This window comes from Thermus tenuipuniceus, from assembly GCF_002964845.1.
GTDB classification, from domain to species: Bacteria; Deinococcota; Deinococci; order Deinococcales; family Thermaceae; genus Thermus; species Thermus tenuipuniceus.
Genome location: NZ_KZ672963.1, coordinates 1 through 50,582, shown reverse-complemented (window position 1 = coordinate 50,582; position 50,582 = coordinate 1). Strand labels below are relative to the sequence as shown.

The following is a 50,582-nucleotide window of genomic DNA, read 5'->3' as shown; positions in this document are numbered from 1 at the left end:
GGGTAAGATGTGCGTGTCCTCTGCACCCTTCAAGGATACAAGACTTTTACGACAGCCTCTTAGACGGGTCCTCCTGGCGGTAGCCCAGGCCTGGCGGGAGGAACGGGAGGCCATCACCAAAGAGGCGGAACGCCTTTCCCAAGCCCTTTGGCGAAGCCTTACTCCTCCTCCCGGACCCGTGCCCCAGGATGGGGAGCAAAAAGCCTTGTCGTTTCTTGCCCGCTCCTTTGACCCGGAGTGGGGTGGGTTTCTCCCCGCACCCAAGTTCCCCCAGGGTAACCTGCTCCTTTATCTCCTTTCCTTAGCCTGGCGGGGCGAGAAGGAGGCTCGCAGGATGCTCCACAAGACCCTAAGGGCCATGGCCCTGGGTGGGGTCTACGACCAGGTGGGTGGGGGGTTTCACCGTTACGCCGTGGACCGCTTCTGGTACCTCCCCCACTTTGAGAAGATGCTTTACGACAACGCCCTCCTGGCCAGGGTTTACCTAGGGGCTTACCGGGTTTTCGCCGACCCCCTTTTTCTCAGGGTGGCCCGGGAAACCCTGGACTGGCTTCTTTCCATGCAGAGCGCTGGCCAAGGAGGGTTCTACACGGCTTTGGATGCGGAAAGCGAGGGGGAGGAGGGACGCTACTACACCTGGACCCAGGACGAGCTCCAGGCAGCCTTAGGGGAGGATTATCCCCTGGCCCACCGTTATTTTGCCCTGGGGAAGGCCCCGCCCCTGGAGGTAGGAAACCCTCCCGGGTACGTGCTTACCGCCTGGGGTGAGGAAGAGGTAAAGAGGAAGCTGGGGGAGGGCTTTGCGGTCTGGCGGGAGGGCCTCCGGGCTAGGCTTCTTGCCTCGAGGCGATGTCGCATGCCTCCCAACTTGGACGACAAGGTCTTAGCCGACTGGTCTGCCTTGGCGGTGCGGGCCCTGGCCGAGGCAGGCAGGCTTTTAAGGGACGACCGCTACTTGATGGCGGCCCGGCGAGGGGCCCACTTCCTGGTGGAAACCATGCGCAAGAACGGCCTTATACGCCACGTATGGCGGGCTGGGGCCCTGGGGGAAGAGGCTTTCCTCCAAGACCAAAGCTTTACCGCCTTGGCCTTACTGGAGCTTTACACCGCCACCGGCGAGTGGCCCTATCTGGAAAAGGCACGGTCCTTGGCGGAGGTGGCCTGGGAGGTCTTTCGGGGGGAGGGGCTTGAAGGACCAAGCGCCCATCCGGCCCTGAACCCCCTTCCCCTTCCCGCCAAGGAGGTGGAGGAAACCACCCTTCCCTCTGGCAAAAGCGCCCTGGCCGAGGCCTTCTGGCGCCTGCAGGCCGCCTTTGGCGGGGATTACCGAAGACGGGCGCAGTTGCTTTTGGAGGAAGGGGCCCTGTGGCTTGAGCGCCACCCCCACGCCCTCCCTGGCTTGCTCCTGGTTCACCGCCTCCTTAAGGAGGGAACGGAGCTTGCCCTCCCCACGCCCTCCCTGATTCTGGAGTCGGTACGGGAACTCTACCTACCCCTTACCCAGCTGGTGGCGGGGCCAGCGGACGCCCTTCCGGGCCTTCTCGGGAGGGAGCCTGGAAAGGCTTACCTGTGCCGGGAGGGAGCCTGCCGGCTCCCGGTTGAGGAGGTGGGTAGCCTGGTGGAGGAAGTGCAGGCGGTCTATGGTGGGTAATCCTCCTTGCTTGTGTAATTATTCACGATTACAAAAGCTTGTGCTTTTCCTCTCTCTAGCGGGATTGACTTCCCCTCCCAACTCCCCTACACTGTTACCGAACGGTCGGTAAGGGGGTCCCATGCCCGAAGCCTGGATCGTGGAAGCCCTCAGAACCCCCATCGGCAAGCACGGGGGAGCCCTGGCCAGTGTGCGCCCCGACGATCTCCTGGCCCATGTCCTTTCCGCCCTTATGGAGCGAAGCGGGTTGCCCAAGGAGGAAGTGGAAGACGTCTACGCCGGCTGCGCCAACCAAGCCGGAGAAGACAACCGCAACGTGGCCCGCATGGCCCTCCTCCTGGCCGGTTTCCCCGTGGAAGTGGCGGGGTGCACGGTCAACCGCCTCTGCGGATCGGGTCTGGAGGCCGTGGCCCAGGCGGTGCGGGCCATCTGGGCAGGGGAAGGCCAGGTCTACATCGGGAGCGGGGTGGAGTCCATGTCCCGGGCTCCCTTTGTGGTGCCCAAGGCGGAAAGGCCCTTCCCCACCGGCAACCAGGTGATGTACGACACCACCCTGGGCTGGCGCCTGGTAAACCCCAGGATGCAGGCCCTCTACGGCACGGAAAGCATGGGGGAAACCGCGGAGAACCTGGCGGAGATGTACAAGATCCCCCGGGAGGAACAGGACCGCTTCGCCCTCCTCTCCCACCAGAAGGCCATCCGGGCCTGGGACGAGGGACGCTTCCAAGAGGAGGTGGTCCCCGTCCCCGTGAAGCGGGGGAAAGAGGAAGTCCGGGTAGAGGTGGACGAGGGCCCAAGGAGGGACACCTCCCTGGAGAAGCTGGCCCAGCTCAGGCCCGTGTTCCGGGAAGGGGGCACGGTGACCGCGGGAAACGCCAGCCCCCTAAACGATGGGGCCGCCGCGGTCCTCCTGGTCTCCGATGCCTACGCCAAGGCCCACGGCCTCACCCCCCTGGCCCAGGTGCGGAGCATCGCCGTGGCCGGGGTTCCCCCCAGGATCATGGGCATCGGGCCGGTGCCCGCCACCAAGAAGGCCTTGGAACGGGCAGGGCTTACCCTGAAGGACATCGGGCTGATTGAGCTCAACGAGGCCTTCGCCGCCCAGAGCCTGGCCGTGCTCAGGGAGTGGGGTCTGGACATGGAGGACCCCCGCCTGAATCCCAACGGCGGGGCCATTGCCATCGGCCACCCCCTGGGAGCCTCCGGAGCCCGCATCCTGACCACCTTGCTCCACGAAATGCGGCGAAGAAAAGTCCAGTTCGGTCTGGCTACCATGTGCATCGGTGTGGGTCAGGGAATCGCCATGGTGGTGGAGGCGGTGTGAGGCCTCCCCTAACCTTCCCAGGCCAAGGCTGGGAGTATGCGCTTCTTTTCACGATTAAGCTCGCTCGTGAACTTTAGCTCCGCCCCCGGCCACACCTGGCCGAAAAGCCAGAGGTCTCCGGGATGAACCCTAGCCGGCTTGGCATAGCCCCCAAGGCTTCCCTTGTCCACCAAAAGCACCAGGGGGCGCCCGGAAGGCGGCACCTGGATACCTCCTAAGGGTGTGGCCTCGGAAAGCCCTTCCCCCCCGGGTACCTCTGGCCCCAGGAGCTCCACACCCATCCGGTCCGCCCGCACCACCCGGAAGGAGGCGGAAACCAAGGCCCCAAAGGCCTCCCAGGAAAACTGGGGCCCGGGAAGGAAGCGGAGGCGAAAGGTTTCCGGCAAGGGCCTTTGCCGGAAGGCGAGTCCCGGCCGCACCGCCCTTTCCTCCCCCAGGCCCAAGATATCCCCCGCCGCCAACGGGCGACCGATCCTGCCCCGGAGGTCTGGGGATACCGAACCCATAAAGGAACGGCCCTCGAGGGCTCCCGCCACCGCCAAGTAAACCCTGACCCCCCGGCCCTTGGGCCGGAAGGAGAGGGTTTTGCCCCTAGGCCAGAAAAAGCTCCGGCCCGGCGGGATCTCTTCCCCCTCCAGGAGGGCGGTAAGCCCATACCCCGCCACCGCCGCCACCAAATCCCTAAGAGCGCTGAGGACCGGGCCCCGGTAGGCCACCTCCACAAGGGGTGCGCCCGAGGGATTCCCTACCAGGCGGTTGGCCAGGGAGGCGGAGTAGGGATCCAAGGGCCCGGAACGGGCCAGGCCCAGGTGGCCCGCCAGGAACCTGCCCCCATCCACCAACAGGTCCAGAAGACCCGGCTCCTCCACCCGAAGGGCCGGGATCCTGGGCTCCTGGGGAAGTAGGGCCAAGGGGCTGGGCTCCGGGGGAGTGGAACCCTCGGCCTCCCGGAAACGCACCCGGTCCCCGGGCCTGAGGAGAAAGGGTTCCTCCCGATGGGGATCGTAGACCGCCACCAAGGCGGTGCCCAAAAGATGCCATCCCCCAGGGGAGGGCAGGGGGTAGATGCCCGTCTGGGGCCCGGCCATGGCCACCGCATGGGCCGGCACCCGGGGCCTGGGGTGGGGGCGGCGAGGTAGGCGCAAGGCCGGCTCCACGGGAGCCAGGAAGGGAAACCCCGGGGTAAACCCCAGGGCATAGACCCGGTAAAGGGGTGCCTGGTGCAGGCGTTTCACCTCCTCCAGGGGAAGCCCCGTGCGCCTAGCCACCTCAAAGAGATCTTCCCCATCGTAGCGCACGGGGATCTCCACCAGCCTGCTTTCCTCCCCACTTTCGGCCAAGGTGGTGGCGAGGCGGGAAACAAGCCCAAGGAGCCGTTTCCGGGAAAGCCGCTTGGCATCGTACTCCAGGTACAGGGTGCCGTAGGCGGGAACGGCCTCCCAAAGCCCTTCGGGGGGAGCCTTTAGAAGAAGGCCAGCCAGGGCCTGGGCCATGCGGTTGGCCTCCTCGGAAAGCCCCTCGCCAAAGGCCAGGTAGAACCCGTCCACCCCTTCACTCTAGCGAAGGCTGGGGCCCAAGGCCTCCCGAAAGCTCCAGGTCCGGCAGAAACACCAGGGTCGCGAGGGAAAGGGCAATAAAGAGGGCGCTAAGGAGAAAGATGCTCCGGAGAGCCTCTACGATGCCCTCCTGCAAGGCTTCCTTGAGCTTGAGCCGAACCGCCTCGAGGCGGGACACCACCTGGGCAGGCACCTGGGATAGGGCCTGAGCCTCCGCCCTTTTCAAGGAAGCCTGCGCCTGGACCACCACCCCGTCCTCCAGGGTTTTAAGCTGGGACATCACCCGGGCCCTAAGGGCTGGGGAGGGAGGTGCGGCAAGGAATCCCTCGAGGCTTTTCCCCCAGGGCAGCTGGAAAAGGGCTTCCCTGGCCCTCACATCCCCGGACCAAACCCGCTCCAGCAAGGCCAGAGTCCCCTGGGCAACCCCGCCGGGGAGGAGAAAAACCTTTATCTCGGGCGACAAGGTGGGATCCGCCAAAAGCGCCTTCCGCGCCCCTTCGTCCCCCCGTAAGGCCTTGGCCACCTGTTCCCTCACCTCGGCGAACTGGGTGGGAATGCCCCCGGGCCTCAGGGACCGCTTGAAATCCCCGGGCAGGAAGGGATCCGCCATTAAGGCCTGGTAGGCTTCTTCCTCCCCCTTGAGGGCCTTTACCAGCAAGTCCTCGAGGCGGGTAAACTCCCGGTCCAGGTCCAGGGCCATCCCCTCCCCCGCACGGCTCAGGGCAGGGGTGGAAGTTCCCGAGGGAAAAGCACCCTGGAGGTGGTCCGTGAGGCTTTGAGCCAGGATGGTCCCCAGCAAAGCGATCCCCATGGTGGACCCGATCTGGCGCATGAACTGGACCATGCTGGTCCCACTCCCCATGCGTTCCCTGGGCAGGCCGCTTTGCGCCACGATGTTGAGGACGCTCTGGGCTGGACCCAAGCCAAGGCCCAGCAGGAAGAATAGACCCACCACCTCCGCCAGAGGGGTCCCCACCGTGAGGGTGAAGTGGAGAACCAGGAAAAGGGCCAACAGAAACCCGGCGCTGGTGAGGAGGAGGGCCTTGTACCGCCCGAAACGGGCCAGGAGCTGCCCGCCGCCAAAACTTCCCACCACCACGCCCAGGGTCAAGGGCAGGACGGTGATCCCGCTTTGGCTGGCGGAAACCCCCTTCACCACCTGCAGGTATAGGGGCAGGAAGGCTACCGCCCCCAGAAAGGCCGGGCCATAGAAGAAGGTCGCCACCGCCGAGAGGCTGAACACCCTTCCCCGGAAAACCGAGAGGTCAAACAGCGGGTAGGGAAGCCGGATCTCCGCCCAAATCCAAAGGAGAAGCCCTAGGAAAGCCAAGGTGAAAAGCCCCAGGATCGCTGAACTCCCCCAAGGGTACGTGCTTCCTCCCCAGGAAAAGGCCAGCATAAGGGGGACTGTCCAGAGGACGAGGAGCATGGCCCCCAGGAAGTCGAAGGGTTCCCGGCCTTCAGGCCGAAGCCTGGGCATGTAGCGCAGGATGAACCCCAGCGCCACCGCCCCCACGGGCATGTTGATGTAAAACACCCACCTCCAGGAAAGGTGGTCGGTGAGGAGACCTCCCAGCCAGGGCCCCACCGCGGAGGAAAGGCCGAAAATAGCTCCGAAAGCCCCCGCCAGCTTGCCCCGCTGACGAGGGGGAAAGAGCACAGCGATGGTGGTTAGGGCCAGGGCGAAAAGAGCCCCACCCCCCACTCCCTGTAGCCCCCGGAAGAGGATAAGCTGGGTCATGTTCTGGGACAGCCCGGAAAGGGCCGATCCCAGAAGGAAAAGGCTTACCGCCCAAAGCAAAACCGCCTTGCGAGAGAAGAGCTCCGTGAGCCTACCGAAGATGGGAGCAGAAACCGTGGAGGTGAGGAGGTAGCTGGTGGTGACCCAGGCGTAGTACTCGGCTCCCCTAAGCTCTCCCACAATGCGGGGCATGGCGGTGGACACGATGGTCTGGTCCAGGGCTGCCAGCAAAACCCCCAGCAGGACCCCGATCATGGTGAAGCGAACCTCTTGTGGTGTGGGATTCATGCTTCCTCCAACCTGCCCAGTAACTCCAACAAGTGCGCTATTTCCTCCGGCTTAAGCCGGGCGAGGCGCCGCCTGAGCGCCGCTTCCATAAGCCCTTCCGCTTGCCGCAAGGCGCTCCTTCCCTTCTCCGTAAGGCGAAAGCTGAAGCGGCGAAGGTCCTTGTTGTCCAAGAAGCGCTCCAAGAAGTTCTTTTCCTCAAGCCTCCTCAGCATATGGCTTACGGTGGGCGGGGGCAGGCCCATGTGCCGGGCGGCATCCGAGGGATATGGGTGAGTATCCACCACCCGGAGCAACCAGGCCTCCAGGCCGGAAAGGTCCAGGGCCTCGAGGCCCTCCTCCATCTCCTCGCGCAAGGCTCGCTGCAAACGCCAGATCCGGCCCATCACCTCCCAAATCATGCGGTCATATTATTTCAACAAAAACTATTTGAGTGTGAATTGCCTCACCTTGACGCGCCTTCCTCCCGGGATTAGCCTGGGACCCGGAGGAAACCATGAGGGCGCTCTTTTACAGCCAGGGCGAGGATCATTATCAGCTTGACCCGGACCTAAAAGCGATATTAGGCACTTTTGCTCCCGGCCTCCCCCAAGAGGAGCTCTCCACCTTCGGGAAGCTGGTAGGGGAAGAGGTGTTGGAGGTGGCCCACCACGTGGACCAGGATGCCCCGCCCCGCCTCCAGATGCACGACCTGGATGGGAACCGTATAGACCGGGCCCTCCTCTCCCCTGCGCAAAAGGCTCTTTTGGAGAAGCTTCGCCCCATGATCCGCCCCGCCTATGAGGGCCGGGGCTGGTCCCTCCACTACGCTTTTGGGTACCTCCTGGCGGATGGAGGGCTTTACTGCATCCTCACCATCACCCACCAGGTGGCCTACGCCCTCCACAAGTACGCCCCTGAGCACGAAGGGGTGAAGCGGGAGCTCCTTTACGGCCCGGCCTTCGGCGCCACCTGGATGACAGAGATCCAGGGAGGAAGCGACCTGGGGGCCAACCGCACCGCGGCCCGGCGGGAGGGAAACGCCTACCGCCTTTACCGGGGGGATAAGTACTTTGCCTCGGGGGCGGGCCTGGCCGACTACGCCATCGTCACCGCCAGGCCGGAGGGAGCCCCGGCCGGCCCCAAGGGCCTTGGCCTCTTCCTCCTGCCCCGGGAGGTGGAGGGGAGGCTGAACTTCACCGTGCGCCGGTTTAAGGAAAAGCTGGCCACCCGGGCTGTGCCCTCGGGGGAGGTGGAGCTGGAGGGAAGCCTGGCCTACCCCATCGGCAGGCTGGAGGAAGGCATTTACTACACCCTGGAAAACCTCACGGTGAGCCGGCTGGCCAACGCGGCCGCCGCCATGGGCATCGCCAAGAAGGCCCACCTCGAGGCCCTCTTCCGGGTAAGGAGGCGGACAGCCTTCGGGAAGACCCTCCTCCAGCACGACCTCATTCAGCACGACCTCCTGGAGATGCGCCTGAGGCAGGTGGGAGGCACCGCCCTGGCCTTTCTGGCCATCCAGGCCTTTGACCAAGCCTGGGAGGAAAGGCCCCCCTACAGCGAGGGCTACCACCTGGCCCGCCTCCTCTCCCACCTGGCCAAGGGGCGCACCGCCGAGCACGCCAGCGCCATCACCGCCCTCGCCATGGAACTCTTCGGGGGCCTGGGCTTCTTAGAGGAGTACGGGGTGGCCCGCTGGCACCGGGAAGCCCTTATCACCCCCATCTGGGAGGGCCCCGCCAACATCCAGGCCCTGGACATGCTGGAGGCCATCCTCAAGAAGCGCGCCCACGAGCCCCTCTTGGCCATGCTAGGGGGAAGCCCCAGGGCCCAGGCCGAGGCGCACAAGATCCTCAAGAAGCTGCAAGAGGAAGGACCCTGGTACGCCAAGGAGGCCCTTAGGGCTTTGGCAGACGCGGTGACGGTCTACGCCTTGGAGAAGGTGGCCGCCGAACCCTTCCCCGAGCTTGCGGAGCTCTACGCCCGCCGCTTCCTTAAAGGGGAAACCCTTCCCCCCTCCGCCCAGAGGCCTGAGCTTTACGACCCTTGGTCCAGCCTCTCGTAAAGGGGCGCCAGGTCCTCGGGGCGGAAGCGGGCGGTGTAGCCCTTGGGCGGAAGGGGTTCCTCATAGAAGAAGCCCGGGAGGCGGTCATCCTGGTGGGTGAAGCCCGCCAGGTGGTTAAAGCGATGTTCCAGGCGCAAAACCCCTTCCCCCAGCTCACGCCAGAAGGCAGGGGTCAGGTTCGTGCCCAGGGCGGCGTTTAGGCTTTCCACCGCGAACTCCACCTGCTTGTTGGTGACGCTTCCCCCGAAGACGCAAAGGCCCAGGGCGTCGTTGGCGGCGGCGTTTACCTGGGCCTGGTAACTGGCCTCGAGGACCTCCTCCACGGGCATGGCCCGGGTTTCCAGGCGCGGGGCATTCCCCGCGGTGTGGTCCGCCCCCTGGGCGGTGATCATCATGGTGATCCCCGTGGCCTCCACCACCCTGGGATCGTAGGCGCTGATGGCCTGGCGCTTGATGACGGGAACCCGCTTAAGCCCAAGCGCCTCCCCCACCCGGGCGGTGCCTTGGGCCAGGAAGCGGGCCTCCTCGCTTGGGGTGTAGAGGGCTTTGAGCCTGGCCTCCATGAAGGCAAAGTCCCCAAAGTCCGCCTCTCCCTTTTCCATGAAAAGGGCCAAGGTGGCCCCGGTTTCGATGGTGTCGATGCCCAGGTCGTTGGCCAGGCGGTTCAGGCGGGCGAGGGCATCCGGGTCGGTGAGGCCGCAGTTGGTGCCCAAAAGGCCGATGGTCTCGTACTCCAGGGGGGAAACCACCTCCTCCCCTTTTTCGTCCACGATGACGTTGGAGCACTGGATCACGCATCCGGGCATGCAGGCGTGGGTGTGTTTCCCTCCCCGGGCCTTGTTGAGGGGAGCGATGTACTGGCCGCCCATGCGGAACTCCTCCGGGGAGGCCAGCTGGCCCTGGCGAAAGTTCCTCACCGGCAGTCCCCCGAAGGCATTCTGGAAGTCCGCCATTCCCATGGTGCCGATGGCGTTGTAGAACTTCATCACCAAGGGGTCCTGGCGCAAAAGCTCCGCATAGCGGCGGATGGCCCCGGTAACCTTGGGCTTGTCCCAGACCTCCACCTTCCCCGGCACCTCCACCACGATGGCCTTGACCCGCTTGCTTCCCATCACCGCTCCCACGCCCCCCCGGGCCGCCAAGCGGGAAGGCCTGCCGTCGATGTCGGAAAAGGCGATGCCCGAAAGGAGGCCCAGGTACTCCCCCACCGGCCCCAAAAGGGCGAAGGCAATCTTTCTGCCGTAGGCGGCAAAGAGCTTGGCCGCCGCCTCAAAGTTCCCGAGGCCCAGGAGGTCCTCCGCCGGGTCGAAGAAGACCTGGCCCCCCCGGGTGATGCGGAGGACCACCCAGTCGGGGCTTGCCCCCTCGAGGACCAGGTGGGAAAGCTTCATCTGGCCTAGGGCGTAACCAAAGGTGCCGCCCCCATTGGCCTCCTTGATGCCCAAGGTCAGGGGACTTCGCGTGCCCACGCTGGTGCGGTTGGCGTTGGAAAACCCCGTACCCGCCAGGGGGCCGATGGCGAAGACCAAGGGGTTTTCCGGGGAAAAGGGGTCCAGCCGGTAAGCCTCCCGCTCCATGAGGATCCTTCCCGTGCGGTACCGGCCCCCATAGGCCACCTCCTCCGGGGAAGCAGCCTGCCAGTAAACCCGTTTATCCCTAAGGTCAACCTTTAAAGACCGCCACATATGGAGAGCTTACTCCTCCACCCGCCTTACCTCCAGGCCCCGAAGCCGGTTCACCGCCGCCCCCAGCTCCAAAGGGCGTACCTCCGCCACCTCGGGGGCCTCTTCCAGGGAAAAAAGATCCTCTGCCCCTTCCAGCACCGCCTCCACCAGCTTACGCAAGGGCGTCTTGCCGTCCGCCTGCCGCCAAAGCCGCTGGAACCACGCCCCCAAGGCCCGCACCTGGGCGTTTTCAAAAAGGTCCAAGGCGGATAGGTCCACCACCTCCTCCCCGTATACCAGCTCCCTGAAGCCCCGACCCTTCACCCGGGCCTTCCTGCCCCGCCCGGGATCAAAGCTTTCGGGCAAGGGGGCCCGGGAAGCCACGGCAAGGGGATACCCAGGCTCGCCAAAAGCCCGCCCCGTGAGATGGGCTTGGGCGATGGCCTTAGCCTCCAGGGTGGCCTCCCTCGGCCGGTACTCCTCCAGAAGCAAGACCGTGTCCGCCAGGTCCAGGTAGTCCCCCACCCCGCCCACCACCAGGACCAGGCTCACCCCCCTGGCCTTAAAGTCCTGAACCCGGTCCAAAAGGGGGGTGAGGGTTTCCCGCCGCACCAGGGCCTGCATGCGGGCATCCCGCACCAGGAGGTTGGTGGCGGAGGTATCCTCGTCCAGGAGAAGCACCCGGGCGCCTAGCTCCAGGGTCTCCAAGATGGCGGCCGCCAAACTGGTGGACCCCGAGGCATCCTCCGTGGAGAAGAAGGAGGTGTCCTGGCCCAGGGGAAGGTCGTGCACGAAGGGCCTTAAGTCCACGCCCTTCACGCTTCGGCCGTCTTCGGACTGGACCCTATGCGCCAGGGCATGGGTCACCACCCACTCCCGCCCGTCCCCAGGCACGTGGGGATAAACCCCGTGAATCAGGGCCTCGAGGAGGGTGGTCTTCCCATGGAACCCCCCGCCGGTGATGAGGGTGAGGCCCTCGGGAAGGCCCATCCCAACGACCTCGCCCTTGTGAGGTACCCGAAAGGAGACCCGCAAGGAAGGAGGGCTTTGGAAGGGGACCGCACCCCTTAAGGGCCTCTGGCTTACCCCGCTTTCCCGGGGGAGGATGGCCCCATCCCCCACAAAGGCCACCAGGCCCCTTTGGGAAAGGTTTTCCTGGATGTGGGCGAAGTCCTCGGCCTGGTGGATGTGGGCAAGAAGCCCCCTCCCGTCCAGCTCCACCAAGAAGGCCGAGAGGTGTTCTACGAGCGCCCGGAAAAGCCTCGCCGCCTCCTTGCCCAGAATCCTCCGGCCCGAGGCGGGAAGCCCCACCCGGAAGCGCAAGTAAAGCGCTTCCTGGCCAAGATGGGCCCCGGCCCGCCGCAACACCTTGGGGCTTTCCACCTCCACCAAGACCCTCCCCGAGTGGCCGCTACCCCCCACATGGGGCAGGTGACGGAAACGGGCCTTGAGGGCCCTGAGGAGGAAGTCCTCCACCGCCACGCGGCCCATAGGGTGGCGGTAAACCCGAAGTTTCCCCACCGCCTTGGCCGGGTAGCGCACCTCCAAAACGCTTGGGGCGGCGAAGGGATCTCCCTGCACGTGGACAAAGCGCAGATTAAACCCCTCACCCCTCCAGGTTCCCTTCAGATCCTTGTAAAAAGGGTAAGGCCTCCCCTCGAGGGAGGCCAGGAAAGGGAAGAGCTCCTCCAGCCGCCGCACCCTTCCAGGTTAGCCCAAAGCCTCCACCTCCACCTGCCTGAGGGCGCGGGAAAGGCGCTCCACACCTTCCAAGAACTCCTCCTCCTTTATCGTGAGGGGTGGGGCCACCACCAGGATGTTGTGCTTGGCCAGGAGGTAAACCCCCTCCTGCCGCAAGGCCTTTTGCAGGGCCTGCATGGCCGGGCTAAAGGGCGCGTGCCAGGGGGAAAGGGGTTCCTTGGTGCCCCGGTCCCGAACCAGCTCCAAGGCGTAAAAGGCCCCAAGCCCCCGGACATCCCCCACCACGGGATGCCGGTCCTTTAGGGCCTTCAGGCTTTCCTGGAAGAAACCCTCCATGGCCAAAACCCGCTCAAAGAGGCCTTCCTCCCGGTAGGCCTCGAGGGCGGCCAACCCCGCCGCCACCGCCAAGGGATGACCAGAGTAGGTGTGCCCTGTGGGCAAGGGATTCTCGTCAAAGTAGCGGGCCAGGGTCTCCCGCACGAGCACCCCTCCTAAGGGCACATAGGCGGAGGTGACCCCCTTGGCGAAGGTGATGAGGTCGGGGACCACGCCAAACCGCAGGGCGGCAAAGGCTGCCCCCAGGCGCCCAAAGCCGGTCATCACCTCGTCAAAGACCAGAAGAATGCCATGCCGATCGCAAAGGGTCCGCACCCCCTCGAGGTACCCTTCCGGGTAGACGATGACGCCATTGGAGCCCACCACGGGCTCTAAGAAGATGGCCGCCACCCGCTTGGGATCCTCGTGGAGGAGAACCCTCTCCAGGTGGTCCAGGGCCCGGGCGGTTTCCTCCTTGGGGTCTTCCGTGTAAAAGGGGCTCCGGTAGGGATAGGGGGCGAAGAAGTGGACCACCCCGGGGGCGTTGCCTGGCTCAGAGGGCCAGCGGCGGTTTTCCCCGGTAAGGCTGGCGGAGGCGTGGGTGGCCCCGTGGAAGGACCGGTAGGCGGCAAGGACCTTGAAGCGGCCCGTGAGGTGGCGCACGAACTTCAGGGCGTCCTCATTGGCCTCGGTGCCCGAGGGGGCGAAGAAAACCCTGGCCCCTTCGGGCCAGGGGGAGAGGTCGGACAAGGCCTTGGCAAGAAGGGCCCGCTTATCGTGGAAAAAGCTAGGGGCCGCATAGGCCAGGGTGGCCGCCTGCTCGGCAATGGCCCGCACCAGCCTAGGGTGGCCATGGCCCAGGTTCAAGGCCACCAGGCCGCTGGAAAGGTCCAGGTAGCGCCGCCCCTCCTCGTCGTACAGCCAGACTCCCTCACCCCGCACCACCAAGGGGGGGTCAAGGGGAGCCTGGGCCACCCAGGGGGTAAGGACGTGCTTCTTGTGGAGGGCTTTTAGGCTCATTTCCCCCTGAGTATACCGTGCCCCTTCATAAGCCAGTGGGCGGCCCAAGGGGGCTTGCGGCTATAACGATAATAGTTTATCATTACCTTATGTCACGGTTAGCCCTGCTGTTCCTCCTCTTTTCCCCTGCCTGGGCCCAGGTGCAGGTGGTGGCCACCACCCCCCTTCTGGCCGACCTGGTGTCCCAGGTGGGGGGGAACCGGGTCAAGGTGGAAAGCGTGGTCCCCCCAGGGGCCGACCCCCACACCTTTGAACCTACTCCCAGTACCGCCAAAAACCTAGCCCGAAGCCGCCTTCTCTTCGCCAATGGCCTGGGCCTCGAGGCCTTCTTGCCCAAGCTGCAAAGCCTTCTCCCCCAAGGCGCCCGGGTGGTGAAGCTGGCGGAAGGGCAACCCGGCCTCATCTGCCAGGAGGAACACCAAGAGGAAAGCCCGGAGGAACAGGGGCACGCCCACGGCCCCTGCAACCCCCACCTGTGGCTCGACCCCACCTATGCCCTGCGCTATGCCGAGCGCATCGCCCAGGAACTCTCCCAGCTGGACCCCAAAGGAAAGGCCCTCTACCAGACCAACCTAAAGCGCCTTAAGGCGGAGGTGGAAAGGCGGGATAAGGCCTTCCAAGCCTGCAACCTAAAGGGCCTCAAGGTGGTCACCCAGCACGATGCCTTCGCCTACTTTGCCCATCGCTATGGCATCCAGGTGGTGGGAAGCCTCACCGCCTCGGGGGTGCAGGAGGCGGGAAGCCGCACCTTCCTCACGCTCCTGGAGCGAGCGCGCCGGGAGGGGGTAAAGCTGGTCCTGGCTGAACCCCAGTTCCAGGGAACCGCCCTCAAGGCCCTGGCTGAGGCCCTGGGAGCCCGCATCGTCGTCCTCTATACCGACACCCTGGACCGAAGGGTGCCCACCTATCTGGATCTACTGGACCATAACCTCAAAGCCCTATGCCCATAATGGAGGCATGGGGTTTAAAGAAGTCTTCGGTACCCTGCCCGAGGCCAGCGCCCAGGCCCCGGGGCGGGTGAATCTCTTGGGGGAACACACCGACTATCAGGAGGGCTACGTCCTTCCCACCCCCCTCCCCTACTTCACCCAAGTGGAGGCCGCCAAAGGGGAGGGCCGGGTAGAGGCCTACAGCGAGGAGCTCAAGGAGCTCAGGGCCCGGCCTTTGGAAAGCCCGGCCCAGGGGGACTTTCTGGACTACCTCCTGGGGGTGGTCTGGGCCCTGAGGGAGGCGGGGTACGAGGTTCCCGGGGCTCGCTTTTACGTGCGGAGCAGGGTACCCATAGGGGCGGGGCTTTCCAGCTCCGCGGCCCTCGAGGTGGCGGCGCTAAAGGCCCTGCGCCTCCTCTACCGCCTACCCCTTTCCGACAAGGAAATCGCCCTTCTGGGCCAGAAGGCGGAGGTGGAGTACGTGGGGGTGCGCTGCGGCATCATGGACCAGATGGCCGCCAGCCTGGGCGAGGTGGGCAAGGCCCTCTTCCTGGACACCCGGACCTTGGAACACGAGAACCTACCCCTTCCTCCAAGAAGCCGGGTGGCGGTCCTAGACCTGGGCTTAAAGCGGCGCCTGGCCAGCGCCGGGTACAACGAAAGGCGCAAGGAAGCGGAGGAGGCAGCCAGGCGGCTTGGGGTGCGAAGCCTTAGGGACATCGGGGACCTTTGCCTGGTGGAGAGCCTTCCCTCCCCCTTGGACAAAAGGGCGCGGCACATCGTGGGAGAGAACCTCCGGGTGCTAAGGGGGGTAGAGGCCCTACGAAGAGGGGACGCCCGGGCCTTCGGCGAACTGATGGTGCAAAGCCATCGCTCCCTCTCCCAAGACTACGAGGTGAGCCTCCCGGAACTGGACACCCTGGTGGAGGAAGCCCTGAGGGCCGGGGCCTATGGGGCCAAGCTCACGGGGGCAGGGTTCGGCGGGGCGGTGGTGGCCCTGGTGCCCGAAGACCGCATGGAAGGTTTTCAAAACCACCTCCTCTCCCGTTTTCCCCATCTCCGCATCCTTTGACCGGCCCAGCCCCCTCGGCCAGGTAAGCTAAGGGCATGGAAAAGCCAAGCCTCCTCCCCCTCCTGGATGCCCGCCTTCCCCTAAGCGAGGAGAAGGTGGCCGAGGCGACCCGGCTGGCCGGGGTACCCCTGGCCCAGGCCTGGGGGGTGGTGCGCTACTACCCCAGGTACCGGGGCCTGCCCCAGGGGAGGCTCCTGGTGGACGATCCCGTGGCCCGGGCCCGGGGATTCGCCCGCCTCCTAGAGGAAGCCGACGGAACCCATCCTCCCTTGGGCCTCGAGGCCCTCTCCCCCATCCACGTGCGGGTGGAAGGGGAGAAACGCTATGTGGAATGGGAAGGCCGGCTCATCCCCTTTAAGGAGTTTCGCCTTCCCTTCGCCCTAGGGCATGGGAACCGGCTCCTTCCTCCCGAACCCATCCTGGAACTTGCCCAGTATGAGGCGTTGGGGGGGTTGGTGTTCTTGCGGAGGGCCCTGAAAAACCTCCTGGCCCCGGAGGCCATCCTCCGGGCTGTGGAGGAGGCTGGGCTCCTGGGCCGGGGAGGAGCCGCCTTTCCCGCCCACATCAAGATGCGGGCCGTGGCCCGGGGGGAACCCCCCAGGTATCTGGTGGTGAACGCCGACGAATCGGAACCGGGCAACTTCAAGGACCGCTTTCTCCTGGAGCACCATCCCTTCCTGGTTCTGGAGGGGACCCTTCTGGCCGCCTTGGCCATAGGGGCCAGCCGGGTCTTCCTCTACGTGCGGGATGAGTTAGAGGCTGCCATGCTGGGCCTGGAAAAGGCCATCGCCGAACTGCAGGAAGCCGGTCTCCTCCCCGTCCCCACCGAGGTCTTCCGCAGTGGAGGCCTTTATATCTGCGGCGAGGAAACCGCCCTTCTGGAGTCCATGGAGGGCAAAAGGGCCGAGCCCCGCCTAAAGCCCCCTTTTCCCGTGGAAAAAGGCCTGTGGGGAAGGCCCACCCTGGTGCAAAACGTGGAAACCCTGGCCAACCTGCCCCTGATCCTGAGGGAGGGCCCGGGAACCTGGCGCGAAAAGGAGCCCAAGCTTTTCTCCATCACTGGGGACGTGGCCAGACCGGGGCTTTACGAGCTTCCCCTGGGAACATCCTTGGAAGACGCCTTACGGAAAGCTGAAGGCGAGCCAGAGGCGCTGAAGGCCGTGCTCCTGGGCGGAGCCGCAGGGGTGTTTACCCGCGATTTCGCCTTCCCTTTGCGCTACAAGGGTAGGCTCCCCTTGGGAGCCGGCGCCATCGTGGCCTTCGGAAAGGAGGTGGACCTATGGGAAGTCCTTTTGGGCCTGGCCGAGTTTTTCCGGGAGGAGTCCTGTGGGAAGTGCTTCCCCTGTCCTTTGGGCACGGCGGTACAGGTGGAGATGGTGAGGCGGCGGGAAAGGAACCGGGACCTGGTTCACCACCTGGGACAGGCCCTCAAGGGAAGCCTGTGCGGCTTGGGCCAGTCCGCCTACTGGGCCTACCAAAGCCTGTTGGAGGTGGAAGGTGCGGCTTAAGGTGAACGGGCATGAGGCGGAGGTCCAGGAGGGAACCCTCCTCCTGGAGATCACGGATCCTCCCCACCTGTGCTACCATCCCCACGCGGAAACCCGGGGGCTTTGCCGCCTCTGCCTGGTGGAGGTGGATGGCCGCCTCCTTCCCGCCTGCACCACCCAGGCTCAGGAGGGCATGGAGGTGAGAACGGACACGGAGGACCTCCGAATCCTCCGCCGAACCCTCCTGGAATGGCTAGCCCTGACCACGGACCTGAGCCAGGCCCCCTCCCTTTTAGAGCTCCTGAAGGCCCATCAGGGCCGACCCCAACGTTGGGGCAGCGTATCCCTGAGCCGAAGGGAGCGGGAGCCCATCCGGGACAATCCCTTCTTCCTCAGGGACTACGCCAAGTGCGTGAACTGCCGCCGTTGCGTGGATGCCTGCGGGGACGGGATCATGGGGGTGTACGCCCTCACCCTGGAGGGAAAGGGCCTCATGGCCCACCCCACCACCCCCCTGGACCGGCCCCTTCCCGAAACCCCCTGCGTCTTCTGCGGCAACTGCGTCCAGGTTTGCCCCACAGGGGCCCTCAGGCCCTTGAGCATGGAGGTGTAGGATGCGCACCACGTGCCCTTACTGCGGCGTGGGTTGCCAGGTGGAGCCCGAGATCCAAGGGGGCCGCATCCTCCGGGTGCTCGCCCCCGACATCCCCCCTAACCACGGGGCTCTTTGCGTGAAAGGCCGCTTTGGCCTGGACTTTCCCTTCTCGGGAAAGCGCCTCCTCTACCCCATGGTGCGGGAAGACCGCCGCCAGGCCTTCCGCCGGGTTAGCTGGGACGAGGCCCTGGACTATACGGCAAGCAAGCTTCTCGCCGTGCTGAAAAGGCGAGGCCCCGAGGCCCTCGCCGTCTTCCCCTCCGCCAAGACCACCAACGAGGAGGTCTATCTTACGCAGAAACTGGCCCGCGCCCTCCTCTTTACCAACCACGTGGACCACTGCTCCAGGCTTTGCCACTCCTCCTCCACCGTGGCCCTTTCCCGTTCCCTGGGCGGGGCCAGCATGACCAATCCCATAGAGGACATCTGGAAAACCGATCTCTTCCTGGTGGTGGGCTCCAACACCACGGAAACCCACCCGGTCATCGCCGCCATGATCAAAAAAAGGGTCCGCCAAGGGGCCCAAATGATCGTGGTAGACCCCCGTTACACCGGCATGGCCGAGGCCGCCACCCTGTGGCTACGGATACGCCCGGGCACCGATCTTTTCCTCCTGAACGCCATGGCCCGCTATATCCTCGAGGAGGGGCTCTGGGACCAAGGGTACGTGGAGGAGCGCACCGAGGGCTTCGCCGAGTGGCAAGCCTCCTTGCTACCCTACACCCTGGAGGAAGCCGAGCGCATCACCTCTGTGGAAAAGGAGAAAATCGCCCTAGCCGCCCGGCTCTACGCCACCACGGAACGGGCCGGGGCCTACTGGGCCATGGGAGTCACCCAGCACACCAAAGGGACTGCCACCGCCCAGGCCCTGGTGAACCTGGCCCTTCTCACGGGCAATGTGGGGAAGGAGGGGGCGGGCCTGAACCCCTTAAGGGGACAGAACAACGTGCAGGGGGCAGGGGACATGGGAGCGCTGCCCGATGTCCTCCCCGGGTACCTGAAGGTGTCGGACCAAGCAGCAAGGAAACGCTTTGAGGCCCTCTGGGGGGTGGAGTTGAACCCCGAGCCGGGCCTACGCATGACCGAGGTCTTCGAGAGAATCCCCGAGGTGGAGGCCATCTACCTCATCGGGGAGGACCCTGTGACCAGCGAGCCCCATCAAGACCACCTGAAGGCCAAGCTGGAGGCCCTCCCCTTCCTTGTGGTGCAGGACATCCTGGAAAACGAGACCACTCCCTTTGCCCACGTGGTCCTGCCGGCGGCCAGCTTCCTGGAAAAAGACGGCACCTTCACCAACACCGACCGCAGGGTCCAGAGGATCCGGAAGTTGCTGGACCCCCCAGGGGAGGCCCGGCCCGATTGGTGGATCGTCCAGGAGCTGGGCAAGCGCCTGGCCCAGGCCTTGGGCCGTCCATGGACCCTCTACCCCGGCCCCGAGGCCATCTGGGAGGAGGTCCGCAGGGCCATTCCGGAGATAATGGGCGGGGTCACTTACCGCCGGCTGGAAAGCGAGGGCGTTCGCTGGCCCTGCCCCCAGGAGGACCATCCCGGCGAGGCGGTGCTTTTCCGAGAGCGCTTCAACACCCCCTCGGGGAAGGCCCGCTTCTTCCCCGTGCACTTCACCCCTCCGGCGGAAACCCCTTCGGAGGAGTACCCCTTTACCCTTTCCACCGGCCGGGTCCTCTTCCACTGGCACGGGGGCACCCTAAGCAGGAACAGCCAGCTCAAGGAAGCCTACCCCGAACTCAAGGTGGAGGTGAACCCCAAGGACGCCCAGAAACTGGGTATAGGGGATGGGGAGGTCATCCAGGTGGTAAGCCGCCGAGGCCGGATCCGGGCCCGGGCCTGGGTCACGGACCGCACCCCCGAAGGAGTGGTCTACGCTCCCTTCCACTTCGCCGAAGCCCCCGCCAACCGCCTCACCCTGGACGCTCTGGATCCCTTCAGCCGCATCCCCGAGTACAAGGTGGCGGCGGTGCGCCTGGAAAAGCTGGATTGAGAACCTTCCCCACGTTTCCTCAAGCGGTGGGGAAGGCGAAGCTTTCATAGCCCAGCTCGGCCACGGAGAACCAGCGGTACTGTTCGTTGCGGAAGGCCCAGTAAGCGGAATACACCTTGCGGTAGGTGGCGTCCTTGGCCGCCTGTTCCTCGTACAGGGCCCGGGCTTCCTCGAGGGCCTTCTTCATGATCTCCCCCGGCCAGCGGCGCAGGCGCACCCCCGCCTTGAGAAGGCGGTTCAGGGCCGGAGGGTTCTGGGCATCGTACTTGGCCATCATGGTGAGGTTGACCTCCGCCGCCGCCACCTGGAAGGCCTCCTGGAATTCCTTGGGAAGCCTCTGCCACTCCCTTTGCGAAACCAGGAAGGAAAGCTGGGCGCTGGGTTCCCAGAAGGAGGGGTAGTAGTAGTAGCGGGCCACCTTGTAAAAGCCCAGCTTCTCGTCGTCGTAGGGGCCGGAGAACTCAGTGGCGTCGATGGTACCCCGCTCCAGGGCCGGGTAGATATCCCCAGCGGCCAGGGTCTGGGGCACCACCCCAAGCCGCCCCATCACCAGTCCCCCAAGGCCAGGGATGCGCATCCGCAGGCCCTTAAGGTCCGCCACACTCTTGATCTCCTTGCGGAACCATCCTCCCATCTGGGCCCCGGTGTTTCCCCCAGGGAACTGGATCACCCCGAAGTCGGCATAGACCGCGCGCAGGAGGTCCAAACCGCCGCCATACCGCATCCAGGCGTTGTGCTGCCGGTAGGTCATGCCAAAGGGCACGCCCCCGTCAAAGGCCAGGGTGGGGTTCTTGCCCACGTAGAAGGGGCCATAGGTGTGGCCTGCCTCCACGGTTCCCTGCTGGACCGCATCCAGCACCTGGCCCCCGGGAACGATCTCCCCCGCCTGGTAAACCCGGATCTGGAAGCGGTCGCCGGTGAGTTCCGCTACCCGCTTGGCCAAATCCTCGGCACCGCCATAGAGGGTATCCAGGCTCCTGGGATAGCTGGACACCAGCCGCCAGCGCACCTGCGGGGCGGCCTGGGCAAAGGCCCTGTAGGAAAGGCTTGCCGCTAGACCCACCCCCACCCCTTTGAGAAACTGCCTCCGCCTCATGCCTTCCTCCTTTTCGCGTATATAAGTATACACCAGCCCGCCCCAGGCTATTCAGGCCGTCCGAAGGCCCATTACCCTTCTTCCCGGACCAACAGCCGGTCCACCTGGGCCAACAGGGTCTGGGTTTCAAAGGGTTTGCCCAGGAAGGCTTGCGCCCCTGCCTCGAGGGCCTCCCGCCGGCTTTTCTCGGAAACGCTGGCGGAAAGGGCCAGAATAGGAGTGGAAAGACCCAAGGCCCGCATCCTCTGGATCACCTCAAGGCCAGATACCCCGGGCATCACCAGATCGCACACCACGAGATCGTAGGGTTCGGAAAGCTTGTCCAAGGCCGCCTGGCCGGAAGAGGCCCAGTCCACCTGGTGCCCGGCCCGCTCGAGAATGCGGCGCACCATGTGGGCCACCAAGGGTTCGTCCTCAACCAGAAGGATGCGGGCCATACAAGGGTAGGATAACCCGAAAGAGGCTTCCTTTGCCCTCCTCGCTTTCCACCTCAATCCGGCCCCCGTGGGCCTCCACGATGTGCTTGGAAATGAAAAGGCCAAGCCCCGTGCCCGAAACCCCCCGGGTCTGGGCATTCTTGGCCCGGGCGTAGCGCTGGAAAAGCCTGGGAAGCTCCTCCTTGGGGATGCCAGGGCCCGTATCCTCCACCTCCAGGACCACCCTGTCCCCTTCCTGCCGGGCCCGAAGGTAGACCCGCCCGCCCGGCGGGGTGAACTTGAAGGCGTTGGAAAGCAGGTTGCCCACCACCTGAACCACCCGGTCGGGGTCCGCCTCCAAAAGGGGAAGCTCCTCCAAAGCCACCTGGAACTCCACCCCGGAAAGCCGCGCCACGCCTTGGAAGCTCCTGGCCAAGTCCTGAAGAAGGGGCCTCAGGTTCACGGGTCTTCGGCTCACCTCAAAGCGGCCGGCCTCGAGGCGGCTCGTGTCCAGGAGGTTATCCACCATGGTCTTGAGCCGGAAGGCGCTTTCCAGGATGAGGTCCACCGACTCCTGGGCCGAGGGGGAAAGCCCCTCCTCCCGAAGAAGCTCGGCCAGGCCCATGATCACCGCCAAAGGAGTGCGGAGCTCGTGGCTTACGGCGGCGATAAACTCCCCCTTAAGGCGCTCTGCCTCCAGCCTGGGACGCAGGTCGTGCAGGTCCACCACTACCCCCTGCACCCGGGGGTCAGCCAGGAGGTTCCGCCCCCAGGCCTCCACGGAAATCGGGGTGCCGTCCGCGCGAAGGACCCGGAACTCCCCGGTACGCACTTCCCCCGGGTGGCTCAAAAGCTCGCGGAACAAGGCCTCCGCCAACCCCCGGTCCTCGGGGTGAACGAAGTCCAGAGCCCTCAAGGGAGCCTTTTTGTACCCCTCGGGGTCATAGCCCAGCACCGGGCGCACGCTGGCGCTCACATAACGGATAAGCCCTTCCCCATCCAGCACGTAGACCACGTCCTGGGAGTGCTCCAAAAGCGCCTTGAGGCGCTCCTCCTCGGCCTCCACCAGTTCCAAAAAGCGAGCCTTTTCCAGCACCAAAGCCAGCAGGGTCCCCACCTGAACCAGCCGGGAGAGGAGCTTCTCGGAAAAACGCCTCTCCCGCCGAAAGCCCAAAAGGAGTCCCCCCCGGAACCCCCCCGCCCGGAAGGGAACCACCAGGGCGCTCTTAAGGCCCAGCCTCTGCGCCACCCCGCAGTCCTGGGCCTCCAGGACCTCCGCCCCCAGGGGCTCTCCCCCCATCAGGGCTTTTTCCAGGAGGTTGGGCCGGGGAAGGGGCCCGGGAAGGGCGCAAGTGCTGTAAAGCACCCTTTGGCTACCCCCCTCCTCCGCCAAGAGCAACCCCTCATCCGCGTTGAAAAGAGCCTGTAGGCGCTTGACGATGGCCTCGGTCAAGGGAGCGAGGCCCGGTTGGCGCAAGGCTTCCTTGGCCAGGTCCACCAAGGTCTGGGTGAAGGCCACCTGCTCCCTCAGGGCCCGCTCCATGCGGGTGCGCTCGGTGATGTCGTGGAGGACCAAGACCCGCATCTCCCCCACCTGCTTTCCCCGGACGCTATACGTGGCCCCTCCCAGGCTAAACTCCAACCTTCCTCCTTCCAAGGCGGGCTCCAGGGCCGCGGGAAGGTCCTCGAGGGACACCGTGGACCCCACGGAAAGCGCCTGGCGGGCCTTCCCGTTGGCAAAACCCTCGGAACCGAAAAGCACCACCACCCCGTCGGGAAGCTCCTCCAGCACCTGGGAAAGCCGCCTGCGCTCCGCCGCCAGGGCCAAGGAAAGCTCCTTTTTTTCCCGGTAAAGCTGGGCATTCCTGAGGACTACCCCCGCCACGCCGGTGAGGAGCTCCACGTAGCGCACCTCCGCCTCATTCACCCCTGGTCCCCCAGGCCCGTGGTCCACGGCCACCGCCCCCAAGGCCTCCTCCTCGGCCAGGATGGGAACAAAGGCCACGCTGGGACCCATCTCCTGGGCCACATGCGGGGGCAGGCTCTCCCTTGCCAGAACCAGGGTCCTCCGCTCCCGCACCGCCTTGGCCAGGGGATCCGGGGAAGAAGCCAGGGACAGGCGGATGCGGCTGATGCCCTTCGTCCAGTAAAGGTCTTTTCCCCGCACCGTGAGGTAGCCCTCCAGGTAGTCCTTACCCTCCTCCCCCTTCACCAGGGCCACGGTCACCCGATAGAAACCGAACCGCTCGGAAAGGACGCGGGCCAGGGTCTCCAGCACCGCGCTGGGCTCGAGGACCTTGGCCACCTCCCGGGCCAAGGCGCTCACGTGGGATAGGGCCTCCGCGTGGCGGGAAAGCTCGGCCAAAGCCCGGTTTCGCTCCGAGAGGAGTTCGCCGTTTTTCAAGGCCAAGGCCGTAAGCTGGGCCAGAAGGGGCATCAAGGAAAGAAGGGACTGGGGCACCCCTTCCAGGCTCAACACCCCCTTGGGGGTAAACCGGCTGCAGGAGGGACAGACCAGGGCCCGGGTCTCCCGGGAGGCCTTGGGGCGCGCGCTGCACCGGCTCTCCGGATCCGACCAGCAAAACACCGTCTCCTCCCCCACCACCGGCAGAAGCCACTCCTGTCCTCGCTTCACGGGCCCCTCGGCGAAAAAAGCCTCCTGCACGGGCCCTTTTGCGTATAGGGGCAGGGCGATGGCGGAAACCGTGTAGTGGCGGCCCCGGCCCGAGGCCACCTCTCCCACCAGCTCCCGGGTTTCCCGGTGGTAGAGGAAGAGGGCTGCCCGCTCCACTCCTTCCTCCGTGGCCACCTCGAGGAGGTTGCGCAGAATTTGCGTGGGTTCCAAATCCTTCAACAACGCCCGCTGAAAGCGGCCTAGAACCTCTATTTGCCCTGCGAGTCGCATCTGCCTCCAATGGTAGCATGGGGGCGGGGTTGCAAGGGGAAGGGCAAAATCTTAGACTGGGTCAAAGAGCGGGCCTTAGGCCCCACCCCTGGCAGGCCGCCAAGGAGGAGGTTATGCCCATAGACTTCAGCCTCACCGAGGAACAACGGCAGCTCCAGGCCCTGGCCCGGCGCTTCGCCAAGGAGGTCATCCTCCCCGTGGCCCAGGAGTACGACGAGAAGGAAGAGGTGCCCTGGCCGGTCATAGAAAAGCTCCACGAGGTGGGTCTCCTGAACGCCATCATCCCCGAGGAGTATGGGGGGATGGGCCTCAAGATGCTGGACGAGGTCATCGTGGGGGAAGAGCTGGCCTACGCCTGCATGGGCATCTACACCATCCCCATGGCCAGCGATTTGGGGATCACTCCCGTGCTTCTAGCCGGCAATGAGGAGCAAAAGCGCCGCTTCCTCAAGCCCCTTACCGAGAAACCCGCCCTGGCCGCCTTCGCCCTCAGCGAGCCGGGAAATGGCTCGGATGCCGCCGCCCTTAAAACCAGGGCGGTACGCCAGGGGGATTACTACATCCTTAACGGCACCAAGATGTGGATCTCCAACGGGGGCGAGGCCGAGTGGGTGGTGGTCTTCGCCACCTTGAACCCCGAGCTGCGCCACAAGGGGGTGGTGGCCCTGGTGGTGGAAAAAGGCACCCCGGGCTTCAGCGCCGTGAAGATCCACGGGAAGATGGGGCAAAGGGCCTCGGGAACCTACGAGCTGGTGTTTGAGGAGGTCAAGGTGCCCGTGCAAAACCGCCTGGGGGAGGAGGGCGAGGGGTTCAAGATCGCCATGAACACCCTCAACAAAACCCGCATCCCCGTGGCGGCGGGAAGCGTGGGGGTGGCGCGAAGAGCCCTGGACGAGGCCAAAAAGTACGCCAAGGAACGAGAAGCCTTCGGCCAGCCCATCGCGGGCTTCCAGGCCATCCAGTTCAAGCTGGCGGACATGATGATCGGCATCGAAACTGCCCGCATGTACACCTACTATGCCGCCTGGCTCGCCGATCAGGGCCTGCCCCACGCCCACGCCAGCGCCATCGCCAAGGCCTACGCCTCGGAGATCGCCTTTGAAGCCGCCAACCAGGCCATCCAGATCCACGGCGGCTACGGGTACGTGCGGGAGTTCCCCGTGGAGAAACTCCTAAGGGACGTGAAGCTCAACCAGATCTACGAGGGCACCAACGAGATCCAAAGACTCATCATCGCCAGGCATCTCCTGGCGGAATAGGAGGTAAGGGATGAAGTTCGTGGCGGTCATCAGACAGGTACCGGACGGGGAAAGCAGGCTGAGGATCCAGGGGGACCGGGTGGACCTTTCCGGAGCCACCCTGATCCTGGACCAGATGGACGAGTATGGGGTGGAGGAAGCCCTTCGCCTAAAGGAGAAGCACGGGGGCGAGGCCATCGTGGTGGGCTTCGGCCCCGAGCGCGCCGAGGAGGCCATCCGCACCGCCTTGGCCATGGGGATGGACCGGGGCATCCACGTGGTTTACGAGGGCTACGCCGATCCCGTGACCGTGGCCGAGGCCCTGGCCCCCATCCTGCGGGAGGAATCCCCTACCCTCATCCTTACGGGCGGGCAGCAGGCCGACTGGGATAGCCAGGCCCTGGGCGGGGCTTTGGCGGAAGCCCTGGGCATGCCGGTGGTGGCCTGGACCACGGCCCTCGAGCTGGAAGGGGAAACCGCCAGGGCCAAGCATGACCTGGACGAGGGAGCGGAGTGGGTACGGGTGCGGCTTCCTGCGGTCTTCACCACGCAACAAGGCCTGAACGAGCCCCGCTACCCCACCCTGCCCGGCATCATGAAGGCCAAGAAGAAGGAGATCAAAAAGGTGGCCTTTCAGGGCGCAAGCCGGGTGGAAATCCTCCAGGAGAGCATCCAGGAGAAGACCCGGCTTCAGAAGATTCTGGACGGCAAGGATCCCGTGGCGGCGGCCGAGGAGCTGGTGCGGCTTCTCCACGAGGAAGCCAAGGTGATCTGAGGAGGCATCCATGATCCTGGTGGTTCTGGACCACGATGGAAACAAGTTGAGGAAGGCGAGCCTCGAGGCCCTGACCCGGGCCCGGAAGCTCTCTGAGGCCTTTGGAGAAGGGGTGGCCGGGGTGCTTTTGGCGGAGGGCCAAGCCCCCGTGGAAGAGGCCCGAGCCTACGTGGAAACCCTTTACGTGGCGGAGCTCGGTCCCTACACCGCTGAGAAGTGGGCGGCGGGGATCCTGGAAGCCGCCAAGGCCGGGGTAAAGGCCATCGTCGCCCCTTCTTCCCGGCAAAGCCGCACCTACATGGGCCGGGTGGCCTATGCCCTGAAGGCAGGGCTTCTGGAGGACACCCTGGAGTCCTGGGCGGAAGGAGGCGAGGTCTACGCCACCCGTTACGCCTACCTGAACCGGGTGACCCAGAAGGTGAAAACCGCTCCCCCAGTGGTCCTCACGGTGAAACCCAACACCACTCCCCTGGCGGAACCCCTGGGCCAGGCAGGCCAGGTGGTGGCGCTTCCCATCCCTCCGGTCCCCACCGTGGAGGTGCTGGAGAGGGTGCAGGAGGAGAAAAAGGGTGTCTCCCTCACCGAGGCAAACGTGGTGGTCACGGGAGGCCGGGGCATGGGTGGCCCCGAGGCCTTCAAGGAAGCGGAGGAGCTTGCTGCCCTCCTGGGCGGGGCTGTGGGAGCCACCCGGGCGGTGGTGGATGCCGGCTGGCGTCCCTATAGCGAACAGGTGGGCCAGACGGGGAAGACCGTGCAACCTTCCCTGTACATTGCCCTGGGAGTTTCCGGAGCGGTCCAGCACCTAGCGGGGATGAACAAGAGCAAGTACATCGTGGCGGTGAACAAGGACCCCGAGGCCCCCATCTTCAAGCACGCCGACTACGGCATCGTGGGGGATGTGCACCAGGTGCTCCCCGCCTTGATCCAGGCGGTCAAGAAACTTAAGGACTAGCTACGGCCAGGGGCAAAGGGCGGGCAGGGAAATCCCTGCCCGCCCGGAGCTTCAGTCCATCCCTACTCCTTCCTGGGCGGAGCTCCTTCGCTTTCCATACGCGAGACCTCGTGGTTCTCCTGTCCTGGTGATCCCTGCCCCTCGGCCCCTTCCTTTCCCCGGTTGCCGCGAAGAAGCTGCAACAGGAAGAAAAGGAGCACCGCCGCCACCACCACGCCCACCGCATAGGGCCAGGCGGGGGCGCTTGGGGCCTTTGGCACCTCGGGGAGGGAAAGAGGTGGGGACGGAGCCTTGAAGACCTCCTGTTCCAGCTTGCCCACCCGATCGCCCAAGGCCTTCAGGACTTGCTCCTGGGCCTGCACCCGACTCTCCAAGGCGGCCACCTGGCCCTCGAGGGCCCGGAGGCGGGCATAGCCCTGGTAGCTAGCCCAAACCACAAGAAGCGCCACCACCAGCAAAAGGACCAGGCTTAACCAGCGCTTCACTCCTCTCACCTCCTCTGCCGGGCCCCCTTACCGTGGAAGCAAACCCGGCTTCTTAGTATATCATGCGGCCAGTATGGCCGACAACGCCAAGCTTATCCTGGATGAGCTACTGGCTGAGCTGGAGGAAAGGCGGAAAAGGATCCTCCTGGGAGGGGGAGAGGAACGCATCCGCAAGCAGCACCAGCAGGGGAAGCTTACCGCCCGGGAGCGAATAGAATACCTTTTGGACCCGGGAAGCTTTGTGGAACTCATGCCCTTTGCCGAGCACCTGGAAACCGGTCTCATGGAGGGGGTTGAGGCTCCGGCGGATGGGGTGGTGACCGGCTACGGCACCATCGGGGGCCGTTTGGTCTTCGTCTTCAGCCAGGACTTCACCGTCTTGGGCGGCTCCTTAGGCAAGATGCATGGGCGCAAGATCGCCAGCCTCATGGACCTGGCGGCCAAGGTGGGGGCTCCCATTGTGGGCCTCAACGACTCCGCTGGGGCCCGCATCCAGGAGGGAGTGGATAGCCTCTCCGGGTACGGGGAGGTCTTCTACCGCAACGCCATCTACTCCGGGGTGGTGCCCCAGATCTCCGCCATCCTGGGGCCCTGCGCCGGGGGAGCCGTCTACAGCCCCGCCATGACCGACTTCATCCTCATGAGCCGGGGGACCAGCTACATGTTCATCACCGGCCCCGAGGTGATCAAGAGCGTGACCCGGGAGGAAGTGAGCTTTGAGGAGCTGGGCGGGGCGGACGTGCACATGGAGAAAAGCGGGGTGGCCCACCTCGAGGGCCGAAACGACCAGGAGGTCCTGGACCTCATCAAAAAGCTTCTCTCTTACCTGCCCCAAAACAGCCGGGAAAAGCCCCCGGTGGTGGAACCCAAGGACGATCCCCTCCGCCCCACCCCGGAGATCCTGGACATCGTCCATCCCGACGCCAAAAGGCCCTACAACATGCACCAAGTGATCCGCACGTTGCTGGACGATGGGGAGTTTTTGGAAATCCAGCCCGGCTTCGCCAGGAACATTATCGTGGGCCTGGGCCGGCTGGGCGGTTACCCCGTGGGGGTGGTGGCCAACAACCCCCGCTTCATGGCCGGGGCTTTGGACATCAACGCCTCCGACAAGGCCGCCCGCTTCATTCGCACCATGGATGCCTTCAACATCCCCATCCTCACCCTGGTGGATGTCACCGGGTTCCTGCCCGGGGTGGCCCAGGAGCACGGGGGGATCATCCGCCACGGGGCCAAGATGCTCTTTGCCTACGCCGAGGCCACGGTGCCCAAGATCACCCTCATCGCCCGCAAGGCCTACGGCGGAGCCTACCTGGCCATGAACTCCAAGGACATGGGGGCGGACGTGGTCCTGGCCTGGCCCACGGCGGCGGTGGCGGTGATGGGGGCCGAGGGAGCCGCCAACATCATCTACCGGCGGGAGATCCAGTCCTCCCCCAACCCCGAGGAAACCCGCCGCCGCAAGATCGAGGAGTACCGCCGCGCTTTTGACAACCCCTGGGTGGCCGCAGGGAGGGGGTACATCGACGACGTGATAGACCCCGCCCACACCCGCCGCATCCTCTACCAGCACCTGAGGATGCTCTGGGACAAGAAAGAGGAGCGCCCCTTCAAAAAGCACGACAATATCCCTCTTTAAGGCGTAGCGGCTACAATGGGGCTAAGCCATGACCCCAGTCTGGCTCAACCTTGCCTTGACCAGCGAGAAGGAAGCCCTGGCCGAGGCGCTTCAGGCCCGGGGATTCCAGGTGGGAACTCCTCCCCCACCGGTCCCGGCGGTGGTGCTCTTGCGAAACCGCGAGCAGGCCACGCGGGCCATCGGCCCCGGGCACTGTGGCGAGTAAGCCTCAAACCCTCCCCATAACCCCCGCCCCAGGGCGGAGGTTATGCTTATAAGCCGATGGATCTCTCCTCGTGGGGTGCCTTTAAACAGGAACTCACCAGCTGCACCCGCTGCCCCAGGCTGGTGGCCCACCGGGAGGAGGTGGGGCGGAAAAAGCGCCGGGCCTTCCGGGATTGGACCTACTGGGCCAGGCCCGTCCCCGGTTTCGGGGACCCCCAGGCACGCCTGGTTCTCTTCGGCCTGGCCCCTGGGGCCCATGGCTCCAACCGCACGGGCCGACCCTTCACCGGGGATGCTTCCGGGGCCTTCCTCTACCCCCTCCTCTACCAAGCGGGCCTCTCCAGCAAGCCAGAAAGCGAGCCCCACGACGACCTAAGGCTCTACGGAACCTACCTCACCGCCGCTGTGCGGTGTGCCCCCCCGGAGAACAAGCCCACCCGGGAAGAACTCCTGGCCTGTAGCGCCTGGACCCGGGTGGAGCTCGGGCTCCTTCGGGAGGCCAGGGTCTACCTGGCCTTGGGCCGGATCGCCCTCGAGGCCCTCCTGGGCCACTTCGGCATGAAGAAGTCCGCCCATCCCTTTTTCCACGGGGCCCACTACCTCCTGCCGGATGGCCGCCACCTCCTGGCCAGCTACCACGTTTCCCGACAGAACACCCAGACGGGCAGGCTCACCGGGGAGATGTTCCTGGAAATCCTGCTAAAGGCTAAAGGCCTCGCCGGCCTTTAAGCCAGGCGGTAAGCTGCGGGTAGGGGAGCACGTTGAGCACGCGCTCGGGCCCTATCCAGGCCCTCTGCGCCGTACCCACCGCTAGCTCCATGAAGCGCAGGTGCTCCGCCTGGTGGGCATCGGTGGAGAGGCTGATCCATAGGCCCATCCCATAGGCCATCCGGGCCAAGTCGTCGGGAAGGTCCATGCGGTCGTAATACCCATCGATCTCCACCGCCACGCCCCGTTCCTTGGCCTTTTTAAACACCGCCTCCCAATCCGCCTCAACGGACGCCCGCCTCCCGATGAGCCGGGCCGTGGGGTGGGCCAGCACGTGCACGAAGGGGTTTTCCAGGGCGCGCAGGATCCTTTTGGTCTGCTCGGCCTTGGAAAGTTTAAAGTTTGAGTGGATGGAAACGAGCACCAGATCCAGCTCCCGCAGAACCCAGTCCGGATAGTCCAAGGAGCCATCGGGCCGGATGTCCACCTCGGCCCCCGCCAGCAGGTGGGGAGGACCATGGGTTTCGTTGAAGCGGCGGATGGCCTCTATGCGCTTCAGGGCCTCCTCGGGGGATGGACCTCCCGCCACCCGCACCGCCGGGGAGTGGTCGGTGACCCCCAGGTACTGGTAGCCCAGGGACTTGGCCGCCTGCCAGAGCTCCTCGAGGCTATTCTGCCCGTCGGAGTACGTGGAGTGGACCTGCAAGTCCCCCTTCACCTGGGAAAGCTCGAGAAGCCTGGGAAGCCTTCCCTCCAAGGCTGCCTCGATCTCCCCGTGGTCCTCCCGCAAGGCAGGGGGAATGAAGGGTAGCCCCAGGGTCTCGTAAACCCCTTCCTCCGTCTCCCCTGCCAGGCGCTCTTCGCCTCTATAAACCCCATACTCGGAAAGCTTCAAACCCTTTTCCTGGGCCAGGCTCCGAAGCCGGATGGAGTGTTCCTTGCTCCCGGTGAGGTACTGGAGCCCGGAGCCCCAACTCTCGGGCGGCACCACCCTCAGGTCCACCTGGAGGCCGTTTTTCAAAAACACCGTGGCCCGCTCCTTGCCCTGGGCGTACACCTCCTTCACCTGGGGAAGCCTCACGAACGCCTTCACCACCTCCTCGCTTCTTTCGCTGGCCACCAGGTAGTCCAGGTCCCCCACCGTGTCCTTATACCGCCTGGCGGACCCGCAAAGCTCCGCCTTCTCCACCCCGGGCAGATCCCGGATAGCAGCGAGGAGGTTCCGCGCCAAGGAAAGCACCGCCCCTAAGGGCCTGCGCTTACCCGCCACCTGTACCAAGCCCAGCCCCTCCCGGATCCTTTCCGCCCTTTTGGGGCCGAAACCCTTAAGGCGAAGCGGGTCTCCCCGATCCAGAGCTTCCTTTAGTTTTTCCAGGGAATCGATGCCTAGCTCGTCATAAAGCTGCCGGGCGGTCTTGGGCCCCACCCCGGGCACCTCCATCACCGCCAGAACCCCCTTTGGCACCCGCTCCGCAAGCTCCCGGTGCTTTCTCATCTCCCCGGTGGCGAGAAACTCCAAGATCTTTTCCGCCAGATCGGGCCCGATCCCGGGAAGGGCAAGAAGGGCCTCCTTTCCTCCTTTGGCCACCTCCTCAATGGGGGTATCCAGGTCATAGAGGGTTCGGGCTGCCTGGTAATAGGCCCGCACCCGAAAGGGGTTATCCCCCAGAAACTCGCTCATAAGCCCAATCTCCTCAAAGAGGCGGGCCAGCTCCTGGTTCCTCATGCCCTCACTATACGGGTATACTGGGCCTGCCCATGCCCCCACCGGACCGGTTCCGCAAGGCGGTGTTGGAGATGCTGAAGCAGGAGGGCCGGCCCCTCCACTATACCGAGGTGGGCCGCCGCCTGAAGGAAGCAGGGCTCTGGGCCGAGGTGAAGGAGCCGGAAAAGATCGCCAAGATCCGGCTTTCCGCCTTAGCCCGCTGGTCCAGAAGCCCGGTGGTGGCTCTGGGAAAGGGGTTTTACGCCCTCAGGGAAGAAGGCGATACGAGCCCAGAACCCTGAGGTAGTTGGCCCTTTCCAGGGCGGCAGGTTCCGCCACCTTCCGGTAGCTCATCACCCCCCGCATCTCCCCCACGCTTGCGTACTCCTTTTCCTCCATAAAGGCCTTGAGTTCCTCCAGTACGGTGCGGAAGTGCCCGGGCCCCTTTTCCAGGACGGCCGAGGTCATCATCACCACCTGGGCCCCGGCCAGAAACCCCTTGGCCGCCTCCTTCCCCGAATGCACACCCCCCGTCAGGGCCAGCTCCAGGCCGACCCGGCCGTAGAGGAGGGCGATCCAGTGGATGCGCAAAAGGGCCTCGTAGGGACGCGAAAGGCTTAAGGTAGGCACCACGGAAAGGGTCTCCAGGTCCAAGTCGGGCTGGTAGAAACGGTTGAAGAGGACCAGGGCCCGGGCCCCTGTGGCCTCCACCCCCTTGGCGAAGTGGGCGAAGGCGGTGAAGGCGTGCCCCACCTTGACCGCCACCGGTATCCGCACGCTTTCCACCACCGCCCGGATGGTATCCAGGTACATGGCCTCCACTTCCGCCCCGGAAAGGGCAGGGTCGGTGGGAATGTAGTAGAGGTTAAGCTCTATAGCGTCGGCCCCTGCCTCTTCCAGAAGCTGGGCGTACTCCACCCAGCCCCCCCGGCTGATGCCGTTCAAGCTGGCGATGATGGGGATGGAAACCCGTTCCTTGGCCCGGGCAAGAAGGTTTAGGTGGCGCTCAGGGGTCAGGCGGTACTCGTGGGCCCGGGGAAAGTAGGAAAGGGCCTCGGCGTAGCTTTCGTGGCCGTAGTGCAGGTAATGGTCCAGCATCTCCTCCTCGAGGGTCACCTGCTCCTCAAAGAGGGAGTGCATCACGATGGCCGCCGCCCCCCCGTCCTCCAGACGCAAAAATCCATCCAGCCGCTCCGTGAGGGGCGAGGCCGAAGCCACCAGAGGGTGCTCCAAGGCCAAGCCCAGGTACGTGGTCCTCAGGTCCATACCGCCCTCCTCAGCTCGCCACGGCCTCCTTGGAGGCCGCCATACGGGAAAGCCGCTCCCACCTGGCCCGCACCGCCTCCTCCGCCGCCTTGAGGAAAGCCTCGGCCTCCTCGGGGTGGGTCTGGAGGAGGAGGCGGTAACGGTTTTCGGCATAAAGGTACTCCCTCAAGGGGAGGGTGGGGGGTTTGGAGTCCAGGAAAAGGCCCTGGCCCGGGAGGTAGCGGAAAAGCGGCCAGTACCCGCTGCGCTCCGCCAGCCTCTGGTGGTCCAGGCCCTTGGCCATGTCGATGCCGTGGGCGATGCAGTGGCTGTAAGCGATGAGGAGGGCAGGGCCCCTATGGGCCTCCGCCTCGAGGAAGGCCTTCAGGGTATGGGCGTCGCTGGCCCCCATGGCCACCTGGGCCACGTAGACGTGCCCGTAGCTCATGGCCATGAAGGCCAGGTCCTTCTTAGGGGTGGGCTTGCCTGCCGCGGCGAACTTGGCCACCGCCCCCAGACCCGTGGCCTTGGAGGCCTGTCCCCCTGTGTTGGAGTAGACCTCGGTGTCCAGGACCAAAACCTTCACGTTGGCCCCGCTGGCGAGCACGTGGTCCAGGCCCCCGTAGCCGATATCGTAGGCCCAGCCATCCCCACCCACGATCCACACGGAATGGGGGATGAGGGCATCCGCCACCGCCGGGAGGTCCTTGGCCCTGGGATCCGCCAGGTCCTTGAGCTTTTCCCTTAGGAACGCCACATCCCGCCGCCTCTTCCCCACCTCCTCCGGCCCCGTTTCCGCAAGGAGCCTCTCCACCAGCTCCTCCCCCAGAACCTGCCGGAAATCCTTAAGCAACTCCCGGGCGTACTCCGCCTTCTTGTCCAAGGCTAGGCGCATGCCGAGGCCGAACTCGGCGTTGTCCTCGAAAAGGGAGTTGGCCCAGGCGGGACCCCGCCCCTCCTTGTTCTTGCTCCAGGGGGTGGTGGGAAGGTTTCCCCCGTAGATGGAGCTACACCCGGTGGCGTTGGCCACAATGAGGTGGTCGCCGAAGAGCTGGGTTAGGAGCCTCAGGTAAGGGGTTTCCCCGCACCCCGCGCAGGCCCCAGGGAAGTCGAACAAAGGCTCCAAAAGCTGCACATCCTTCACGGTGTGGAGCTTAAGGCCAGCCCTGGGGGTTTCCGGCAAGGAGAGGAAGAAGTCCCAGTGCCGGCTCATGGCCTCCCGAACCTCGAGGCGGGGTACCAGGTTCAAGGCCTTCCGGCTTGGGTTTTGCTTGTCCTTGGCAGGGCATACCTCCACGCAAAGGGAGCAACCTGTGCAGTCGTCGGGGCTGATGGCCAGGGTAAACTCCCCGTTGAGTTCCTTCCACATGGCCTTGCGGTGGGGGAAACCTTCAGGGGCCTGGGCCAAGGCCTCCTCCGGCACCACCTTGGCCCGGATCACCGCATGGGGGCAGACCAGGACGCACTTGCCGCACTGCACGCACACCTGGGGATCCCAGGTGGGGATAAACTCCGCGATGCCCCGCTTCTCGTACCTGGCCGTCCCCGTGGGGTAGGTTCCATCCGGGGGAAAGGCGGAAACCGGCAAGGCGTCGCCGAGCCCCAGGGCAATGGGCCCCAGCACCTCCCGCACGAAGGCAGGTGGGTGGTCCACCATAGGGGGCACCAGTTCCTTTTCCGAGGTGATCCTTCCGGGTATGGGCAGGGGCTCCACTGCCTCAAAACCCAGCTCCACCGCCTGGAAGTTCCTTTCCAGCACCGATCGGCCCCGTTTGCCGTAGCTTTTTTCGATGCCCTTCTTGATGCGGGCCTTGGCCTCCTCCTCGGGCAAGACCCCGGAAAGCTTGAAGAAGGCCGCCTGCATGATGGTGTTGATACGGCCAGGCAGGCCCACCCGCCTGGCCAGCTCGTAGGCGTTGACCACATAGACCTTGAGGTTCTTCCTGAGGATCTCCTCCTGGACAGGCCTGGGCAAACGGTCCCAAACCTCCTCCTTGGGGTAGGGGCTGTTGATAAGGACCGTGGCCCCTTCCTCCGCCACCTCCAGCATGGGAAGGCGTTCCAAAAAGCTCCACTGGTGGATGCCCACGAAGCTGGCCTTCTGCACCAGGTAGGGCTTGTTCAAAGGATTGGGCCCGAAGCGCAGGTGGCTTACCGTGCGGGAGCCCGACTTCTTGGAGTCGTAAACGAAGTAGCCCTGGGCGTAAAGGGGGGTCTCCTCCCCGATGATCTTGATGGTGTTCTTGTTGGCGCTCACGGTCCCGTCGGCCCCCAGGGCGAAGAAGACCGCCCGCACCGAGGCCGGGTCCTCAAAGTCCACCTGGGGGTAGGAAAGGCTCGTGCCGGTCACATCGTCCAGGATCCCCACGGTGAAGCCGTGCCGAGGCCTCTCCTTCTTGAGCTCCTCAAAGACCCCCAGGGCCATGGCCGGGGTGAACTCCTTGGAGGAAAGCCCGTACCTCCCTCCCACCAGGAGCGGAACCTCCCCACCCCGTAGGGCAAAGGCCGCCGCCACCTCCTGGAAGAGGGGCTCCCCCACGGCCCCGGGCTCCTTGCCCCGGTCCAGGACCGCCACCCTCTTCACGGTCGGGGGAAAGGAGGCGAGAAAGGCCTCCCCTTGGAAGGGGCGGTAGAGGCGAACCCGGACCATGCCTATCCTTTCGCCCCGCTTTAGCAGGTACTCCACCGCCTCCTCCACCGCCAAGGAAGCCGAGCCCATAACCACCACCACCCGCTCCGCCTCCGGGTGGCCGAAGTACTCGTAGGGGGCGTAGCGGCGCCCCGTCACCTGGGCAAAGTGCTCCATGGTTTCGGCCACCACCTGGGGTAAGCGCAGGTAGTAGGGGTTGATGGCCTCCCGGTTCTGGAAGTAGTGGTCGGGGTTCTGCGCGGTGCCGCGGATCACCGGGGCCTCGGGGGTCAGGGCACGCCGCCGGTAGGCCTCGAGGGCCCCGAAGGGAAAGAGGGCTTTAAGCTCCCGGTCGGAAAGGGGCACGATCTTCTGCACCTCGTGGGAGGTGCGGAAGCCATCCATGGCGTGAAGCACGGGCAGGCTTGCCTTCAGGGCGGTGATGTGGGCGACGGCCGCTAAGTCCTGGGCCGCCTGGACGGAGTCCGACACCAGGATGGCCCAGCCCGTGGGCCGTACCGCATAAAGGTCCTGGTGATCCCCAAAGATAGACAAGGCATGGGTGGCCAAGGCCCGGGCGGCCACGTGAATCACGCCTGGAAGGGCCTGGCCAGCGATCTTGTACATGTCGGGGATCATGAGGAGGAGGCCTTGGCTGGCGGTGAAGGTGGTGGCCAAGACGCCTTCCTGCAAGGCCCCGTGCAAGGCCCCCGCCGCTCCCCCCTCGGACTGCATCTCCACCACCCGGGGTACCAGTCCAAACAGATTGGGCTCCCCCTTGGCTGCCCACTCATCGGAAAGCTCCGCCATGGGGCTGGAAGGGGTGATGGGATAAATGGCGATCACCTCGCTTAAGCGGTAGGCCACCCGGGCCACCGCCTCGTTGCCGTCCACCGCGATGGGACGCATACGGCTCACCTCTTTCCCACCATAACGCCCCTCGGGGTGAAGAATGTCCCCCGTGGTGTACCCTGGGAGCATGCCCATCCGGTACATCCTGGCTGCGGTTTCCCTGCTGGCTGCCCTCCTTTTGGAAGGCTATAGGCCCTTTTTCTTGCTGCTTGCGGGGCTTGTCCTCCTGCTAGGCCGGCCAAAAACCTGTCCCCGGGCTTGACGGAAGTCATTCCGGAGGGGAAACTTTAGGGCGTGAGCACCTTTCAGGAAAACCTCGAAAAGCTTGCCGATCTGGCCATTCGCGTGGGGCTTAACCTGGAAAGGGGGCAAGAAGTCATCGCTACCGCCCCCATTGAGGCCGTGGACTTTGTCCGCCTCCTAGCGGAAAAAACATACCAGCACGGAGGGAGCCTCTTCACGGTCATCTACGGGGACAACGTGCTCTCCCGTAAGCGCCTTTCCCTGGCGCCGGAGGAAGGCTTGGACAAGGCTCCAGGCTGGCTCTACGAGGGTATGGCCAAGGCCTTCCGGGAGGGGGCCGCCCGGCTGGCGGTTTCCGGCAACGATCCCAAGGCCCTCGAGGGCCTTCCCCCGGATCGCATAGGACGGGCCCAACAGGCGCAGAGCGGGGCCTACAAGCCAGCCCTCGAGGCCATCACGGAGTTCGTCACCAACTGGACCATCGTCCCCTTCGCCCACCCCGGCTGGGCCAGGGCGGTCTTCCCGGATCTTCCCGAGCAGGAAGGTGTGGCCAGGCTCTGGCAGGCCATCTTTCAGGCTACCCGGGTGGACGGGCCGGACCCCGTGGCCGCCTGGGAGGCCCACAACCGAAGCCTCCGCGAAAAGGTGGCCTTTCTAAACGCCAAGCGCTTTGCCGCCCTCCACTTCCGGGGCCCGGGCACGGACCTGGTGGTGGGCCTGGCAGAGGGCCACCTCTGGCAAGGCGGGGCCACCCCCACCCAAAAGGGACGCATCTGCAACCCCAATCTGCCCACGGAGGAGGTCTTCACCGCCCCCCACCGGGAGCGGGTGGAGGGCGTGGTGCGCTCAACCCGGCCCCTGGCCCTGGGAGGCCAGTTGGTGGAGGGCCTCTGGGCCCGGTTTGAAGGGGGGTATGCGGTGGAGGTAGGGGCGGAAAAAGGCCAGGAGGTCCTCCTCAAGGTCCTCTCCACCGACGAGGGAGCCCGCAGGCTTGGAGAGGTGGCCCTGGTACCCGCCGACAACCCCATCGCCCAAACGGGTTTGGTCTTCTTCGACACCCTTTTTGACGAAAACGCCGCCAGTCACATCGCCTTCGGCCAGGCCTATGCGGAGAACCTGGAGGGCCGCCCCACCGGGGAGGAGTTCCGGAAGCGCGGGGCCAACGAAAGCCTGGTGCACATCGACTGGATGATCGGCTCGGGGGAGATGCAGGTGGATGGGATTTTGGAGGATGGTACCCGCGTGCCCCTCATGCGCGAGGGGCTTTGGGTGATCTNCGGGGGGGGACCCCCAAAAGGCCATAGGCTTTGCCTGGCAGGTGTGCCTTCCTTCCCCTCTAGGCCTCTTCCAGGGCCTCCCGGAACCAGGCCACCAGATCCTCAGGATCCTCCAGCCCCACGGAAACCCGCACCAGTCCCGGGGTAACCCCCGCCTGAAGCCTCCCCTCCTCCGAAAGGCGGCTATGGGTGGTGGTCCACGGATGCACCAAAAGGGTGCGGGCATCCCCCAGGTTGGCGGCCTTGGGTAAGGGGATGGCCTTGAGGAAGCGGCTTGCCGCCTCCTGGCTTCCCAGGTCCAGGGTGAGCATGGGCCCCCCCGAGGCCAGGTACTTCCGGGCCATAGGGTAGGCGGGGTCCTGGGGCAGGCCGGGATAACGAAGGGCCTTGACCTTCGGGTGACCTTGGAGGGCCTCGGCCAAGCTCAGGGCGGTTTCGCTCATCCGCCTCACCCTCAGGGCCACAGTCTCCAGGCCCTGGAAGAGAAGGTAGGCGTTGAAGGGGGAAAGGGCGATGCCCATAAGGGATAGCCCTAGGGTACGCACCCGCTCCGGATAACACCGGGGCCCCAAAGCCTCCCAGGGTACCTGGCCCCGGGCATCCTTCTCCAGGAACTGGGGAAAGTTGGACCAGATGCGGCTTTCCCTTACCACCACCGCCCCTCCCAGCACGGAGCCGTGGCCGCTTGCCCATTTGGTGAGGCTTTCCACCACCACGTGGGCCCCCCACTGGAGGGGCTTGGCCAGGGCACCGGCGGCGCCAAAGGTGTTGTCCACCACCAGGGCAATCCCCTTCTCCTCCGCCAAGGAGGCCAGGCCCTCGAGGTCCGGCACCACCAGGGCTGGGTTGGCCATGGTCTCCACGAAGATGGCCCGGGTCCTCTCCGTGAGCGCCTCCTGTACCCGGTCGGGCTCGGGCTCCACGTAGCGCACCCTTATGCCCACGGGGGCCAGGACCTGCTGGAAAAGGCCGATGGTCTGCCCAAAAAGCCCCTTGGCCGCCACCACCTCATCCCCCGGGCGGAGGAGGGAAAAGAGGGCGGCAAAGGTGGCCGCCTGGCCCGAGGCGAAGACCAAGGCCTCCATGCCCCCTTCCAGGGCCTTTAACCGTTCCTCCAGGGCCTTGCCGGTGGGGTCCTTCTGCCGGGCGTAAACGTAGCCCTCCCCGGTAGCAAACCGCTCCGCCCCTTCCTCCAGGGTCCGAAAGCCGTAGGCGGCCACCGCGTAGATGGGAAGCCCCACCGCCCCATGGGGATCCTGGGGCAGACCGGAAAGCACCGCCAGGGTCTCGTACTCCATGCCCTTTAGTCTACCTCCCCTCTAGGCCTCACTTTTTTCCAAGACCCGCTCGGCTAGGCGTTCGCCCGCCTCCAAGAGGGGGTGGAATACCACGTCCACCCCCGCCCCCTTCAGGGGGGCATCCTCCTCCGGACTGTAACTCACCGCCCCACCACGCCTGCAAAGCCCTTGGCCCGCAAGGCCCTGGCGGCGGAAAGCCGGGCCTCGAGGTCCGGAAGACAAAGGAGGACACCCCGTATCCCGCTCAGGTCCAGCCCCTCCCAAAGGGCCGGGTCCTCTGCATCCCCATAGAGCACCCGCCGACCCTTGGCCGTATGGTATTCCACCTTGGCAGGGTCGCTGTCCAAACCAAGGACCCCTTCCCCCTTCTCCGCCAGGAAGCGATAGGCTGCCGCCCCCATTCACCCCATTCCCACCACCAGCCACCTCGCCCCAAGAGCCCCTTGCGGCTCCTCGTCGGGGTGCAGCCCCGGCCGCTCCCACTTCCCAAGCCAAGGCCTCACCCTTTCGTAAAGCAAGTGCGCCTTTTGCAGCACCGGGGCCCCCAAAAGAAGAGAGCCCCCCACCGCCAAGGCCACCGCTCCCACACCCTCGGGGGTCATATGCCCTAACCCCTGGAGTATTCCCGCCGCCACCAAACCAAACTCCGAATACGTACCCAAGCCCACGCCCACCAAAAAGGCGGTCCGGGCCCTAAAACCCTGGCGGACCAGGGGAAAGAAGAGAAAAACTGGCTTCAAAAGCAAAAGGAGCAAGAGGATCAGTCCCACAAAAACCCCGTCGGGCCCCACGGCTAAGCCAGCCCGCAGGAAGAAGGCCAGAAGAAGTGTTTCCCTCAAGGCCCAAAGCCTTTCCGCCACCTCCCCTACCCCCGGGTAGCGGGATAGCCCTAAGCCCATGAAAAGGGCCCCCAGGGGTTCCGGGGCCTGAAGAAAGTGGGCCAGCTCCGCCCCCAACAAGGCCAGGGTTACTCCAAAAAGCAGCTTCAGTTCTGGGCTCAGGGCCAGATGGAAAAGGCGGGCCAACAGGGGCCGCAACAAGGGGAAGGCTAGAACCAAGAACCCCGAGGGCCCTACCCCTTGGAACCCCGCAAGGATGAGGAGAGCCAGGGACACCACATCCAAAAGAACCGAGATCCCCAGAGCCAGCTGCCCGTACAAAGCGGAAAGCTCTCCTTTACCCTGAAGCACCCGAGCCAGAATCACGGTGCTGGGGTTAATAAGGGCCACGGCCAATACCAAAAGGGCCAGAAGGTTCTGCCCGAGGCCCAGGGCGTAAAGGGCTGCCATGAAAACCGGAAGCAAAAGGAGCTGGAAAATCCCGGTAGCCCAAATCTCCCTACGAATTAGGCGTTCTGTACGCAGGCCCAGACCCACAGTAAAAAGCAAGAGGTAGACGCCGAGATCTTTGAAGAAGTCCAAAAGGGGATCCCCGGAAAAGCCCAGGAGCCTCAACGCCATCCCGACACCGAGGTAACCCAGGAACACCGGCAACCCCAGGCGCACCAATAGCACGCCGGAAAGGTAGGTCAGCAGCAACACACCGGGGATCAAAAACCTCCTTGTACGGAAAGAAGGGGCAGAAACCCCCTTTGTTTCCCCAGTATAGTGTAAGATAAGGAGACCCCTCGTGGAAACCAGCTTCGCTATGCGCCGCAACCTAAGCGCAATCGCCCTTTTCCTGCTCTAGGAAGCCCTCTTGGCCCTCGGCTTCCTCCACCCCCTATAGGCTCCCCCACCCCACGAGGTCCTCCTGACCTTCATGGGCCTTTTGTGCTAAGGGAAGGTCTGGCCCCACCTCCAGGCCACCTTCACGGCAGCCCTGTTGGGCCTGGGGGCCGGCATCCTTCTCTGGGGAATCCTGGGTCTTTTGGCCGCCTTTAGCCCCTTGGCTAACGCACCAGGAGCACGGGGCAAGGGGCCTCCGCCAACACCTTCTGGCTTTGGCTTCCCATGAAGAGGCTGCCGATCGCCCCCAGGCCCCGGGTACCCATGACGATGAGGTCAGCCTGCTCCCCTATGGCGGCTTCCAGAATGGCCTCCGCTGGGCGTCCCTCGAGGAGAAGGGCATCTTCCCGGGGCACTCCCGTGAGGCCCACGGCCTCCACCAGGACTTTTTCCGCCCGCTCCAGCCGCCTTTTCAAGGCCTCCTGGAAGAAGGGCTCCCCCAGGTAGTCGGGGACAGGCTCATAGACATGAACCACCACCAGCCTGGCCCCATGGGCCTCGGCTTCCATCTTGGCTATCCTTGCCGCCCGCTTGGCATGGTCCGAACCGTCATAAGCCAGGAGGATGGTCTTGAACATGGCCTCAGCTTATCAGGCCTGGGCCCGTTTTTCCGAAGGAATTTCCACCTTACGTCCGCAACGGCAGGTATCCCCCTCGATCCGGAAAAGGGTGCCGTCCGCCTTGGGATACAGCCAAAGGGTGCCGCAGTCAGGGCAACGCACCTCCGCCACCAGGGAACGGATCTCCTCCGGGGAGAAGCGGTACACTTCCCCGCACCAGTGGCAGACCACCTCCGCACCCCCGTCCTCCACGATCATGTCCTCCCGTTCCTCCGGGGTGAAGAAGACCAGGGCCTCGAGGGCCTTATCCCGGTTGCAACGGCAGCGGAAGCGGGCGGGGATCTCGTTTAAAGGGTAACCCAGGGCCTTGAGATCCGTCCTTTCAAAACCCAGGCCAGCAAGAAGCCTCTCCAAAGCGGCTTCCAGGCCCTCCCGCAAGAGGGGGGTGATGCCGCTTAAACCCGAAAGGTTGGCCTCGAGGCGGGAAAGAACCTCCTCCGGGGTGTCCGGCATCACCTGGATGGCCACACCCCCCGCCACCTCCACCTCCCCTTCCCCCTTGACCCGCACCCCCAGGAGGACCGCGGAGGGGATCTGCTCTGATTGCCAGAGGTAGTGGGCCAGGTCCTCGGCGATCTCTCCGGAAACCAGGGGCACGGTGCTGGTGTAGACCTCCCCGTTCGGGAGGCTCCGGTCCACCCGCAACACCCCGACCCCGACAAGTTCCCCCACGTTGAGCTTCCCATCCTCCCGCAAGGGCGCCTCCGCCCTCGGGTTTCGCACATACCCCCGGACGTTTCCAGCCGCATCCGCCTCGGCCACGAGCCCGCCCAAGGGCCCCGTGCCCTCGATGCGCAGGGTTATCCGCTCCTTGGGGGTTTTCAGGAGAAGCTGGGCCAGGAGGAGCGCCCCGGTCATGGCCCGGCCCAGGGCGGCGGTGGCCGTGGGGGAAAGCCCGTGCCTCCTGCGGGCCTCCTCCACCACATCCGAGGTATCCGCCGCCACCACCCGCAGGTGGCCCTCCCCTGCCAAGCCCCTAAGGATCCTTCCCATACCCCGCCATTATGCCATGGGCCTATAATCCCCCATATGGGCCTGCGCATCTACGACACCTTGCAAAGGAGCAAAGTGGATTTCACCCCCGCCACCCCGGGGCACGTGGGGATCTACGTGTGCGGTCCTACCGTCTACTCCGATCCCCACTTGGGCCACGCCCGTGGGCCCGTCGTTTACGACGTCCTGCGCCGCTACTTCCTGCACATGGGCTACAAGGTGCGCTTCGTCTCCAACATCACCGACGTGGGCCACCTGACCGACGACGCCGATCAGGGGGAGGACAAGATCCTCAAGCGGGCCAAACTGGAACAGCTCGAGCCCATGGAGGTGGCGGAGAAGTACACCTGGAGCTACTTTGACGCCATGGCCGCCTTGAACGTCCTCCGCCCCTCCATCGCCCCCAGGGCCAGCGGCCACATCCCGGAGCAAATAGAGCTCACGGAAAGGCTCTTAAAGCTGGGCTTCGCCTACGAGCGCAAGGGTAGCGTCTACTTCCGCGTACGGGCCTTTCCCGAGTACGGGAGGCTTTCGGGAAAGCGCCTGGAGGAGCTAAGAGCCGGGGCCAGGGTGGAGGTGCGGGAGGAGAAGGAGGACCCTTTGGACTTCGCCCTCTGGAAGGCCGCCGAGCCTGGCCACCTCATGCGTTGGAAGAGCCCCTGGGGGGAAGGCTACCCCGGCTGGCACATCGAGTGCACCGCCATGAGCCTCAAGTACCTGGGGGAAGGGTTTGACATCCACGCCGGGGGCATAGACCTCCAGTTTCCCCACCACGAGTGCGAGATCGCCCAGGCAGAGGCCGCGGGCTACCGCTTCGCCCGCCACTGGATGCACCACAACCACGTGCTCCTGGAAGGGGAGAAAATGGCCAAGAGCACGGGGAACCTGGTCCCCCTCCACGACCTCCTTAAGGCCCACGAGCCCATGGCCCTCCGCTTCTACCTCCTGCAAACCCACTACCGGAGCCCCATGGACTTCACCTTTGAGGGCCTCGAGGCGGCCAAGCGGGGCTACACCCGCCTCCTCCAGGCCTACCGGGAGGTGCGGGAAAGGCGGCGCGCCGCGGCCCCCGGAACCACCCCCGAGTTGGAGCGGGCCTTGGACGCCTTGGAGCGGGCCTTCTTCCAGGCCCTGGAGGATGACCTGGGCACGCCCGAGGCCTTGGCCGCCTTCTTCTCTTTCCTCCCGGAGCTCCACCGGCTTCTGCCCGAGGCCAAGGCGGACACCCTGGAGCACGTCCAAAACGCCTTCCACACCCTCGGGGAAGGCATTCTGGGCCTTTTCCCGGAGCGGGTCCTGGAGGAGAGGGTATCGGGCCCCCTCTTGGAAGGCCTCATCGCCCTGCTTCTAGAGCTCCGCGAGGAGGCCCGGCGGGCCAAGGACTACGCCAAAAGCGACCTGATCAGGGAAAGGCTTAAAGCGTTAGGGGTTGTCGTGGAGGATACCAAGGAAGGCCCCAAGTGGCGGCTTTTGGTCTAAGTACCCCGCCGTGGCTTGCGCCACGGGGGGGACCCCAAAAGGACCATGGGCAAGCCGCCTTCGCCCCTGCCGATGGGGCAACCTTCGTGCATGGGCACTTAGCTCACCAAAGAAGGTCTACGGGATAGCGGGCGATCTCCCTGTCGCCAGAAACCAGGATGAGGTCTTCTTCCAAGGCCTGGGCGACCAGGATCCGGTCAAAGGGATCCCGGTGCAAAGGGGGTAAGGTGGCTACCCGAGACGCATGACGGTAGGTTACCGGAAGGGCCTGGAACCCGTTTTGCCTCAGCTCCCCCTCCACGAATCCCAAGAGATCGCCCTCCAACCGAAACCTCCCAAGGGAAAGCTTGATGGCCATCTCCCAGACGCTGGCCGCGCTCAGATATACCTGGGCCCCGGTGTCTTTGATGGAGGCTTCGGCCAACGGCGAAAGCCTAGGGTCTCCCAAAACCCAGTAGAGAAACACATGCGTATCCAGCAGAAGCCTCACCTTTCAAAGGCCGACAGGATCTCTTCCGGCAAAGGGGCATCAAAGTCGTCTGCTAGCCAGACCCTGCCCTTGGCGGTGCCCGGCTGGCGCTCCTTGGGCAAAGGGACCAAGCGGGCCACGGGCTTACCCCCCCGCATGAGCACCACCTCTTCCCCCGCCTCCACCAGGGCTAAAAGGCGGGAAAGGCGGGTCTTGGCCTCGTGGACGTTCACCTTGATCGGCATGCCCTTAACTTAGCTAAGTTAGTTGGTCAAGTCAAGCCCCACAAGGAACCCTGCCGGGGCTACGCCCCGGCAGGGAAAGGCCCTTTGCGCCTAACGGGGGATGGGGTAGCCTTCCGCCTCGAGGACCACCCCCGCCACCTCCCGCCTCAGGGCCACCAGGTCGGCGGGCTCGTGCTTGGTGAGCCTGCGGGCCGCGGAGTAGACCACCCGGGCCTCGTCCCCTTCCACCAGCCGGGGAAGCACGGAAAGCGCCCCCGCCTGGGCCCGGTCCAGGGCCTGGAGGAGGTAGAGCCGGGCCATGGGAAGGGCAACCCCGCCAAGCCTCCTGGCCCTCAGGAGGGCGCTTTCCGCGGCGTAAGCGTCGATCAGGATATCCGCCACCGCCCCCAGGACCTCCTGCTCCTCCTCCACCTTCTGCCCGTACTTCTGGGCCGCAAGGCCCGCCACCATCAGGGCCAGCTTCTTGAGCCCCGCCACCTGGTGGGCCTCGAGGTCCTCGGGCTCCTCAAAGGAGGGCTCCAGAAGCTCCTTTTGAAGCCGCATGGCCGCCTGGAAGAGGGGTAGCTGCCCCTTCAGGGCCCTTCTCAGGAGCATCCCGGGGATGAGGAGGCGGTTGATCTCGTTGGTGCCCTCAAAGATGCGGTTGATGCGGGCATCCCGGTAGGCCCGCTCGATGGGGTACTCCTGGGAGTAGCCGTAACCCCCGTGGATCTGCACCCCCTCGTCCACGACGTAGTCCAACACCTCGGACCCCAGCACCTTGATGATGCTGGCCTCCACCGCATACTCCTCGATCCCCGCCATCACCGCCTCAGGCCCCTTCTTGCCCTGAAGGGCCTCATCGATCAGGCCCACGGTGCGGTAGACGGCGCTTTCGGCGGCGTAGATGCGGCTTGCCATCTCCCCAAGCTTTGCCTGGATCAGCCCGAAGCTCCCGATGGGCCGGCCAAACTGGTGCCGCTCCTTGGCGTACTTGGCGGAAAGCTCCAGGGCCCTTTTGGCCCCGCCCACCGCCCCCGCCCCCAGCTTGTACCGGCCCACGTTGAGGACGTTGAAGGCGATCTTGTGCCCCTTGCCGATCTCCCCCAGGACGTTCTCCACGGGGACCTTCACGTCCTCGAGGATCACCTGGCGGGTGCTGGAGGCCTTGATGCCCATCTTCTTCTCCTCGGGGCCGAAGGAGAGCCCCGGGGTATCCCGCTCCACCAAGAAGGCGGTGAAGTGCTCCCCGTCCACCTTGGCGAAGACGGTGAAGAGCTGGGCAAAGCCGGCGTTACTGATCCACTGCTTGACCCCGTTCAGGACGTAGTGCCTGCCGTCCGCCGAAAGGGTGGCCCGGGTCTTGGCCGAAAGGGCATCCGAGCCCGAACCCGGCTCCGTGAGGCAGTAAGCGGCGATCCACTCCCCGCTGGCCAGCTTGGGGAGGTACTTCCGCTTCTGCTCCTCGGTGCCGAAGTAGACCAGGGGCAGGGTGCCAATGGAGGTGTGGGCCCCGTAGGTCACGGAAAAGCCCCCCGAGCCGGAAAGCTCCTCCGCCACCACCGTGGAGATCACCTTGGGCAGGTCCAGACCCCCGTACTCCTCGGGAACGTCTATGCCCAGAAGCCCAAGCTCCCCCGCCTTTTTCATGAGGGGCACGTTGAGCTCCAGCTCCCCGTGCTCCATGCGCTCCAGAAGGGGAAGTACCTCCTTCTCCACGAAGGTGCGGGTGGTGCGGGCGATCTCCTTGACGCTCTCGTCAAAGTCCTCGGGGGTGTAGACCCGCTCCGGTGCCTCCAAAAGCCAGCCGCCGCCCTTTTGCCAAAGCTTTTTCTCCTCGGTCATCTTGGCCTCCTTACGCCGGATACACCTCAAACACGCCCGCGGCCCCCATGCCGCCGCCGATGCACATGGTGACCAGGCCGTAGCCCCCGCCCCGCTTCCCCAGCTCGGCGATGAGCTGGGCGGTGAGCTTGGCCCCCGTGGCCCCCAAGGGGTGGCCCAGGGCGATGGCCCCGCCGTTCACGTTGGTCTTCTCCTCAGGCATCTCCAAGGCCCGCATCACCGCCAGCACCTGGGCGGCGAAGGCCTCGTTGAACTCGATGAGGCTGATCTGGTCCAGGCTCAGGCCTGCCCGCTCCAAGGCCTTGGGCACCGCCTTGATGGGGCCTATGCCCATCACGTCCGGCTCCACCCCGGCCACGGCGAAGCTGATGAAGCGGGCCAAGGGTTTCAGGCCCAGGGCCTCCGCCTTCTCCCGGCTCATGACCACCACCGCCGCCGCCCCGTCGGAATAGGGGCTGGCGTTCCCCGCGGTCACCGTGCCCCCCTTCTTGAAGGCGGGCCGGAGCTTGGCCAAAGCCTCCAGGGAGGTCTCGGGCCGCACGGTCTCGTCCCGCTCAAAAAGGCTCTCCTCCACCACCTTCTTGGTGCCCTGGTAGCGCACCTTGGGTACCCTTATGGGCACCACCTCGCTAAAGCGCCCCTCCGCCCAGGCCTTGGCCGCCCTTTGGTGGCTCCTAAGGGCCCAGCGGTCCTGGTCCTCCCGGCTGATGCCAAAGCGCTCCGCCACCCTTTCCGCGGTGAAGCCCATGCCGATGTAGGTGGAGTAGCCCTCCGGGCTCCACTCCGTGGGGGTGAGGTCGGGGTGGAGGCGGGTGTGGAAGCCCGACATGGGCACCTGGCTCATCATCTCCACGCCCCCGGCCAAAACCGCGTCCGCCATCCCGGTCATCACCGCCTGGGCGGCCATGGCAATGGTCTGAAGGCCGCTGGAGCAAAAGCGGTTGATGGTGGCCCCCGCCACCTCCACGGGAAAGCCCGCCCTTAAAAGGGCCAGCCGGGCGATGTTGAGCCCCTGGGCTGCCTCGGGCATGGCGCAACCCCAGAGGACGTCCTCCAGCTCCTTGGGGTCCAGGCCGATGCGCTCCACCGCCTGCCGCATCACCTGGGCCGAGAGGTCCACGGGATGCAAGGTGGCCAAGGCTCCATCCTTCTTGCCCCGGGCCACGGGGCTCCGCACTGCGCTGACGATTACCGCTTCCCGCATGGTTCCACCTCTTTAGTTCCTAAGGGGCTTGCCCGTCTTCAAGGTGTAGGCAATCCGCTCCTGGGTCTTACGGGTGCCGAGGAGCCTCAAGAAGGCCTCCCGTTCCAGGTCCAAAAGGTCCCACTCGGAAACCTCCCTAGGCGCCCCTTCCCCACCCGAGAGGACATAGGCGATCTCCAGACCGATCCGCATGTCGTGGTCCGTGATCTCCCCCGCCTCGCGGAAGGCCCAAACCGCGTAGCGCAGGTTGCCCAGGGCCTCGCTGCCCAACACGCGGATCCTTGGAGGGAGGGGCGGGCGGTAATCGGGGGCGAGCTCCAAAACCCGCCGCTTGGCGTCGGCGATGAGGAAGTCCCGGTTCATGCTGATCCGGTCCCGGTCGCGGAGGAAGCCCAGCTTCTTGGCCTCGAGGGCGCTGGTGGAGGTCTTGGCCAGGGCGATGAGGTTGAAGGCGCGCTTCACCCCCTCAAAGGGGTCGGCCTCCTCGTAGGGGGCAAGCTCCTGCGTGAAGCGGAGGAGCATCTCCTTGGTGCCACCCCCAGCTGGCAAAAGCCCCACCCCGGCCTCCACCAAGCCCATGTAGAGCTCAGCGTGGGCCTGAACCGCGTCCGCATGCAAGGTAAACTCCGCCCCACCTCCCAGGGTAAGGCCAAAGGGGGCCACCACCACGGGGAAGGGGGTATAGCGCAAGGACATGGAAGCCTTCTGGAACTGCCGCACCGCCAAGGCAAGCTCGTCCCAGTCCCCTTCCTGGGCCAGGGAGAGGATGAGGGCCAGGTTGGCCCCAGCGGAGAAAGCCCGCGGGTCCTCGTTGCCGATGATGAGGCCCAGGTAGCCCTTTTCCTCCGCGTATTCCAGGCTCTTCTGGAGCATGCGGATCACGCCCTCCCCGATGGCGTTCATCTTGGTGCGGAACTCCAAAAGGGCCACCCCGTCCCCGAGGTCGATGAGGGCCGCCTCCTTGCCCTCCAGGAGGGTCTTCCCCTCGGACTTGAGGGCTCTCAGGGAAACCACCCCCTCCCGCTTGGGCAAGGGGTGGTAGGCCCCGTCAAAGCCCAGGTAGGTGCCGTTCCGGTAGAAGGCCCCCTGGGCCTTGCCCAAAAGCTCGGGCTTGGGAAGGCCGTGCTCTGCGAAAAGGGCCTCGAGGCGCCCGTGGCCCAGGGCATCCATGTTCTTGAAGGGCCCTTCCTCCCAGCCGAAGCCCCACTCCAGGGCCTGGTCCACGGAGACCAGGTCGTAGGCGATCGCGGAAGCCTTCTCCAAGGTGTAGTGGGCGGTGCGGGCGAAAAGCTCCCTGAGGAAAGCCCCGTACTTGCCGGGAAGCTCCACCACCTTGGGAAGCCTTTCCGCCAGGGGCAGGTCCCGAAGGGCCTTAAGCTCCGGGAAGTCCACCTTGGCCCGGGGCACGTACTCCAGGGTGCGGTAATCCAGGGTGTAGATCTCCCCGTTTACCCGTTTGTAAAACCCCGCACCCGTCTTCTCCCCAAGCCGGCCTTCCGCCACCAGGCGCAGAACCCAGTCCGGCAGGGCGAAGTCCTCCCCGGTGGCCTGGGCCAGCTCCTCCGTAACCAGCTTCAGCACGTCCAGGCCCGTGAGGTCGGCGGTACGGAAGGTGGCGGAGTTGGGGCGGCCCAGAAGGGGCCCCGTGAGGGCATCCACCTCGTCGATGCTGAGGCCGTGCTTTTCCATAAGGCGCACCGCCTGCACCATACCGTAGACCCCAAGCCGGTTGGCGATAAAGCCCGGCGAATCCTTGGCCAGGACCGTACCCTTGCCCAGGATGCGCTCGCCGAAGCGGCGGATTTCCCCTAGTACCTCCGGGTCGGTTTCAGGGGTGGGGATCAGCTCCAAGAGGTGCAGGTAGCGGGGAGGGTTGAAGAAGTGGGTGCCGAGGAAGCGCCGTCGGAAGCTCTCCGAGCGCCCCTGCAGGAGCACCTGCATGGGGATGCCGCTGGTGTTGGAGCTCACGATGGCCGTGGGCTTGAGAATGGCCTCGAGGCGCTCATAGAGGGCCCGCTTAGGCTCCGGCTTCTCGATAATGGCCTCCACCACCCAGTCGCACTCAGCCAGCCTCCCCAGGTGGTCCTCGGTGTTGCCGATCTCCACGTAGCGGGCCAGGTCAGGGTCCATGAAGGCCGCAGGCTTCGCCTTCAAGGCCCTCTCCAGGCCCCGCTTGGCCACCTCGTCCCGGTCCTCCTTGCCGGGAATGTCCAGGAGGATCACGGGGATCCCGGCGCTGGCCACCAGGGCGGCGATGCCACTGCCCATGGTTCCCGCACCCACCACGCCTACCTTCTTAATCATGGCCACCTCCTTATACTGAGTCAAAGTTTACGCCAGTGCCCCTTGGCTGTCAAAGGGGGTCCTGGCCAACCCGATTGACGGGGGAATGACCTCGAGGTAGATTATAAGCGCTATGAATAATCCAAGTTGCTACCTAAGCGATTTTATCGGCGATGAGTCGCAGATTGTGGGCCAGGATGAAGGTGAAGACCTTTAAGACGAACCCCTCTGCGGTCACCGCATGAATACGCCGTGGGAAGGGCTGATGGAGCATGCCCCCCACCGTCTCCACCACCCTCCTGCCCAGGAGGGCCAGGTACTGCAGGTGAGGCACATACCGCTTGCTCCGGACCTTGCGGATGGGCATGGGCACCAGACCCTGGGCCTCCCTAAGTAGGTCCTCGTAGAAATAGCTCTCATACCCCCGGTCCAGGTACAGCTCCTTGCCCTCGGGGATGTCCAAGGGCAAAAGCAGAAGGGAGGTCAGGTCGTGAAAGCTCCCCGGGGTCAGGTTGGCCTCGCAGATGAACCGGCCGTCGTCCACCAAGAGGTGAAGCTTGTAGCCGTGGAAGAAGACCCGCCTGCTGGGGATGTAGCCCCGGTAGACCTCCCCTGGGGCCAGGCGGGA

42 protein-coding genes and 1 pseudogene are annotated in these 50,582 nt (G+C 65.1%); 18 read left to right on the top strand and 25 right to left on the bottom strand.

Translation table 11 applies throughout. The features are described from left to right. A partial coding sequence (locus C2847_RS03115; protein WP_244187339.1) for a thioredoxin domain-containing protein occupies window positions 1–1,651 on the top strand: 1,651 nt, incomplete at its 5' end. Window positions 1,652–1,772: 121 nt separating this feature from the next. Next, on the top strand, window positions 1,773–2,975 hold the full coding sequence (locus C2847_RS03110; protein ID WP_105317026.1) for a thiolase family protein: 1,203 nt from the start codon (window positions 1,773–1,775) through the stop codon (window positions 2,973–2,975). An 8-nt stretch (window positions 2,976–2,983) separates the two neighbouring features. Here the strand turns inward: C2847_RS03110 and pxpB are convergent, their stop codons facing one another. The 3 genes from pxpB to C2847_RS03095 are packed head-to-tail and all read right to left on the bottom strand — an operon-like array spanning window position 2,984 to window position 6,958. Then, entirely contained in the window at window positions 2,984–4,522 is a 1,539-nt protein-coding gene (gene pxpB, locus C2847_RS03105) for a 5-oxoprolinase subunit PxpB (RefSeq protein ID WP_105317025.1), read from the bottom strand. A 4-nt stretch (window positions 4,523–4,526) separates the two neighbouring features. Further along, window positions 4,527–6,560 carry an MDR family MFS transporter gene (locus C2847_RS03100; protein ID WP_105317024.1) on the bottom strand — a complete coding sequence of 678 codons (2,034 nt, stop codon included), beginning with the start codon at window positions 6,558–6,560 and terminating at the stop codon, window positions 4,527–4,529. Further along, a complete protein-coding gene (locus tag C2847_RS03095) occupies window positions 6,557–6,958 on the bottom strand; it encodes a MarR family winged helix-turn-helix transcriptional regulator (RefSeq protein ID WP_105317023.1) in 402 nt (133 codons plus the stop codon). Before C2847_RS03095 ends, C2847_RS03100 begins: the two co-directional genes overlap by 4 nt. 95 nt (window positions 6,959–7,053) lie before the next feature. Between C2847_RS03095 and C2847_RS03090 the strand changes: the two genes are divergently transcribed. After that, the gene (locus C2847_RS03090; protein WP_105317022.1) at window positions 7,054–8,601 is read left to right on the top strand and encodes an acyl-CoA dehydrogenase family protein; all 1,548 of its coding nucleotides are present in this window, start codon (window positions 7,054–7,056) and stop codon (window positions 8,599–8,601) included. Here the strand turns inward: C2847_RS03090 and C2847_RS03085 are convergent. The 3 genes from C2847_RS03085 to C2847_RS03075 are packed head-to-tail and all read right to left on the bottom strand — an operon-like array spanning window position 8,574 to window position 13,301. Beyond that, complete coding sequence (locus tag C2847_RS03085) at window positions 8,574–10,286, bottom strand: aldehyde ferredoxin oxidoreductase C-terminal domain-containing protein (RefSeq protein ID WP_105317021.1); 1,713 nt, start codon at window positions 10,284–10,286, stop codon at window positions 8,574–8,576. The genes C2847_RS03090 and C2847_RS03085 overlap by 28 nt on opposite strands. 9 nt (window positions 10,287–10,295) lie before the next feature. Continuing rightward, a complete protein-coding gene (locus tag C2847_RS03080; RefSeq protein WP_105317020.1) occupies window positions 10,296–11,966 on the bottom strand; it encodes an ABC-ATPase domain-containing protein in 1,671 nt (556 codons plus the stop codon). A gap of 9 nt (window positions 11,967–11,975) precedes the next feature. Further along, window positions 11,976–13,301 (bottom strand): aminotransferase class III-fold pyridoxal phosphate-dependent enzyme, encoded by a 1,326-nt coding sequence (locus C2847_RS03075; RefSeq protein WP_105317019.1) that lies wholly within the window; start codon window positions 13,299–13,301, stop codon window positions 11,976–11,978. An 89-nt stretch (window positions 13,302–13,390) separates the two neighbouring features. Here C2847_RS03075 and C2847_RS03070 point away from each other — a divergent pair, with 89 nt between their 5' ends. The 5 genes from C2847_RS03070 to fdhF are packed head-to-tail and all read left to right on the top strand — an operon-like array spanning window position 13,391 to window position 19,443. Then, window positions 13,391–14,251: a metal ABC transporter substrate-binding protein gene (locus C2847_RS03070; protein ID WP_105317018.1), complete on the top strand. Its 861-nt coding sequence runs from the start codon at window positions 13,391–13,393 to the stop codon at window positions 14,249–14,251. A 7-nt stretch (window positions 14,252–14,258) separates the two neighbouring features. Next, entirely contained in the window at window positions 14,259–15,302 is a 1,044-nt protein-coding gene (galK, locus tag C2847_RS03065) for a galactokinase (RefSeq protein WP_105317017.1), read from the top strand. A gap of 35 nt (window positions 15,303–15,337) precedes the next feature. After that, a complete protein-coding gene (locus C2847_RS03060) occupies window positions 15,338–16,810 on the top strand; it encodes an NADH-ubiquinone oxidoreductase-F iron-sulfur binding region domain-containing protein (protein WP_105317016.1) in 1,473 nt (490 codons plus the stop codon). After that, window positions 16,800–17,402, top strand: a complete 603-nt coding sequence (locus tag C2847_RS03055) for a 2Fe-2S iron-sulfur cluster-binding protein (protein WP_105317015.1) — start codon at window positions 16,800–16,802, stop codon at window positions 17,400–17,402. The genes C2847_RS03060 and C2847_RS03055 overlap by 11 nt, the downstream gene beginning before the upstream one ends. 1 nt (window position 17,403) lies before the next feature. Continuing rightward, window positions 17,404–19,443 (top strand): formate dehydrogenase subunit alpha, encoded by a 2,040-nt coding sequence (gene fdhF / locus C2847_RS03050; RefSeq protein ID WP_105317014.1) that lies wholly within the window; start codon window positions 17,404–17,406, stop codon window positions 19,441–19,443. A 19-nt stretch (window positions 19,444–19,462) separates the two neighbouring features. Here fdhF and C2847_RS03045 read toward each other — a convergent pair whose 3' ends face one another. From C2847_RS03045 to C2847_RS03035, 3 genes are all read right to left on the bottom strand, one after another. Next, a complete protein-coding gene (locus C2847_RS03045) occupies window positions 19,463–20,539 on the bottom strand; it encodes a TRAP transporter substrate-binding protein (RefSeq protein WP_105317013.1) in 1,077 nt (358 codons plus the stop codon). Window positions 20,540–20,610: 71 nt separating this feature from the next. Beyond that, on the bottom strand, window positions 20,611–20,976 hold the full coding sequence (locus C2847_RS03040; RefSeq protein ID WP_105317012.1) for a response regulator transcription factor: 366 nt from the start codon (window positions 20,974–20,976) through the stop codon (window positions 20,611–20,613). Then, window positions 20,954–23,860 carry an ATP-binding protein gene (locus C2847_RS03035; protein WP_105317011.1) on the bottom strand — a complete coding sequence of 969 codons (2,907 nt, stop codon included), beginning with the start codon at window positions 23,858–23,860 and terminating at the stop codon, window positions 20,954–20,956. Before C2847_RS03035 ends, C2847_RS03040 begins: the two co-directional genes overlap by 23 nt. A 113-nt stretch (window positions 23,861–23,973) precedes the next feature. On the opposite strand from C2847_RS03035, the gene C2847_RS03030 reads away from it, so the two are divergent. The 3 genes from C2847_RS03030 to C2847_RS03020 are packed head-to-tail and all read left to right on the top strand — an operon-like array spanning window position 23,974 to window position 26,825. Next, window positions 23,974–25,119, top strand: a complete 1,146-nt coding sequence (locus tag C2847_RS03030) for an acyl-CoA dehydrogenase family protein (protein WP_105317028.1) — start codon at window positions 23,974–23,976, stop codon at window positions 25,117–25,119. 10 nt (window positions 25,120–25,129) lie between these two features. Then, the gene (locus C2847_RS03025; RefSeq protein WP_105317010.1) at window positions 25,130–25,873 is read left to right on the top strand and encodes an electron transfer flavoprotein subunit beta/FixA family protein; all 744 of its coding nucleotides are present in this window, start codon (window positions 25,130–25,132) and stop codon (window positions 25,871–25,873) included. A 10-nt stretch (window positions 25,874–25,883) separates the two neighbouring features. After that, the gene (locus C2847_RS03020; protein ID WP_105317009.1) at window positions 25,884–26,825 is read left to right on the top strand and encodes an electron transfer flavoprotein subunit alpha/FixB family protein; all 942 of its coding nucleotides are present in this window, start codon (window positions 25,884–25,886) and stop codon (window positions 26,823–26,825) included. Window positions 26,826–26,887: 62 nt separating this feature from the next. Here the strand turns inward: C2847_RS03020 and C2847_RS03015 are convergent, their stop codons facing one another. After that, a complete protein-coding gene (locus C2847_RS03015; protein WP_105317008.1) occupies window positions 26,888–27,310 on the bottom strand; it encodes a hypothetical protein in 423 nt (140 codons plus the stop codon). Window positions 27,311–27,383: 73 nt separating this feature from the next. Here C2847_RS03015 and C2847_RS03010 point away from each other — a divergent pair, with 73 nt between their 5' ends. The 3 genes from C2847_RS03010 to C2847_RS03005 are packed head-to-tail and all read left to right on the top strand — an operon-like array spanning window position 27,384 to window position 29,882. Then, window positions 27,384–28,949: an acyl-CoA carboxylase subunit beta gene (locus tag C2847_RS03010; RefSeq protein ID WP_105317007.1), complete on the top strand. Its 1,566-nt coding sequence runs from the start codon at window positions 27,384–27,386 to the stop codon at window positions 28,947–28,949. A gap of 28 nt (window positions 28,950–28,977) precedes the next feature. Beyond that, window positions 28,978–29,154 carry a hypothetical protein gene (locus C2847_RS12245; RefSeq protein ID WP_164835621.1) on the top strand — a complete coding sequence of 59 codons (177 nt, stop codon included), beginning with the start codon at window positions 28,978–28,980 and terminating at the stop codon, window positions 29,152–29,154. Window positions 29,155–29,210: 56 nt separating this feature from the next. Then, window positions 29,211–29,882, top strand: a complete 672-nt coding sequence (locus C2847_RS03005) for a type-5 uracil-DNA glycosylase (protein WP_105317006.1) — start codon at window positions 29,211–29,213, stop codon at window positions 29,880–29,882. Here C2847_RS03005 and polX read toward each other — a convergent pair. Then, window positions 29,860–31,587, bottom strand: coding sequence for a DNA polymerase/3'-5' exonuclease PolX (polX, locus tag C2847_RS03000; RefSeq protein ID WP_105317005.1), 1,728 nt, complete (start codon window positions 31,585–31,587; stop codon window positions 29,860–29,862). The two genes, C2847_RS03005 and polX, sit on opposite strands and share 23 nt — an antisense overlap. A gap of 32 nt (window positions 31,588–31,619) precedes the next feature. Between polX and C2847_RS02995 the strand changes: the two genes are divergently transcribed. Beyond that, entirely contained in the window at window positions 31,620–31,868 is a 249-nt protein-coding gene (locus tag C2847_RS02995) for a hypothetical protein (protein ID WP_015717202.1), read from the top strand. Here C2847_RS02995 and C2847_RS02990 read toward each other — a convergent pair. Further along, window positions 31,834–32,832, bottom strand: coding sequence for a dihydroorotate dehydrogenase-like protein (locus C2847_RS02990; RefSeq protein WP_105317004.1), 999 nt, complete (start codon window positions 32,830–32,832; stop codon window positions 31,834–31,836). The two genes, C2847_RS02995 and C2847_RS02990, sit on opposite strands and share 35 nt — an antisense overlap. Window positions 32,833–32,842: 10 nt before the next feature. After that, the gene (gene nifJ / locus C2847_RS02985; protein ID WP_105317003.1) at window positions 32,843–36,349 is read right to left on the bottom strand and encodes a pyruvate:ferredoxin (flavodoxin) oxidoreductase; all 3,507 of its coding nucleotides are present in this window, start codon (window positions 36,347–36,349) and stop codon (window positions 32,843–32,845) included. 70 nt (window positions 36,350–36,419) lie between these two features. Here nifJ and C2847_RS12795 point away from each other — a divergent pair, with 70 nt between their 5' ends. Further along, window positions 36,420–36,554, top strand: coding sequence for a hypothetical protein (locus C2847_RS12795; RefSeq protein ID WP_279627864.1), 135 nt, complete (start codon window positions 36,420–36,422; stop codon window positions 36,552–36,554). 32 nt (window positions 36,555–36,586) lie between these two features. Next, window positions 36,587–37,811 (top strand): annotated as a pseudogene (locus C2847_RS02980) (aminopeptidase); the annotation flags it as partial. 60 nt (window positions 37,812–37,871) lie between these two features. On the opposite strand, the gene C2847_RS02975 reads toward C2847_RS02980, so the two are convergent. The 6 genes from C2847_RS02975 to hslO form a co-directional block, all read right to left on the bottom strand. Beyond that, window positions 37,872–39,110 carry an O-acetylhomoserine aminocarboxypropyltransferase/cysteine synthase family protein gene (locus C2847_RS02975; protein WP_105317002.1) on the bottom strand — a complete coding sequence of 413 codons (1,239 nt, stop codon included), beginning with the start codon at window positions 39,108–39,110 and terminating at the stop codon, window positions 37,872–37,874. A 21-nt stretch (window positions 39,111–39,131) separates the two neighbouring features. Further along, on the bottom strand, window positions 39,132–39,254 hold the full coding sequence (locus C2847_RS12790; RefSeq protein WP_279627863.1) for a hypothetical protein: 123 nt from the start codon (window positions 39,252–39,254) through the stop codon (window positions 39,132–39,134). Continuing rightward, the gene (locus C2847_RS12475) at window positions 39,251–39,511 is read right to left on the bottom strand and encodes an NAD-binding protein (RefSeq protein WP_244187338.1); all 261 of its coding nucleotides are present in this window, start codon (window positions 39,509–39,511) and stop codon (window positions 39,251–39,253) included. The genes C2847_RS12790 and C2847_RS12475 overlap by 4 nt, the downstream gene beginning before the upstream one ends. After that, the gene (locus C2847_RS02970; RefSeq protein ID WP_244187337.1) at window positions 39,512–40,651 is read right to left on the bottom strand and encodes a cation:proton antiporter; all 1,140 of its coding nucleotides are present in this window, start codon (window positions 40,649–40,651) and stop codon (window positions 39,512–39,514) included. It lies immediately after the preceding gene. A 350-nt stretch (window positions 40,652–41,001) separates the two neighbouring features. Further along, window positions 41,002–41,415 carry a universal stress protein gene (locus tag C2847_RS02960; protein WP_071676141.1) on the bottom strand — a complete coding sequence of 138 codons (414 nt, stop codon included), beginning with the start codon at window positions 41,413–41,415 and terminating at the stop codon, window positions 41,002–41,004. 12 nt (window positions 41,416–41,427) lie between these two features. Further along, window positions 41,428–42,450, bottom strand: coding sequence for an Hsp33 family molecular chaperone HslO (gene hslO / locus C2847_RS02955; protein ID WP_105317001.1), 1,023 nt, complete (start codon window positions 42,448–42,450; stop codon window positions 41,428–41,430). Window positions 42,451–42,486: 36 nt separating this feature from the next. Here hslO and cysS point away from each other — a divergent pair, with 36 nt between their 5' ends. Then, entirely contained in the window at window positions 42,487–43,929 is a 1,443-nt protein-coding gene (gene cysS / locus C2847_RS02950; RefSeq protein ID WP_105317000.1) for a cysteine--tRNA ligase, read from the top strand. Between the two features lie 103 nt (window positions 43,930–44,032). Here the strand turns inward: cysS and C2847_RS02945 are convergent, their stop codons facing one another. The 6 genes from C2847_RS02945 to C2847_RS02920 all read right to left on the bottom strand — a co-directional run. Beyond that, window positions 44,033–44,419, bottom strand: coding sequence for a type II toxin-antitoxin system VapC family toxin (locus C2847_RS02945; protein ID WP_105316999.1), 387 nt, complete (start codon window positions 44,417–44,419; stop codon window positions 44,033–44,035). Then, window positions 44,416–44,643, bottom strand: a complete 228-nt coding sequence (locus tag C2847_RS02940) for a type II toxin-antitoxin system Phd/YefM family antitoxin (protein ID WP_105316998.1) — start codon at window positions 44,641–44,643, stop codon at window positions 44,416–44,418. Before C2847_RS02940 ends, C2847_RS02945 begins: the two co-directional genes overlap by 4 nt. A gap of 90 nt (window positions 44,644–44,733) precedes the next feature. Next, window positions 44,734–46,467: an acyl-CoA dehydrogenase family protein gene (locus C2847_RS02935; protein WP_105316997.1), complete on the bottom strand. Its 1,734-nt coding sequence runs from the start codon at window positions 46,465–46,467 to the stop codon at window positions 44,734–44,736. 10 nt (window positions 46,468–46,477) lie between these two features. Then, window positions 46,478–47,671 (bottom strand): thiolase family protein, encoded by a 1,194-nt coding sequence (locus C2847_RS02930; RefSeq protein WP_105316996.1) that lies wholly within the window; start codon window positions 47,669–47,671, stop codon window positions 46,478–46,480. Window positions 47,672–47,683: 12 nt separating this feature from the next. Then, window positions 47,684–49,975, bottom strand: a complete 2,292-nt coding sequence (locus tag C2847_RS02925) for a 3-hydroxyacyl-CoA dehydrogenase/enoyl-CoA hydratase family protein (RefSeq protein ID WP_105316995.1) — start codon at window positions 49,973–49,975, stop codon at window positions 47,684–47,686. A gap of 133 nt (window positions 49,976–50,108) precedes the next feature. Further along, a partial coding sequence (locus C2847_RS02920) for a transposase (RefSeq protein WP_164835620.1) occupies window positions 50,109–50,582 on the bottom strand: 474 nt, incomplete at its 5' end.

Bases quoted from the DNA above. Each gene is read 5' to 3' on its own strand.
- C2847_RS12475 (WP_244187338.1), bottom strand. From the start codon at position 39,511: ATGGGGGCGGCAGCCTATCGCTTCCTGGCGGAGAAGGGGGAAGGGGTC.
- C2847_RS02940 (WP_105316998.1), bottom strand. From the start codon at position 44,643: ATGCCGATCAAGGTGAACGTCCACGAGGCCAAGACCCGCCTTTCCCGC.
- C2847_RS02975 (WP_105317002.1), bottom strand. From the start codon at position 39,110: ATGGAGTACGAGACCCTGGCGGTGCTTTCCGGTCTGCCCCAGGATCCC.
- C2847_RS03095 (WP_105317023.1), bottom strand. From the start codon at position 6,958: ATGATTTGGGAGGTGATGGGCCGGATCTGGCGTTTGCAGCGAGCCTTG.
- polX (WP_105317005.1), bottom strand. From the start codon at position 31,587: ATGAGGAACCAGGAGCTGGCCCGCCTCTTTGAGGAGATTGGGCTTATG.
- C2847_RS03100 (WP_105317024.1), bottom strand. From the start codon at position 6,560: ATGAATCCCACACCACAAGAGGTTCGCTTCACCATGATCGGGGTCCTG.
- C2847_RS03075 (WP_105317019.1), bottom strand. From the start codon at position 13,301: ATGAGCCTAAAAGCCCTCCACAAGAAGCACGTCCTTACCCCCTGGGTG.
- cysS (WP_105317000.1), top strand. From the start codon at position 42,487: ATGGGCCTGCGCATCTACGACACCTTGCAAAGGAGCAAAGTGGATTTC.
- C2847_RS02930 (WP_105316996.1), bottom strand. From the start codon at position 47,671: ATGCGGGAAGCGGTAATCGTCAGCGCAGTGCGGAGCCCCGTGGCCCGG.
- C2847_RS03035 (WP_105317011.1), bottom strand. From the start codon at position 23,860: ATGCGACTCGCAGGGCAAATAGAGGTTCTAGGCCGCTTTCAGCGGGCG.
- C2847_RS03040 (WP_105317012.1), bottom strand. From the start codon at position 20,976: ATGGCCCGCATCCTTCTGGTTGAGGACGAACCCTTGGTGGCCCACATG.
- C2847_RS03110 (WP_105317026.1), top strand. From the start codon at position 1,773: ATGCCCGAAGCCTGGATCGTGGAAGCCCTCAGAACCCCCATCGGCAAG.
- galK (WP_105317017.1), top strand. From the start codon at position 14,259: ATGGGGTTTAAAGAAGTCTTCGGTACCCTGCCCGAGGCCAGCGCCCAG.
- C2847_RS12245 (WP_164835621.1), top strand. From the start codon at position 28,978: ATGACCCCAGTCTGGCTCAACCTTGCCTTGACCAGCGAGAAGGAAGCC.
- C2847_RS02995 (WP_015717202.1), top strand. From the start codon at position 31,620: ATGCCCCCACCGGACCGGTTCCGCAAGGCGGTGTTGGAGATGCTGAAG.
- C2847_RS03010 (WP_105317007.1), top strand. From the start codon at position 27,384: ATGGCCGACAACGCCAAGCTTATCCTGGATGAGCTACTGGCTGAGCTG.
- C2847_RS02960 (WP_071676141.1), bottom strand. From the start codon at position 41,415: ATGTTCAAGACCATCCTCCTGGCTTATGACGGTTCGGACCATGCCAAG.
- C2847_RS03005 (WP_105317006.1), top strand. From the start codon at position 29,211: ATGGATCTCTCCTCGTGGGGTGCCTTTAAACAGGAACTCACCAGCTGC.
- C2847_RS03085 (WP_105317021.1), bottom strand. From the start codon at position 10,286: ATGTGGCGGTCTTTAAAGGTTGACCTTAGGGATAAACGGGTTTACTGG.
- C2847_RS12795 (WP_279627864.1), top strand. From the start codon at position 36,420: ATGCCCATCCGGTACATCCTGGCTGCGGTTTCCCTGCTGGCTGCCCTC.
- hslO (WP_105317001.1), bottom strand. From the start codon at position 42,450: ATGGGAAGGATCCTTAGGGGCTTGGCAGGGGAGGGCCACCTGCGGGTG.
- C2847_RS03045 (WP_105317013.1), bottom strand. From the start codon at position 20,539: ATGAGGCGGAGGCAGTTTCTCAAAGGGGTGGGGGTGGGTCTAGCGGCA.
- C2847_RS03070 (WP_105317018.1), top strand. From the start codon at position 13,391: ATGTCACGGTTAGCCCTGCTGTTCCTCCTCTTTTCCCCTGCCTGGGCC.
- C2847_RS03030 (WP_105317028.1), top strand. From the start codon at position 23,974: ATGCCCATAGACTTCAGCCTCACCGAGGAACAACGGCAGCTCCAGGCC.
- C2847_RS02935 (WP_105316997.1), bottom strand. From the start codon at position 46,467: ATGACCGAGGAGAAAAAGCTTTGGCAAAAGGGCGGCGGCTGGCTTTTG.
- fdhF (WP_105317014.1), top strand. From the start codon at position 17,404: ATGCGCACCACGTGCCCTTACTGCGGCGTGGGTTGCCAGGTGGAGCCC.
- C2847_RS03025 (WP_105317010.1), top strand. From the start codon at position 25,130: ATGAAGTTCGTGGCGGTCATCAGACAGGTACCGGACGGGGAAAGCAGG.
- C2847_RS03060 (WP_105317016.1), top strand. From the start codon at position 15,338: ATGGAAAAGCCAAGCCTCCTCCCCCTCCTGGATGCCCGCCTTCCCCTA.
- C2847_RS03090 (WP_105317022.1), top strand. From the start codon at position 7,054: ATGAGGGCGCTCTTTTACAGCCAGGGCGAGGATCATTATCAGCTTGAC.
- C2847_RS03020 (WP_105317009.1), top strand. From the start codon at position 25,884: ATGATCCTGGTGGTTCTGGACCACGATGGAAACAAGTTGAGGAAGGCG.
- nifJ (WP_105317003.1), bottom strand. From the start codon at position 36,349: ATGCGTCCCATCGCGGTGGACGGCAACGAGGCGGTGGCCCGGGTGGCC.
- C2847_RS02990 (WP_105317004.1), bottom strand. From the start codon at position 32,832: ATGGACCTGAGGACCACGTACCTGGGCTTGGCCTTGGAGCACCCTCTG.
- C2847_RS02925 (WP_105316995.1), bottom strand. From the start codon at position 49,975: ATGATTAAGAAGGTAGGCGTGGTGGGTGCGGGAACCATGGGCAGTGGC.